At 45.7% G+C, this 57,671-nt stretch carries 47 protein-coding genes, 6 rRNA genes and 1 riboswitch (1 of these 54 running past the window's edge); of the genes, 4 read left to right on the top strand and 49 right to left on the bottom strand.

Annotated features, from left to right (window positions below):
* The 4 genes from NSQ66_RS00265 to pth form a co-directional block, all read right to left on the bottom strand.
* Positions 1 to 361, bottom strand: partial view of a peptidylprolyl isomerase gene (locus NSQ66_RS00265; RefSeq protein WP_076142188.1) — the beginning only. 680 nt of this gene lie to the left of the window's left edge; 361 of the gene's 1,041 nt are visible here — the first part of the coding sequence; it begins with the start codon at positions 359 to 361; the stop codon falls past the left edge of the window.
* Positions 348 to 3,872 carry a transcription-repair coupling factor gene (mfd, locus tag NSQ66_RS00260; RefSeq protein WP_038568019.1) on the bottom strand — a complete coding sequence of 1,175 codons (3,525 nt, stop codon included), beginning with the start codon at positions 3,870 to 3,872 and terminating at the stop codon, positions 348 to 350. Before mfd ends, NSQ66_RS00265 begins: the two co-directional genes overlap by 14 nt.
* 131 nt (positions 3,873 to 4,003) lie before the next feature.
* Entirely contained in the window at positions 4,004 to 4,234 is a 231-nt protein-coding gene (locus NSQ66_RS00255) for an anti-sigma-F factor Fin family protein (RefSeq protein WP_036678789.1), read from the bottom strand.
* 84 nt (positions 4,235 to 4,318) lie between these two features.
* Positions 4,319 to 4,879, bottom strand: coding sequence for an aminoacyl-tRNA hydrolase (gene pth / locus NSQ66_RS00250; RefSeq protein ID WP_036678864.1), 561 nt, complete (start codon positions 4,877 to 4,879; stop codon positions 4,319 to 4,321).
* 125 nt (positions 4,880 to 5,004) lie between these two features.
* On the opposite strand from pth, the gene NSQ66_RS00245 reads away from it, so the two are divergent.
* On the top strand, positions 5,005 to 5,205 hold the full coding sequence (locus tag NSQ66_RS00245; protein ID WP_036678792.1) for a hypothetical protein: 201 nt from the start codon (positions 5,005 to 5,007) through the stop codon (positions 5,203 to 5,205).
* Between the two features lie 88 nt (positions 5,206 to 5,293).
* Here the strand turns inward: NSQ66_RS00245 and NSQ66_RS00240 are convergent, their stop codons facing one another.
* From NSQ66_RS00240 to NSQ66_RS00180, 13 genes are all read right to left on the bottom strand, one after another.
* Positions 5,294 to 6,247: a ribose-phosphate diphosphokinase gene (locus tag NSQ66_RS00240; protein WP_036678796.1), complete on the bottom strand. Its 954-nt coding sequence runs from the start codon at positions 6,245 to 6,247 to the stop codon at positions 5,294 to 5,296.
* A gap of 87 nt (positions 6,248 to 6,334) precedes the next feature.
* Positions 6,335 to 7,735 carry a bifunctional UDP-N-acetylglucosamine diphosphorylase/glucosamine-1-phosphate N-acetyltransferase GlmU gene (gene glmU, locus NSQ66_RS00235; protein WP_036678799.1) on the bottom strand — a complete coding sequence of 467 codons (1,401 nt, stop codon included), beginning with the start codon at positions 7,733 to 7,735 and terminating at the stop codon, positions 6,335 to 6,337.
* A 272-nt stretch (positions 7,736 to 8,007) separates the two neighbouring features.
* On the bottom strand, positions 8,008 to 8,295 hold the full coding sequence (spoVG, locus tag NSQ66_RS00230) for a septation regulator SpoVG (RefSeq protein ID WP_020425826.1): 288 nt from the start codon (positions 8,293 to 8,295) through the stop codon (positions 8,008 to 8,010).
* A gap of 209 nt (positions 8,296 to 8,504) precedes the next feature.
* Positions 8,505 to 9,332 (bottom strand): pur operon repressor, encoded by an 828-nt coding sequence (purR, locus tag NSQ66_RS00225; RefSeq protein ID WP_036678807.1) that lies wholly within the window; start codon positions 9,330 to 9,332, stop codon positions 8,505 to 8,507.
* Between the two features lie 75 nt (positions 9,333 to 9,407).
* The gene (gene ispE, locus NSQ66_RS00220) at positions 9,408 to 10,262 is read right to left on the bottom strand and encodes a 4-(cytidine 5'-diphospho)-2-C-methyl-D-erythritol kinase (RefSeq protein ID WP_036678809.1); all 855 of its coding nucleotides are present in this window, start codon (positions 10,260 to 10,262) and stop codon (positions 9,408 to 9,410) included.
* 140 nt (positions 10,263 to 10,402) lie between these two features.
* Positions 10,403 to 10,579 carry a small, acid-soluble spore protein, alpha/beta type gene (locus NSQ66_RS00215; RefSeq protein ID WP_036678812.1) on the bottom strand — a complete coding sequence of 59 codons (177 nt, stop codon included), beginning with the start codon at positions 10,577 to 10,579 and terminating at the stop codon, positions 10,403 to 10,405.
* A 143-nt stretch (positions 10,580 to 10,722) separates the two neighbouring features.
* The gene (locus tag NSQ66_RS00210; protein WP_019914493.1) at positions 10,723 to 10,998 is read right to left on the bottom strand and encodes a Veg family protein; all 276 of its coding nucleotides are present in this window, start codon (positions 10,996 to 10,998) and stop codon (positions 10,723 to 10,725) included.
* A 276-nt stretch (positions 10,999 to 11,274) separates the two neighbouring features.
* Complete coding sequence (gene yabG / locus NSQ66_RS00205; RefSeq protein ID WP_036678813.1) at positions 11,275 to 12,177, bottom strand: sporulation peptidase YabG; 903 nt, start codon at positions 12,175 to 12,177, stop codon at positions 11,275 to 11,277.
* Positions 12,178 to 12,342: 165 nt separating this feature from the next.
* Positions 12,343 to 13,227, bottom strand: coding sequence for a 16S rRNA (adenine(1518)-N(6)/adenine(1519)-N(6))-dimethyltransferase RsmA (gene rsmA, locus NSQ66_RS00200; protein WP_036678815.1), 885 nt, complete (start codon positions 13,225 to 13,227; stop codon positions 12,343 to 12,345).
* Positions 13,224 to 13,775 carry a ribonuclease M5 gene (gene rnmV, locus NSQ66_RS00195; protein ID WP_036678817.1) on the bottom strand — a complete coding sequence of 184 codons (552 nt, stop codon included), beginning with the start codon at positions 13,773 to 13,775 and terminating at the stop codon, positions 13,224 to 13,226. The genes rsmA and rnmV overlap by 4 nt, the downstream gene beginning before the upstream one ends.
* A gap of 176 nt (positions 13,776 to 13,951) precedes the next feature.
* Positions 13,952 to 15,118 carry a 3D domain-containing protein gene (locus NSQ66_RS00190; RefSeq protein ID WP_036678820.1) on the bottom strand — a complete coding sequence of 389 codons (1,167 nt, stop codon included), beginning with the start codon at positions 15,116 to 15,118 and terminating at the stop codon, positions 13,952 to 13,954.
* 285 nt (positions 15,119 to 15,403) lie between these two features.
* Positions 15,404 to 15,633: riboswitch (cyclic di-AMP (ydaO/yuaA leader) on the bottom strand.
* A gap of 198 nt (positions 15,634 to 15,831) precedes the next feature.
* Positions 15,832 to 16,602: a TatD family hydrolase gene (locus tag NSQ66_RS00185; protein ID WP_036678823.1), complete on the bottom strand. Its 771-nt coding sequence runs from the start codon at positions 16,600 to 16,602 to the stop codon at positions 15,832 to 15,834.
* Positions 16,603 to 16,653: 51 nt separating this feature from the next.
* Positions 16,654 to 17,937, bottom strand: a complete 1,284-nt coding sequence (locus NSQ66_RS00180) for an HD domain-containing protein (RefSeq protein WP_038568006.1) — start codon at positions 17,935 to 17,937, stop codon at positions 16,654 to 16,656.
* Between the two features lie 295 nt (positions 17,938 to 18,232).
* Here NSQ66_RS00180 and NSQ66_RS00175 point away from each other — a divergent pair, with 295 nt between their 5' ends.
* Complete coding sequence (locus tag NSQ66_RS00175; protein ID WP_036678829.1) at positions 18,233 to 18,487, top strand: AbrB/MazE/SpoVT family DNA-binding domain-containing protein; 255 nt, start codon at positions 18,233 to 18,235, stop codon at positions 18,485 to 18,487.
* 419 nt (positions 18,488 to 18,906) lie between these two features.
* Here the strand turns inward: NSQ66_RS00175 and rsmI are convergent, their stop codons facing one another.
* The 10 genes from rsmI to NSQ66_RS00125 all read right to left on the bottom strand — a co-directional run bounded on the left by rsmI (position 18,907) and on the right by NSQ66_RS00125 (position 26,557).
* Positions 18,907 to 19,818: a 16S rRNA (cytidine(1402)-2'-O)-methyltransferase gene (rsmI, locus tag NSQ66_RS00170; RefSeq protein ID WP_038568004.1), complete on the bottom strand. Its 912-nt coding sequence runs from the start codon at positions 19,816 to 19,818 to the stop codon at positions 18,907 to 18,909.
* Positions 19,815 to 20,588 carry a tRNA1(Val) (adenine(37)-N6)-methyltransferase gene (locus tag NSQ66_RS00165; RefSeq protein WP_036678833.1) on the bottom strand — a complete coding sequence of 258 codons (774 nt, stop codon included), beginning with the start codon at positions 20,586 to 20,588 and terminating at the stop codon, positions 19,815 to 19,817. Before NSQ66_RS00165 ends, rsmI begins: the two co-directional genes overlap by 4 nt.
* 109 nt (positions 20,589 to 20,697) lie before the next feature.
* Positions 20,698 to 21,063: a DNA replication initiation control protein YabA gene (gene yabA / locus NSQ66_RS00160; RefSeq protein WP_036678835.1), complete on the bottom strand. Its 366-nt coding sequence runs from the start codon at positions 21,061 to 21,063 to the stop codon at positions 20,698 to 20,700.
* A 30-nt stretch (positions 21,064 to 21,093) separates the two neighbouring features.
* A complete protein-coding gene (locus NSQ66_RS00155) occupies positions 21,094 to 21,894 on the bottom strand; it encodes a stage 0 sporulation family protein (RefSeq protein WP_036678838.1) in 801 nt (266 codons plus the stop codon).
* 139 nt (positions 21,895 to 22,033) lie between these two features.
* On the bottom strand, positions 22,034 to 23,008 hold the full coding sequence (gene holB, locus NSQ66_RS00150) for a DNA polymerase III subunit delta' (protein ID WP_036678839.1): 975 nt from the start codon (positions 23,006 to 23,008) through the stop codon (positions 22,034 to 22,036).
* Between the two features lie 17 nt (positions 23,009 to 23,025).
* Positions 23,026 to 23,469 (bottom strand): YaaR family protein, encoded by a 444-nt coding sequence (locus NSQ66_RS00145; RefSeq protein ID WP_036678842.1) that lies wholly within the window; start codon positions 23,467 to 23,469, stop codon positions 23,026 to 23,028.
* Positions 23,470 to 23,521: 52 nt separating this feature from the next.
* The gene (locus tag NSQ66_RS00140) at positions 23,522 to 23,851 is read right to left on the bottom strand and encodes a cyclic-di-AMP receptor (RefSeq protein WP_036678844.1); all 330 of its coding nucleotides are present in this window, start codon (positions 23,849 to 23,851) and stop codon (positions 23,522 to 23,524) included.
* Between the two features lie 127 nt (positions 23,852 to 23,978).
* Positions 23,979 to 24,620, bottom strand: a complete 642-nt coding sequence (gene tmk, locus NSQ66_RS00135; protein ID WP_036678846.1) for a dTMP kinase — start codon at positions 24,618 to 24,620, stop codon at positions 23,979 to 23,981.
* On the bottom strand, positions 24,621 to 26,159 hold the full coding sequence (locus NSQ66_RS00130) for an aminotransferase class I/II-fold pyridoxal phosphate-dependent enzyme (protein WP_036678849.1): 1,539 nt from the start codon (positions 26,157 to 26,159) through the stop codon (positions 24,621 to 24,623).
* Positions 26,160 to 26,371: 212 nt separating this feature from the next.
* Positions 26,372 to 26,557 carry a sigma factor G inhibitor Gin gene (locus tag NSQ66_RS00125; protein ID WP_036678851.1) on the bottom strand — a complete coding sequence of 62 codons (186 nt, stop codon included), beginning with the start codon at positions 26,555 to 26,557 and terminating at the stop codon, positions 26,372 to 26,374.
* Positions 26,558 to 26,766: 209 nt separating this feature from the next.
* Between NSQ66_RS00125 and NSQ66_RS00120 the strand changes: the two genes are divergently transcribed.
* Positions 26,767 to 27,291 (top strand): hypothetical protein, encoded by a 525-nt coding sequence (locus NSQ66_RS00120; protein ID WP_036678854.1) that lies wholly within the window; start codon positions 26,767 to 26,769, stop codon positions 27,289 to 27,291.
* 60 nt (positions 27,292 to 27,351) lie between these two features.
* On the opposite strand, the gene NSQ66_RS00115 is transcribed toward NSQ66_RS00120, so the two are convergent.
* From NSQ66_RS00115 to gyrA, 16 genes are all read right to left on the bottom strand, one after another.
* Positions 27,352 to 27,765 (bottom strand): hypothetical protein, encoded by a 414-nt coding sequence (locus tag NSQ66_RS00115; protein ID WP_036678856.1) that lies wholly within the window; start codon positions 27,763 to 27,765, stop codon positions 27,352 to 27,354.
* A gap of 258 nt (positions 27,766 to 28,023) precedes the next feature.
* Positions 28,024 to 28,140 (bottom strand): 5S ribosomal RNA (rrf, locus tag NSQ66_RS00110).
* A 129-nt stretch (positions 28,141 to 28,269) separates the two neighbouring features.
* Positions 28,270 to 31,195: ribosomal RNA gene (locus tag NSQ66_RS00105) — 23S ribosomal RNA — on the bottom strand.
* A 232-nt stretch (positions 31,196 to 31,427) separates the two neighbouring features.
* Positions 31,428 to 32,985, bottom strand: a 16S ribosomal RNA gene (locus NSQ66_RS00100).
* The 16S, 23S and 5S rRNA genes sit together here, the layout of an rRNA operon.
* 425 nt (positions 32,986 to 33,410) lie before the next feature.
* Positions 33,411 to 34,562, bottom strand: a complete 1,152-nt coding sequence (locus tag NSQ66_RS00095) for an amidohydrolase family protein (protein ID WP_076142585.1) — start codon at positions 34,560 to 34,562, stop codon at positions 33,411 to 33,413.
* Between the two features lie 2 nt (positions 34,563 to 34,564).
* Positions 34,565 to 35,623, bottom strand: coding sequence for an aminotransferase class V-fold PLP-dependent enzyme (locus NSQ66_RS00090; protein WP_076106941.1), 1,059 nt, complete (start codon positions 35,621 to 35,623; stop codon positions 34,565 to 34,567).
* A 21-nt stretch (positions 35,624 to 35,644) separates the two neighbouring features.
* Complete coding sequence (locus NSQ66_RS00085) at positions 35,645 to 36,394, bottom strand: ATP-binding cassette domain-containing protein (protein WP_076142584.1); 750 nt, start codon at positions 36,392 to 36,394, stop codon at positions 35,645 to 35,647.
* A complete protein-coding gene (locus NSQ66_RS00080) occupies positions 36,391 to 37,149 on the bottom strand; it encodes an ABC transporter ATP-binding protein (protein WP_076142582.1) in 759 nt (252 codons plus the stop codon). The genes NSQ66_RS00085 and NSQ66_RS00080 overlap by 4 nt, the downstream gene beginning before the upstream one ends.
* Positions 37,149 to 38,015 carry an ABC transporter permease gene (locus tag NSQ66_RS00075; RefSeq protein ID WP_094903843.1) on the bottom strand — a complete coding sequence of 289 codons (867 nt, stop codon included), beginning with the start codon at positions 38,013 to 38,015 and terminating at the stop codon, positions 37,149 to 37,151. Before NSQ66_RS00075 ends, NSQ66_RS00080 begins: the two co-directional genes overlap by 1 nt.
* Positions 38,012 to 39,001, bottom strand: a complete 990-nt coding sequence (locus tag NSQ66_RS00070) for an ABC transporter permease (protein WP_063829812.1) — start codon at positions 38,999 to 39,001, stop codon at positions 38,012 to 38,014. The genes NSQ66_RS00075 and NSQ66_RS00070 overlap by 4 nt, the downstream gene beginning before the upstream one ends.
* Positions 38,998 to 40,614 carry an ABC transporter substrate-binding protein gene (locus NSQ66_RS00065; protein WP_036682548.1) on the bottom strand — a complete coding sequence of 539 codons (1,617 nt, stop codon included), beginning with the start codon at positions 40,612 to 40,614 and terminating at the stop codon, positions 38,998 to 39,000. The genes NSQ66_RS00070 and NSQ66_RS00065 overlap by 4 nt, the downstream gene beginning before the upstream one ends.
* A 154-nt stretch (positions 40,615 to 40,768) precedes the next feature.
* Positions 40,769 to 40,885, bottom strand: a 5S ribosomal RNA gene (rrf, locus tag NSQ66_RS00060).
* 129 nt (positions 40,886 to 41,014) lie between these two features.
* Positions 41,015 to 43,941 (bottom strand): 23S ribosomal RNA (locus tag NSQ66_RS00055).
* 232 nt (positions 43,942 to 44,173) lie between these two features.
* Positions 44,174 to 45,731, bottom strand: a 16S ribosomal RNA gene (locus NSQ66_RS00050).
* Positions 45,732 to 46,111: 380 nt separating this feature from the next.
* The gene (locus tag NSQ66_RS00045; protein ID WP_076124333.1) at positions 46,112 to 47,209 is read right to left on the bottom strand and encodes an HD-GYP domain-containing protein; all 1,098 of its coding nucleotides are present in this window, start codon (positions 47,207 to 47,209) and stop codon (positions 46,112 to 46,114) included.
* 256 nt (positions 47,210 to 47,465) lie between these two features.
* On the bottom strand, positions 47,466 to 50,030 hold the full coding sequence (gene gyrA, locus NSQ66_RS00040) for a DNA gyrase subunit A (RefSeq protein ID WP_036677722.1): 2,565 nt from the start codon (positions 50,028 to 50,030) through the stop codon (positions 47,466 to 47,468).
* 356 nt (positions 50,031 to 50,386) lie between these two features.
* On the opposite strand from gyrA, the gene NSQ66_RS00035 reads away from it, so the two are divergent.
* Complete coding sequence (locus NSQ66_RS00035; RefSeq protein ID WP_052096700.1) at positions 50,387 to 51,262, top strand: YheC/YheD family protein; 876 nt, start codon at positions 50,387 to 50,389, stop codon at positions 51,260 to 51,262.
* Between the two features lie 80 nt (positions 51,263 to 51,342).
* On the opposite strand, the gene gyrB is transcribed toward NSQ66_RS00035, so the two are convergent.
* The 6 genes from gyrB to dnaA form a co-directional block, all read right to left on the bottom strand.
* Entirely contained in the window at positions 51,343 to 53,253 is a 1,911-nt protein-coding gene (gene gyrB, locus NSQ66_RS00030) for a DNA topoisomerase (ATP-hydrolyzing) subunit B (protein WP_036677726.1), read from the bottom strand.
* A 47-nt stretch (positions 53,254 to 53,300) separates the two neighbouring features.
* Positions 53,301 to 53,549 carry an extracellular matrix/biofilm biosynthesis regulator RemA family protein gene (locus tag NSQ66_RS00025; RefSeq protein WP_036677731.1) on the bottom strand — a complete coding sequence of 83 codons (249 nt, stop codon included), beginning with the start codon at positions 53,547 to 53,549 and terminating at the stop codon, positions 53,301 to 53,303.
* 17 nt (positions 53,550 to 53,566) lie between these two features.
* Positions 53,567 to 54,685: a DNA replication/repair protein RecF gene (gene recF, locus NSQ66_RS00020; RefSeq protein ID WP_036677733.1), complete on the bottom strand. Its 1,119-nt coding sequence runs from the start codon at positions 54,683 to 54,685 to the stop codon at positions 53,567 to 53,569.
* A 23-nt stretch (positions 54,686 to 54,708) separates the two neighbouring features.
* Positions 54,709 to 54,936: a S4 domain-containing protein YaaA gene (gene yaaA / locus NSQ66_RS00015; RefSeq protein WP_036677736.1), complete on the bottom strand. Its 228-nt coding sequence runs from the start codon at positions 54,934 to 54,936 to the stop codon at positions 54,709 to 54,711.
* A 48-nt stretch (positions 54,937 to 54,984) separates the two neighbouring features.
* On the bottom strand, positions 54,985 to 56,127 hold the full coding sequence (gene dnaN, locus NSQ66_RS00010) for a DNA polymerase III subunit beta (RefSeq protein WP_036677739.1): 1,143 nt from the start codon (positions 56,125 to 56,127) through the stop codon (positions 54,985 to 54,987).
* 197 nt (positions 56,128 to 56,324) lie between these two features.
* Positions 56,325 to 57,671 carry a chromosomal replication initiator protein DnaA gene (gene dnaA / locus NSQ66_RS00005; protein ID WP_036677741.1) on the bottom strand — a complete coding sequence of 449 codons (1,347 nt, stop codon included), beginning with the start codon at positions 57,669 to 57,671 and terminating at the stop codon, positions 56,325 to 56,327.

Raw genomic sequence — 57,671 nt, 5'->3', positions numbered from 1 at the left:
TCTTATAGGTATCGCCCAATTGTTCCTTAATGCTTGCAATTTGAGTATCGGCTTCTTTCTCCGCTTGCTTTTTCGCTTCATCCGTTGCTTGGGAAGCCAAATATTCAAAGCCCACTTCTTGCTTCAGAATGGACTCCTTAAACGCATCAATCTCTAAATATTGCGCTTGTTGTGGAGATAGGAATTTCATGATTTTTTGATCCATTGCAAATTCCTTTTGTGTAATCGTTCCACCTTTATAAGTGGCTACAGCTTGATTATCATCAGCACTATTTCCACATGCTGCTAGCATAGAAAAGGAAACTGCCGCTGCCAATGAAACGAGCAGCACTTTCCATGATTTTGTTTTATTTAACGACATTGTGTAGTTCTCCCTTCGATTTAAAAGACTGTTTAGCTTCCTTAAGAAACTGTTCAAGCAAGTCAAGCAGCTGTTTATCACTTAAATCTTTCGATTTGACCCGGATACTGGCTTTCGCATCCCTATCAAATTGTACACGTCTTTCGAAGCTATTTCCAACTTTGGCGAGTTTCGCTGTGTCTAAAGCGCCGAGACTTCCCTCATAGAAATTCAAGGTAACATCATCTCCGCGTCTAATCATGGAATCAATGCCATACATTTTTCCATACACTTTCAAACGAGCGACCGATAGTAGATTCACCACGGCTTCAGGTAACTCACCGAACCGATCCAAAAGCTCATCTTCAAGCTCGGAAGCATCATCGAAGGAGGTTACTGCCGCCACTTTTTTATAAATTTCAATTTTTTGGATACTGTCGTAAATATACTCTGACGGCAGATACGCGTCAATCGACAAATCAATGACTGTATTGCCTTCTTTCAGGGATGTATCTTCCTCCCCAAGCACAGTAACCTTACGCTTACGAATTTCCTCCGCCAGCATTTGTGAGTACAGATCAAACCCCACGGATGCGATAAAGCCATGCTGCTCTGCACCCAGCAAGTTACCCGCACCGCGAATAGACAGATCTCGCATCGCTATTTTGAAACCAGAGCCTAGCTCCGTAAATTCCTTAATAGACTGCAGACGTTTCTCTGCAACCTCTGTCAGAACCTTGTCCCGTTGATACGTGAAATAAGCGTAAGCGATCCGATTGGACCGGCCTACACGTCCACGCAGCTGATAGAGCTGAGACAAGCCCATTTTATCCGCATCATGCACAATAAGTGTATTAACGTTCGGAATATCTACGCCCGTCTCAATAATACTTGTGCTGACGAGCACATCGTATTCTCCGTCAAGGAAATCGAGAATGGTCTTCTCCAGCTCAGATTCCGACATTTGACCATGTCCGATGCCAACTCTAGCCTCAGGAACAAGCATAGAGATTTGAGCAGCCATTTCTTGAATGCCCTGCACACGATTATAGAGATAATAGACTTGACCACCGCGGGCTAATTCCCGCTCTACAGCTTCCCGCGTAAGGGTCTGGCTATGCTCCACTACATACGTCTGTACAGGGAATCTGTTCTCTGGCGGGGTCTCAATGACAGACAGATCCCGCACTCCGAGCATCGACATATGTAGCGTACGAGGAATTGGAGTTGCAGTCAGCGTAAGAACGTCTACATTCGTTTTCAGCTTTTTCAGCTTTTCTTTATGAGTTACGCCGAAACGCTGTTCTTCATCCACAATTAATAGCCCCAGATCCTTGAATACAAGGTCCTGAGATAACAGACGATGTGTACCGATAACTACGTCGACAGTTCCTGCCCTAACGCCTTTAATCGTCTCGTTCTGCTCTTTACGGCTGCGGAAACGACTTAAGACCTGAATATTAAGCGGGTAATTAGCGAAACGTTCGCGGAAGGTCTCATAATGCTGTTGAGCCAAAATCGTTGTCGGGACTAGCACCGCCACCTGTTTACCTTCAATCGCTGATTTAAAAGCCGCCCGAATAGCCACTTCAGTCTTACCATATCCAACATCACCGCAAAGCAATCGGTCCATTGGCCGGTTTTGTTCCATATCCTTCTTAATCTCTTCGATAGCCCGAAGCTGATCTCGGGTCTCTTCGTAAGGGAACATTTCTTCAAATTCATGCTGTTCCTGTGTATCCTTTTCAAAACCATATCCTGCGGCACTTTGGCGCTCAGCATATAGCTTTATCAAATCATCAGCAATATTCTGAACGGAGGAACGAACCTTATTGGTCACTCGTGTCCATTCATTGCCGCCTAGCTTATATACTTTCGGCTCTTTATCTTCGGAACCGACATATTTCTGAATCAGGTCAATCTGCTCAATCGGAACCGAGAGCTTATCGCCGCCAGCATACAGAATATGCATGTAATCACGGTGAATACCGCTGACCTCAAGCGTGCCGATTCCCATATATTTTCCGATACCATGGTTCTGGTGGACGACATAATCACCGATTTTCAGCTCTGTGTAACTCTTGATCCGTTCAGCATTATCTATTCCTTTGGAAATCTTCCGTGCCTTCCGCTGCTTCTGAGAGAACATTTCCCCCTCAGTTATAACTGCTAGATGAATAGAGGGCAGCTCAAAACCAGAACCCAGATTTCCTTGTACAATCATCGGCTCGTTAATGCCGTAATCATAAAGAACTCTGCGCACTCGTTCAATCCGTTCCTCACTGCTCGCAAGCATCATTACCTTAACACCGGACTTCTGCCAACGCTCCATCTCCGATTTCAGCACATTCATCTGGCCATGGAAATCCTGCATTCCACGACTGATAAATCCAAGAATGTTCTGAGGCTGAATATGCGGAACCTGACGTAAAAAGATTGACATAAACAGACTTTGGAACGGGCGCTGATACATAACAACATCCGTATCGACAGAGAGATCTAGATCCGGTAAAGATTTGCCGTTTTGCAGCAAATGCAGGTTCCATTCCGATTCATCTCTTTCAAGCTGTCTCGCCGTTTCGAGCAGTCTTGTCGGCTCATCTAGAATAAGAATGGTATCCTGGGCCATGTAATCAAATAAATGAGAGCGTTCAGGATATAAAAGACTGATATATTTATAGATCTCCGGGAAATAAGTACCTTCCCGCAGCATTTCCAGCTCACGGCCAATTTCTTCCCGCAACCTGAGCTTCGCCTGGCGATCCGCCATCTTCTCCAACTGTCGCTCCATCATAGCTGAGGCTTCAGCAGAAGCAGATTCCTGGCGCAATCTACTAGCTATAATCTCTTTAGCCGGTGTAATCTTCACACTACGTACCTTATCAATAGAACGCTGATCCACTGGATCAAAAGTTCTTATGGAATCAACCTCATCGTCAAATAACTCAACCCGATAAGCCAAAGGAGATGTCATTGGATAAAAATCAATTATTCCACCCCGTACGCTCAGTTCACCACGATTTTCAACCCGCTCTACTCTTTCATAGCCCATTTCAATCATGGACATCAAAAATTCATCCAGAGCAAGCGTTCCATCTTGGGAAACGGTGACTTGTGCCTCTGCCATAACCTCTGGGGCTGGCAGCAATCTACGCACTCCTGAGTAAGGAACTACAACAATACCACGGAAGCCCTGAGCACATTTGGTCAGCACATCTATACGCTGAGCCAGTGTCTCTGGGCTTGATACAGCCGCTTCTGCAGCCACTAGTTCATTGGCGGGATAGAGCAGAACCCGGTCAGGAGAAAGCGCTTCCTGCAAATCATCGGCCATCTTCTGGGCCGAAAACATATTATGAGTCACTACAAGTAAGGGACGAGTTGTCTCTTCATGTAATGCTGCAAGCATAATCTGTCTAGCAGAACCTGTAAGCCCCGAAATGAGCTGCTCTTTCATACCTGCAGCAACACCATGGGTGATAGACTGGAAATCGGGATCCTTGGAAAAAGCTTCTATAAGACCTTGTAACAACAGGCGCACCTCTCTTACTAAACAGGCTAACGGTGGCGTAGCCACCGTCACCTATTATGATTGGAATCGAAAAGAAGCCTCAGCTGTAACGCCAAGGCTTGCGGATGACGATAGAGACAGGCGCTTCCACCTTACTGAAGCGGACTTGTCAGCAGGCTAAGCTCCGGATTGTTCTCTAAAGCCTCCTTGCAATAGTCGCAAGTAACCTTTACCGTGATTTCACCTTCTGAATTATACGCTATTATATCTCTGCGCTCCGCAGGGGTCAAGGAATGAAGGCCCAACTGCATTTCTGTAACATCACTTCTATTAATACTGCCTAGAGATGTCTTACAGTGCCTACAAACATAGTTTATTGCCATCTATATGCCTCCTGAAGGTACTATATACCTTCAGTATGTCCGGGCAGCTTCATCTTTAGCCTTAAAAACAACAGGGTTTACAGATTAACCATTGAACTTAGCCATCGTCTGCTCGAATGAATGCTGTAAGCTGTATTCCAGTGCATCACAAGTATTAAGGATCATTTGCTTAAGCGGATCGCTTTCCTTCTTAGGAAAAGTAGAAAGTACATAATCGACAATAGCAAAACCTGGCTCAGGACGAGAAATACCCATTCGTACCCGATTGAAATTCTGTGTTCCTACATGCTGGATGATGGATTTAATTCCATTATGTCCACCAGCGCTTCCTTGATAACGCAAACGGATTTTTCCGATTTCTGTATCCAAATCATCATAAACGACGATCATATCTTCAAGTTGAACTTTGTAATAATCCATATAAGCGCGAACGGCCTCACCGGACAAGTTCATAAAGGTCATGGGCTTAATCAATACGGTTTTGACGCCACCAATGACCCCTTCACCGATGACGGATTTACATTTGCTCTGGTTGAAGGCAATTCCGTTCTGGGCGGCAAGCTCATCCAAAGCCATAAAGCCAACATTATGCCTTGTTTTCGCGTACTGTGTTCCGGGATTTCCCAATCCGACAATCCATTTCATTATCGAACCTTTCCTTTCCATTCGGGCTCTCCGGCAAGAGGAGTCCGTTTTTGGTACAATAGATCTAATCTACATATCTCTGTGCAACCAGAGCGAAATTATACTCCGAAGACAGGTGATAACCCATGCCGCACAAAGGCGAATTATTGACACATCAACGCCATTTTCAGTACCACATCCAATATGCTGTACCCGTGGAAATATATAAGGGCGACGTGCATATTGATATCGGTGTATTAACAGCGGTAGACGAAGCTTTCGTGGAGCTACAAGGGACACTCTATAACCGCAGTTTATTCACCTTTGTCTCCCGCCCCGGATATTGAATCCAGTAGTTCTACCTGTAGCACGCCGATAAGGGTTACATCTCCGAGAACGGAGGTGTAACCCTTTTGTACTATTCATTCGTTATATTTATTCAATCTCGAACAATTTACTAATCGACAACTCTTCATGAACGCGGATAATTGCCTCACCCATAAGTGGAGCCACGGACAACACCTTGAGCTTAGAGGTTGGATTCGCGCTGCGAATTGGAATGGTATCCGTCACGATAATTTCTTTGATTGGAGAATTCTCCAGACGCTCGTGTGCAGGACCAGACAATACTGGGTGTGTACAGCATGCGTATACTTCCTTCACGCCGCCTTCCATCAAAGCATTAGCACCAAGTACGATAGTTCCAGCGGTATCGATGATATCATCAATCAGGATGGCTGTTTTGCCTTCGATATTACCGATGATGTTCATAACTTCGCTGACGTTAGGTTCTGGACGACGCTTGTCTATAATAGCCAGCGGAGCGTTTAGGAAATCAGCAAGCTTTCTTGCACGTACTACACCGCCATGATCCGGCGATACGACAACTGGGTTCTCGATTTGTTTGGAACGGAAATACTGAGCCAGAATCGGTACACCAAGCAAATGATCCACTGGAATATCGAAGAATCCTTGAATCTGCATGGCATGAAGATCCATCGTAATTACACGGTGAGCGCCAGCCTTTTCAATTAGATTGGCTACCAGCTTAGCGGTAATGGGGTCACGGGAACGGGCTTTACGATCTTGACGGGCATATCCGTAGTAAGGGATAACCACGTTGATGCTTTTTGCAGAGGCACGTTTAAGCGCATCTACCATAACCAAAAGCTCCATCAGGTTATCATTTACAGGGCCACAAGTGGATTGAACAATATAAACATGACATCCCCGAACGCTTTCTGACAGCTTGACCTGAATTTCTCCATCGCTGAAACTTGTGGTGTGTGATTCACCCATCGGAATCCCGATGTAATCAGCAATTTGACTAGCTAGCTTAGGATTGGAGTTACAGGTGAAAATCTTTAACTTGGAATCACAATAAGTCATAAAATATAAACCCTCCGTGACGGAATTTAGCTTTCCAAAGGCGCCGGCGCGGAAATATAAGTCCGTCCGGCGCTTCTTAGCAACACTTTACGATGGACTCGAGTGGTCTTTCTTCGCTTTAGCACGGGAACGGATCTTCTCTGCATATCCCGGTTTGTTCTCTTGTCTTACTCTAGCTACAGCCAGATCGTTCTCGGAAACGGAACGTGTAATTGTCGAACCTGCTACAACAAAAGCCCCTTTGCCCACAGTGACTGGAGCAATAAGATTAACATTACTGCCAATAAAGGCATCGTCTGCGATTGTTGTCTTGAATTTATTATACCCGTCGTAGTTAACGGTAATCGCACCGCACCCGACGTTTACATTCTTACCTACAGATGCGTCGCCGACATAACTAAGATGTGACACTTTTGAACCGTCACCAATAGTAGCATTCTTGATCTCGACGAAATCTCCAACCTTAACTTCTTCTCCAAGCACAGAGCCTGGACGCAAATAGGCAAAAGGCCCAACGGTTGTCCGTGCGCCGACTTGAGCTTGATTCAATACGGACTGCTTAATCGTCGCATCATCCATAATCTGACAGTCTTCGATTTCACTAGCCGGTCCGATCACACAATTGTCCCCGATTACAGTCTTCCCTTTCAGGATGGTTCCTGGATAAAGCGTTGTATCTGATCCGATAACTACATCTGCTCCGATATAAGTGGAGGCTGGATCAATGATGGTTACACCACCGAGCATGTGTTTACGATTAATACGTTGACGCATAAAGGCTTCCGCTTCAGACAAAGCTAAACGATCATTAACGCCGATAGACTCAGCTGCGTCATGGGTCTGATATCCTAGTACGGTATCCCCTTGTGAACGAAGAATCCCAATCACATCAGTCAAATAATACTCCTGCTGGTTATTACTGTTCGTTACCTTTTCGAGTGCAGCAAATAATTTAGCATTATCAAAACAATAAGTGCCTGTATTGATTTCCTGAACCGCATCTTCTTCAGTAGTGCAATCCTTCTGCTCTACAATCTTCAGAACGCCGCCATCTTCACCACGAATAATTCTTCCGTAGCCTGTAGGCTTTTCCATAACTGCTGTCAATACGGTTGCAGCCGCATTACGCTGTTCATGAAGCGCCATGAGTCCTTCCAGGGTCTCCGTGGTTACGAGTGGTGTGTCTCCACAAATAACTATAGTTGTTCCTTCTTCGCCAGCAAGTAAATCCTTTGCTTGTTTGACAGCATGGCCAGTGCCGAGCTGAGTTTCCTGCAGCACGTATTCCGCTCCATCACCTACATAGGCCTTAACTTTCTCTGCGCCATGCCCAACAACAACAACGGTGCGCTGGCATCCGGTCGCTTTTACTGTATCAAGCACGTGCCCTACCATCGGCTTACCGCAAACGGGGTGCAGCACCTTATATAATTTAGATTTCATTCGCTTGCCTTGACCTGCGGCAAGTACTACAGCCATTCTTTTCAAGAATGCCAACCTCCTACTCTTGAACTCACTACTGAATATATCTCATTCCGGGCAAAAAGAAAAGAGAACCATGAAGTCATGGTTCTCTTTTCTATAAACCCCAAGTTAGAAAAGCATTTATCGCTGCCTTTCGAAGATGTCGTCAAATCCTTCACCAGCAATAGCTTTTCTTGCAAGATCAGGCTGCTAATTCATGAAGTGTATGTCGGTGTGATCTTATCAAAAACGGCGGATCCTACGCCACCCAAAAGGTAGCAGTCTTCCGAGGAAGCCTAAGCTCCCTCTTCAATAACTTCTTCTTCTTCCGTAGCGGCGCGATCGTACTCGGCCAGAACCGCGGATTGAATCTTCTCGCGTGTTCCCGAAGAGATCGGGTGCGCGATATCGCGGAATTCGCCGTCCGGTGTACGCTTGCTGGGCATTGCAACAAACATCCCATTATTGCCATCGATGACGCGAATGTCATGAACAACAAACTCGTTATCGATGGTAATGGATGCGATTGCTTTCATTCTCCCCTCAGAGTTAACGCGGCGGAGTCTGACATCCGTAATTTGCATGTGTGTGTTCACCACCTTTTTCCATCAGAGACTTGGTGTATAATTCCACACAGCAAAGCGAATTCCTTCTTTTTCATTCCATAAAATACCTAAAAAAGAAATATATTTTTTGGGATATGTTGTTTTCGACATACATCGAGTAGTTTTCTTAATATTCCTTACGTTTTCGACAATTTCCACGCTTTTTGAAAATGTAAGAGAATGGCTAATCAAGAGGAAAAGTAGTTGCCCGGATGCGCCGAAATTCTCCGCTCTTTGGAGTCTACTTCACTTAGTTTTACCAAGGACACGTAATCGTGCAACAGACGCTCTTCCGTCTCTACAGCGCCTGATTCCACTAAAACGCCTACCCCAGCAACCTCGGCATTAAATTCACCGAGCAGATCGACCATACCACGTACAGTCCCTCCCGCCTTCATGAAGTCATCTACGATAAGTACTCGCGATTTCTCCTTGAGTGCCCGTCTGGAGAGAGACATTGTGTGTATGCTTTTATGAGATCCTGATACGTAATTAATACTTACTGCTGATCCCTCTGTAACCTGATGGTCACGTCGCACAAGCACTACCGGCAAGCCTAGCTGTGCTGCTGTTGCATAGGCTAGTGGAATGCCTTTCGTTTCAACGGTCATCACCACATCGATTTCCGATCCGTAAAAGGCCGTTGCGATGATCTTACCCGCCTGTTCCATCAAAGACGGCAACCCAAGTAGATCCGACATATACAAATAACCGCCAGGCAATATCCGGTCAGTCTGCTCTAGCTGCACACATAAGCGCTGCACAAAGGTTAGCGCCATATCTTTAGGCATAACTGGGATATAACGAACTCCACCCGCTGCACCAGCTAAAGTCTGCAGCTCTCCGATGCCTTCACCTTCAAATACTTCTTTTATGATTGCCAAATCTTCACTGATGGAGGACTTAGCCGCTCCATAGCGATCGGCAAATATAGACAGCGGCAGTAGTTCATGCGGCCGCTCAAGTAAAAACTGAGTCATGTCTACCAAACGTTGGCTTCTTTTTAATTTCTTCACGGAATGCTCCTCGCCAAAACCGAATATTTTAGAAAAATATATCACTTTTGTACGGGTTTACACAAGAGAAGCAGACTAATTCAGTGATCTCACTGCGTAGACTTCCTTGCAGAACCCTCGCAGTCCGTTGTAAATCCTTGCTACTTTAGACTGCTTGGACACTAAACCGAATACGGTAGGTCCGCTGCCTGACATCAACACCCCATCTGCTCCGAGCTTTATCATCGCTTCCTTGAGCTGCTGAACCTCTGGATGCAGCCTTAGGGTAACATCTTCAAGCACGTTGCCTAGATGGTTGCATACGCCCCCAAAGTCTCCTGCTTCAATCGCTTGCTGCATCTTTCGAGCAGAAGGATGCACAGCTATATTATTGCTCCGAACGCGTCCATACACTTCTGCAGTCGATACATTGATCGGTGGTTTCGCCAACACAACCCAACATTGTGGCGGGTTGTTGATTGGCGTAAGCTTTTCGCCTCGTCCTGTAGCTAAGGCTGTGCCGCCTGTGACGCAGAAAGGCACATCTGAACCCAGCTCAGCGCCAAGCTCCTGTAGCTCCTGCGCAGGAATACCGAGACGCCACAGACGGTTTAGACCGCGTAGCGTAGCTGCGGCATCACTGCTGCCGCCAGCTAGGCCAGCCGCAACCGGAATTCTTTTATCCAGATGGATATGTACACCACTCTTCACGTTATAACGGTCTTTAATAAGCCTTGCCGCCTGGAAAGCTAAATTTTTCTCGTCCAGGGGAATATAACCAGCCTGACTTGATATTATAATAGTATCCCTTGGCAGCTCAGACAGCTCTAAGCGGTCTGCTAGATCTACCATGGTCATAATCATTTCCACCTCATGAAAACCGTCAGCACGTTTGTGCAGCACATCCAGCATCAAATTAATTTTAGCTGGTGCCTTTTCATACATTTTCAAGGCGTTCACCCACCTTCAGCTTTTCCCGTAAAAACAACTTAACATATTATATGAGAAACTTCTAATGAAGTCCAATAATAAAAGGGTGTCGCCTTTTAGACGCACCCTTTTTCAGTAATATTCACTTTATAGCCTAAAATTTAAGATTTCCGCGCGGCCTGTTCAGCAAGCTGTATCGCTTTTTTCACCATGTTGCCAGCGTCTTGAGTTGTAATTCCACCCCAGCCCTCACGTTCTACGGTTTCATAAAAACCCAGCTCCTTGGCTAACTCTGTCTTCAGTTCCTCCGACATCATGCCTCGTTTTCTGCGGCTCATTACGGAATTCCTCCCTTATGAAAATAAATGATTAACCCGTTGCCCAATTAGTATGCTTGCTTAGAACACGGATCATGCACCAAATATTTGTCCCAAAAAACGCAAACAAAAAACAGCCTCCAAAGGAGACTGTTCGTGAAACATTAAGCTTTAATATACATAATCCGCATCTGCCCATCGTCTTCACAAACTGTGATTTCCACAGATTCAGTAAGTATATCGGCATAGCTATAGGAGACTCGCTTAAAAGTTTGCTGCTCCTGATCCAGTTTGACAATAAATACAGAAGGGTACGTTTCTTCCAGGACACCTGTGCGTTCAACGGTTTTACGACGACCTCCGTTTGCACGCAATGTGATCTTATGACCGACGTGAGCTTCAAGACTGCGTTTGATTTCCAACAGCGCGTTATTAGCCATTACCTGACGACCACCTCTTTTCTTGTCCATTATACAACTTTTTCAGGACAATGTCAAAGCAAATAAATAATTAATTATAGTTGATGCATATTTCGTTGTCAACGGAATTTTTTTGCGAGAAATCAGCGCCGGACTAATATCCTTGTTATCTGTAATATAGGCATCACAAAGAAAAAAAGAAAGGGTTAAGCTCAGCGCTCACCCTTTCTTTCGGATATTCTATTCAGCCCATTCAAATTACCTATATTCCTGAAACCATAGACCTATCTCTGCCGCTTAAATGGCTGATGGTGTCACTTTTAGCGCCGACAGATTCTGCAGCCGCGGCATTCCGATACGGAAGCTGCCACGGGTCTCAACACCACCAATACCCTGATTACCGCTGATGGTATTATTCAGAACATCACTAAGATTTACAGTATCCCTGATGGAAGTAAAGGATGATTTTGCTGCTACATAAACGGGATCCAGAGCATGGATCAAAATTCGACCAGGTGAACTGGCAAAATTAGCCCCAGCTCCAAGTAATGCCTCGAAATGAGATTGGCAAGCACCGGCAACAATAGTCAACGCATCAAAATTCCGCTCATACTCCCTAGCTACCCTAATAGCAGCTATAAAGTTTTGCGAATTTTTGTAGCTATTCAGACTATATAGATCGTAAGTATGCTGTTGCTTCAGTACCCCATCATGACCAGTGATCACTACAATGTCTGGGCGTACACGGGGCAACAGCCGGTATAACGTATCAGCCATTGCAGATTCATGAACATGATGCCCTTCAGCGGGAATCCGCAGTTGCTCGTATAAGCTAAGGCTCTTATTCAAATATGCCGGATCGCCATCCAGATGCAGTACTTTACCCGGCACTTCAAAATAAGGAGCTTCCTTGGAGGGTGGAGCCCATGTCCCCTCTGTTAGAGTTCCCCCGCTCCGCTGACTTTGCTCCTGACGGTCCTTCCGCAGCTGTGTCAGTGATTCCTTCGCTTTGATCTGTGCTTGCTGTCCCCGTTCCGTTATTCGGGTAGGAGGCACTTGAACCAGGTCATCCAGAGGAGAATCCGCCAACAGGCGGAAATCTGTGCCTTTAATGACGGCTCTATCCTGCACGATATTATCTACACGAAATGTTAAATCACCGCCATAAGATTTGCGAACGACCAAGTCTCCTAAATTCATTACAACCACCACCTCTACCCCATCGTATGGGCAAAGGCCTCAGTTGGTTCATAACTCGCCATATTTTTAAAATATAAGAATGTATAATGCTCCACCAGAATAACATCCTTATATTTCTACGAGAAACGGTTGTCGTCCTTTAAGACAACAACCGTTTCTTATTGCTTATTCAATTCCAGCGGCTAGCAAAACACCGCTTAAGCGGGCGTATTCTTCAAGACTGAGTGTTTCTCCACGACGGGTCGGTTCAATACCCGCTTCTGCGAGTAAAGCCTCCAGCTGCTCACGTCCTTGTTCAGGGAAGTAACGAGCCTTCAGATTGTTAGCAATCGTCTTGCGGCGCTGTGTGAAAGAAGCGTGAACCACTTCAAAGAAATGCTTCTCACTCTCCACCTTTACCGGAGGATGCTCTCTAACCTTCAGACGGATAACAGCAGACTCCACATTAGGTTGAGGGATGAATACCGTACGCGGCACGATACAGACGAGCTCAGGCTCGCTGTAGTACTGCACGGCAATGCTAAGACTTCCGTATTCCTTTCCACCTGGAGATGCAGCCATACGCTCCGCAACCTCCTTCTGAATCATTACAACGATGTTATCAAGGGGAAGCTTCTCTTCAAGCAGCTTCATCAGAATCGGAGTAGTCACATAATAAGGCAGGTTAGCAACCACACTGACCTTGTTCACAGTGGTGAAATCTTCCTTGAACATTTCCTGCAAGTTCACATTGAGGACATCATCGTTACGAACCTTAACATGGGGATAAGGGGAAAGTACGTCTTTTAATATTGGAATCAGTCTACGGTCTATCTCTACGGCAGTTACAGCACCGGCTGTTAGTGCCAGACGCTCCGTCAGCGCTCCAATTCCCGGCCCGATCTCCAGCGCCCCAGAATCGCTATCTAGTCCAGCAGCGTCTACAATCTTGTCCAAAATATTTTGATCAATCAAAAAATTCTGTCCCAGGCTTTTCTTGAACTTGAATCCATAACGTTGAATAATCTCTTTGGTCCGTTTTGGAGTCGAAATTTCCTCTCTACCACTCATGAAGTAATGCCTCCCTGATCAATTTGGGCGAGAGCCCCGGCAAATTCCTCCCGCGTAATCCCAAACATCGCCAGCCGCTTGTACAGCTGTTTGCCGTTACAATATCCGATTCCAAGCAAATTACCAAGCGCCATACGTCTTTCAGCAGCCCGAGGGTGTACAAGCATTCCAGCGGCCATAAGGTCATCAATACCAATCAAAGCAGGTGCTCCTTCAAAAGAGGTATGTACGTTACGCAGCGCATGACGAATCGCCTCTGGCGATGCATTCTCTACACCGATATCCCCTTTTCGAGTTGCGTCCTTCTCCGGAATAAAAGCATGCTTGCAGCCCGGCACCTTCGCTGAAACGATTTTACGAATTCGCTCCCCAGCATGGTCCGGGTCCGTAAGAATAATAACCCCTCTGCGTTCCATAGCTAGCGCAATCTTCGCAATTACAGTCCGGTTTACAGCAGAGCCGCCTGTCTCAATCGTATCTGCTTCCACAGCACGCTTAATGGCTACGGTATCGCTTTTGCCTTCAACGACGATTAATTCCTTAATCATATTTCTTGACTCCTTCCAAAAAAAGCAAAAAGAAGAGGATTCGCTCCTCTTCTTTTGGTTAAAGAATGTATAAGTGATGAGCGGTTGCTCTGCGATCAACGAAATGATCATCCAGCGTTCCTTAACGGTTATCATCACTATAGCTTATCAAAGGATTTTTTGCAAAAGCTTCAGTTCTAGTTAAGCTCTGGTTTCACAGGTCCAATCACATATACGGTACGTGATTTACGGCCGAAATTACGAGCATGGCTCAGGGAATCATAATAGACATCCACTTTATTGCCTTTAATGGCACCGCCCGTATCCTCTGCACGGCGGAATCCAAGCCCATCGATATAAACCCACCAGCCAATAGGAATTACATTCGGATCTACTGCAATTGTACGACCTTCCGTTACGCGTGTTCCGGAGGCAGTTTTAGTACCTATTCCTGGCTCTTCTGACGAATAAGCTGTCATGGAGACGTTCTTAATCATCTTCTTGTACTCAAAGTCTACGCCAGCCTTGCTTGTGACGTTCTTAGTCTTAGCGCTAACTTTAGTCGTTTTGGAGGTAGTGCTTGATTTGGAAGTTGTTGTAGCTTTAGCAACTACAGTAGGCTTAGGAAGTGCTTTAGTACCAACGGCAATGATCTTATCTTTTGTTACCGTTTGTACTTCCTTGCCGATCATGCGCATAGAGGCCAGTTCTCCGTCTTGATAGATCTTTTCAATATGCTGAACCATGACGCCTGGTTTGCCTGCCTGTGCCACTCTAACTGTTCCCACAGTAAGGGAGGGATCTGCTGTCTTAATAACACGGAAAGGTAAGTTAGTTGTTCGCTGTACCGTTTGCTTGTTGATACGAACGATCTTAATCTCCATGTCAGCAGAGATGGTGGTGTCTAACGAAGGAAAAATCTTATCATAGCCTTCTAGGTTGATACCCAGTTTGTCAATCGCCTGACCGATAGTGTCTTCGGTCGTATATAACGTTTTTGTTGCTCCGTCCGCAGTAAGGCTAAATTTCTGCGCACGATTGATAACGACACGGTCACCGTCTTTTATTTCATCACTCAGACCTAAAGATAATTCATCATGCGGCTGCAGCGAAATTTGCTCTTTCTCCAACACATCACCAAGAAGTGCTTCTCGCGTTTCAAGTGTCTGTGTTTGCCCGTCTATTACTAAAACAAATTGTTTGTTACTTTGACCGTGTACGTACAGCAGAATTAACAGCGCGATTGCGATTGAAATCACACCTGCAAGTAAAAGTACGCGAGTATTTACTTGCTCCCACCGTAATGCGAAAGACCTGCTGGATGACTGCGAATCATGGGATACCTCTGGTTGGAATAAGCCCATTCTCTCCATCCTCCTTACATAGCCTCGTCGTCAATTTGTATATCATGAGGACTGAATTTCTTTGACGAAACTATTTGAGATTGTCACAGGATACGCACGTATTAACTTAGCGTCTCCTGCTCATGGATCGCCTGCTCGGCACAGCTACTCCCACACCTGTTATATAACAGTATGCGGGCAACATTCAGTTTATTCAAAAATAAAGAAGCCTAAAAAGAGTTCTCTTGAGGACTCTTTCGTGGCTTCTCCGATGTCAGAATACGCGGGAATGTTTGTGCACGAGGTTGCCTCTCTTACTTGCGCTTACGGGGTTAGCTGTCGGGTTCGGACGAAAGAGAGACGCCCTATTTCAGGTCACCCGCTCACGGCGGTTGCCCTTAAATTCACCCCAAAGACCACGTGAAGAAATCAAATATTGTTCTGCGGCAATTCCTAGTCGTATTCAAGATACAGGCATGCGGCAGTTCAATATTGGTTCCCCCGTTCTCCATACGGAGACTCAGCGAGACGATCCATGAATCAATGGCTGTCACAATAACAACAGCTCACATCACTGAAAAGATGATATCCTGTTTTGATGCATGTTGTAAAGGACGATTCAACCACGTTTAAGCAAATATATGGTTAAAATATTGTAATAATCAGCCGTTTTTATATTAAAAAAGTTTAATATATCGGCTATTCTCTATTTTTCACCCGTTTTACTCCTGTTTTCAGACAATCCCAAATCGTTCCAGTGCGTTCGCATACGTAATTTTAGCCAATTCTTCCCATGTTAACCCTTTAATTTCAGCCGCAGCCTCTGCTACTAACTTCACATGAGCACTCTCATTTCGCTTGCCACGGAAGGGGTGTGGAGTCAAATATGGAGCGTCTGTTTCGATCAATAATCGGTCCAATGGCGTCTGTGCAAGCACCTCTTTAGGCACTCTGGCATTTTTGAACGTTATCGGTCCTCCAAATGACAAATGAAATCCAAGGTCTAGACACATTTTTGCTGTTTCCCAGCTGCCTGAGAACGAATGCATCACGCCACCAATTTCATTTGCTTTTTCCTCCCGTAAAATCCGTACAACATCTTCATGAGCATCACGGTCATGTATACAGATTGGCATTTTTAGTTCACGGGCTAGTCCGATTTGTTTGCGGAAGACCTCCTGCTGCACATCCTTGGGAGAGGTATCCCAATAATAATCCAATCCAATCTCTCCGATGGCCACCACTTTTTCATGGCTGCAAAGAGAGGCGATCCAATCGAGGTCTCCCTCTTTCATATCAATCGCATCCTGTGGATGCCAGCCCACCGCTGCATAAATATAATCATAAGATTCAGCCAGCTTCATCGTTGAAGGGATCGTTTCCCGATTAAATCCAATATTGATCATCTTGCTAACTCCGGCCTCTACTGCACGAGCAATAACTTCCTCGCGATCCTCGTCGAATTGAGGCGCATCTAGATGTGTATGTGTGTCGAACAGATACATTTTAAAGCTCACTCCTTGTTGTTTTTATCAATAGTTCCATAAATATTTGTATTATTTTGCAAAAATCTCTGCTACAGAAGAGGGCAAGCGTGTAAGGGCTTTTTTCAGCTTATCCTGTGGGAAATATAGATGATATCTGCCACGATGAATTCCGCTTATTGAGCGCACAATATCCGATACCTCTGAAATTTCCCGCAATTGCTCATTCCGATCAAGCAGTAAAATTTGATTATTGTCGAAGGCTGCTCCTGGACGGAACACATCATAAGGCAAATCTGTCGGATAATCAATCTCTAGGTCATATTCTGGGTTAAGTCCCACTCCCGCAAAACTGCTGCGGATTTCCGTAATCATATCTGTATCCAAATTCTCAATCTCTACATATTTATACAGTTTACGATGAATAAAACGGGTACACAAGTCGCTTAATAACTCATCTTCTTCAAGTGTCCATTGCATAAAAGCAGTCTGTACCAGTGCCTCATCAAGCATTAAATATTGCTTCACTGTTACTTCTCCTCGAAAGAGATCTTCCAGCGGAGCGATCATAAAGCGAAATTTGTACCCCTCTTGAAACAATTCTTTAGCTCTACGGAAGATTTGACGCAAAATAATTTCAGAGCTGCGCGTCACCGGATGAAAATATACCTGCCAGTACATTTGATAACGTGACATTAAATAATCTTCAATGGCATGCATACCTGATTCTTTTACTACAATCCGCCCATTATAAGGACGAAGCATTCTCAAAATCCGATCAATGTCGATGGTTCCATAGTTTACACCTGTATAGTACGCATCACGCAGCAAATAATCCATACGATCAGCATCCAGCGGACTGGAAACCAAATTGACAACAATTTCATGCTCATAAGTCTTAGAGATAACTGAAGCTACTTTACGAGGAAAATCCTCCTCCACATCACGCAATATTTCGGTAATCTCCGTGTCCTCCAAAATAATCCGGCAGGTCCAATCCTCATGGTTCATTTCAAAAGCTTCTTCTATAGAATGTGAAAATGGGCCATGCCCTAAATCATGCAGCAAAGCCGCACACAAAGTAAGCAAACTTTCTTCAGGAATCCAATCCTTATATCCGCTGCGCTCAAATTGCGAAATGATTCTTCGTGTAATTTCATATACTCCTAAAGAATGAGAAAATCGACTATGCTCTGCACCATGAAAAGTGAGATATGAGGTACCTAACTGGCGAATCCGGCGTAAACGCTGAAATTCTTTTGTATTAATTAGTCGCCAAATAATCGTGTCCTGTACATGAATATAATTATGAACGGGATCCTTGAAAACCTTTTCTTCCGTGAGCGGCTGCTTCATGAGATCAACTCCTTCTAATAATTTAATATGATTTTAACTAATATCAGTATATAATAAGTAATTATGTCGTACTTTGTCGAAAAGTATCATTTTTGGTCTTGGTAAATCGACAAAATGCTTTCAGGGCAATTCTTAATTTTTATAGGGACATTCAAAGTTCTTATGGAAATTTTCTTATTCAGCCTATGAAAAAAGGTTGACTGATTTGGGAATCGTTGGTATTATAAGTATCATAAAACAGTGAACAATGTCGAATAATGACGTTTTTGGAACATTGAGAGGAGTAACGATTGTTATGATGAAATCAACAGGAATTGTAAGAAAAGTAGACGAACTTGGACGGGTTGTTATTCCTATTGAATTACGCCGTACACTTGGCATTGGCGAAAAGGACGCACTGGAAATTTACGTTGATGGCGAACGGATTATGCTTAAAAAGTATGAGCCTGCCTGCATTTTCTGTGGCAACGCTGAGAACGTAACTTACTTTAAAGGAAAAATAGTTTGTCATGAATGCATTTCTTCCATCCCTACCCCTGTGACAAACTAAATTAAATAGTATATAATAGAACTAATCAAATTGTTAATTCTAACCTTTTCATATCTCCTTGACCTCCCGTGACCGCGGGAGGTATTTTTTATGTCTGGGTTTGCCCTCCTGGTTATCCCCTCCCTAAGGGCAATGTGCTTCAAGAGGGAACTAGTAATACTTAGTTGTATTTCTTACAGTTATTTTAAATACTTTTTACCATTAAACGAATTAATTGTATTTTGTACACTTATATTCCCTATATCTCCGTGAAATCAATCATTTCCACCTTTATAACTGTATGAAGTACAACTAAACGAACAAATACATAAAAAAATTCAAAAATAACTGTACAAAGTACATTTAACCCACAGATAAATCATTCAAGCTCGGGCCGTTTCCAAGAATCCTTAGTTATTCTAAGAGTTCGTCTACAACACTTACTCTTCTGCTCTATCAAGCAACGCATTATAAATATCCCGTTTGGCTACACCCCGGTCTGATGCCGCTTTTTTCATAGCCTCTTTACGTGGCACATCCTGTGCTTCGTAATGAGCTACATGTTCTTCAATGCTTAACTGACGCCACCACGCCGATTCTGCGATTTCTGCATCTTCCTTGCTCTCCCCTTCTACGACAATAACATATTCGCCTAGCGGAGGATGTTCAGCAAGCCAAAGTGTACATTCCTCAATCGAACCGCGTAGAAATTCCTCATATCTTTTCGTTAATTCACGTGCCAACACAATCTGGCGATTGCCGAATGCTTCTTGAAGATGAGCAAGTGTCTTAACTACGCGATGGGGAGATTCGTAGAACAACAAAGTTCCTTGAGCCGAACGAAGTGGACTTAATACTGCTCGGATGTCCTTACGCTCTCGGGGAAGAAAGCCGATAAAAGTGAACGTATTCGTAGATAGACCAGAAGCGATCAAAGCTGACAACGCTGCGTTAGCTCCAGGGATAGGAATCACCGGAATTCCATGACTTATAGCAAGGGCTACAAGATCCGCTCCAGGGTCAGAAATCGCTGGTAAACCGGCATCGCTGACGAGTGCCAAATTTTTTCCTTCTATTATATAGCGTACAAGCTCAGGTCCACTGGCGGCCTTATTATGCTCATGATAACTAAACAACATCGAAGGTGAAATCTCAAAGTGGCTGAGTAATTTCCGGGTCTGTCTCGTATCTTCCGCGGCAATAATATCACATTCCTGTAAAGTGCGGACTGCACGATAGGTCATATCCTCCAGATTACCGATAGGTGTAGCCACCAGAAAAAGCGACCCTGTTGTCTCCTGAGTACTGGTATTAGTCTTATTTTGAAAACTGCTTTGGCATGATATCGTCATGATTTACCCTCTTTAGCACCATAGTAGATGTCCATAATCTCTGGACAGTATTGATTGTCCTCATTATATACGATGAGCGGTGGTTGTAAACGAACCTCAGGCTTTCCATCACGTGCAGCTTCGATTAATACCATATTAGCCTCTAGATGGGCACGTGGATGTACAAACCGAATAATCTTTGGCTCGAGTCTATATTGTCTCATAAGACTGATAATATCAACCAACCGTTGTGGTTTATGAACCATACTTACCTTTCCGCCCGTCCGAACCAATCGCACACAAGCCTGAATAACCTCCTCCAGAGTACAGCCTATCTCATGACGAGCCATAGCCTGATGGTTGTTCAGCTTCAGATCACTGCCATTAAGCGGCATATAAGGAGGGTTCACCGTTATTGCATCATACACACCATGTCCTGCGGTAGTATATAACTCGCGTAAATCACCTTCATGAATTACAACCTGATCCTGAAGGCCATTGAGAGCCACACTACGACGAGCCATATCAGCTAAACGAGGTTGTATTTCAATACCTTCTATAGAAGCTTTTGTCCGGGTAGTCATTAAAATCGGTATTACACCATTTCCCGTACAAAGATCTAGAACTCTTCCACGTGGCGGAACACTGGCGAAACGAGCAAGCAATACAGCATCCATAGAAAAGCTAAATACTTCATCACTTTGAATAATGCGCAGGTCATGCGTTAGTAAATCATCCACCCGCTCCGTCGGTAACAAGGGGACAGATATATCATTAAAAGAATTCGTCATGTAATAATCTCCTAAAGGTTTTGTTGAAAAAAACTTGCTTCAAATGCATATGTCTATTGGCCAAAATTCAAAAAAAACCGTAGGATTAATCTCCTACGGCTGGATATCCTCATTTATTAAGAAAAGAAAGACAGAACAGACAGTCACCTTCCGTGCGTAAATGTCCAAAATAAACATTACAGATGTGAAAGCCTTCGTGGTAAAGTCGAGCCAAGTTGTCATAACCTTCCCCGACAACCTCTTCTGTTCCCTCTCCGGTAGCTAAAAGAGCTTCCGCCTCCGCAGAATCTACGGTAGGATCCAAAGGTGCATCCCGCTTTAAAATTTTGCGAAGCTGTTCATTCTCCAGAGTTAACCTCTGGTTAGCTTCCATCAGTTCTTTTACCGTCTGTTTCCATTCTCCAAGATTGGCGCGCATCGTTTCCATCTGCGCTTCCATATCCTGCATGTGTGCAAATATATTTTTCTTCTCCAAGTTTCCACCCCGAAAGTAACCTTATATGGTTTACTTGACGACAACATCATCCATTGGAAGTTCCTTAACTTTGCCCACTTCAAACAACTGTACATGAACCGTACGGTTTCCGGCATTGATTCCTACTACTTTGCCATCCCCCAATGAGGTCACGACAATCTTGCCGACCGCTGGCATTTCTTCCTTTACACTCTCATAATTGTCATGCTCAAATTTCAAACAACACATCAGACGTCCACAAAGTCCGGAAATCTTGGTCGGATTAAGTGAAAGGTTCTGATCCTTGGCCATTTTTATGGATACGGGTTCAAAATCCCCTAACCAAGAGGAGCAACAAAGCACTCGTCCACAAGGTCCAAGTCCACCTAGCATCTTTGCTTCATCACGTACCCCAATTTGCCGAAGCTCAATGCGGGTCCGAAAAATACTTGCCAGATCCTTAACCAATTCTCTAAAATCAACGCGTCCTTCGGCCGTAAAGTAAAATATAATCTTATTACGGTCAAAAGTAAACTCTACATCTACGAGCTTCATTTTGAGACCGTGGTCGCGTATTTTATTTAAACAGGTGGTAAAAGCCTCCTTAGCGGCGCTTTTGTTCTCCTCAACTACGCGTGCGTCGGTTTCTCCGGCAATACGCATCACTTTTTTGAGGGGTAGTACAACATCGGACTCCTCCACCTCTTTTTTGCCTACGACAACCTTACCGTATTCCACCCCACGTGCTGTCTCAACAATAACACATTGATCTCGTTCAATCGGAAAATCAAGTGGATCAAAATAATATATTTTACCCGCTTTTTTAAAACGGACACCTACTACGCTGTACAAAAATTAACCCCCTTGTTTGCCGGTAAAAGGAACCTATGGGCATGTCCGCTCCCTGATGATCCATGCTTGTCCTTCCTCGTCTGTTAAAACGATACTTCCAGGTAAAGCGACATCCGGAGGATATATCATTGCTAATCCTTTAACTTTCCAGTCGGATTAAGAACTGCTCCAGACACAACTGGGCATTGGCATTGGAACGCAGCTTCTTAGTACTTTCTGCTGCATATCCCATATAAGCCACCCATTGTTCCGCACTGCGCCCACGGGCATGCCTGGAAATAAAGTCTAACTGATCTATAAAAACGATACTTTCATGCTTGCGGTACAGGAAGTAGAGCATATCTTTAAACCATAGATGGAACATGCTGAAAAGGATATCCAAATGTTCAGCGAGCCCAGTCTTGAACAGCTTCTGCCCGGCAGTTGCTACCGTGGAGCTGCCCTTGCTTAAGGACTCCTTAGCTAATTGTAACACTAGATTTCTCATTTCTGCAAACCAATTCTGTTCCAAAAGTTCCCTGCAACCATCAAGTCCCGAACTGAGTGATACTGCACATCGAGCTAAGGGGATCGGCACACCCTCACTTGCTAGCGCTTGAAGCATAATATCCGGATTTAACGGACTAAATGGAATCCGCTGAGTCCGTGACTGAATCGTCGGCAATAAAGAACGACTATTATCAGATATTAGGATTCCTACTGCCGGAGCTGGCGGTTCTTCCAGAAACTTCAACAAACTATTGGCAGCTTGTACCGTCATTTTGTCTGCCCCATCTATAATATAAATCTTTGGATTCACACCCTCAGATCGATAGGAAAAGACACGCTGCAGCTCACGGATCTGATCTATTTTTATGCTTGCACCGTCGGGCTGCAGCAATGACAAATCAGGATGGTTTCCATGCTCAACCTTTCGGCACTCTAGACATTCGCCACAGGCGTCATCCTTGCTTTCAGTGCAAAAAATTGCTTGGGCAAACATCAGCGCCGTCTTCATTTGTCCACTGCCTGCTGGTCCTGTAAATAAATAAGCATGGCTCACAGCGTCCTTGCGCAAGGCATTTTGGAGTAGCCGTTTAGCATGCTCCTGGCCTACTATATCATGAAAAGGCATAATTTCCTCCCAAAACTTTAAAAAGAAAGGTTGATTAACAACCCGCGAATTTCTCCAACACGTCCCAACAGATCTATTCGGCCCTGCTCACTATTCAGCAGATCGTCTGCCATAGATAGCAAAGCCGCATCAATTTCCTCAAGCAGCTTGTAACGCTTGCCCCGCCCACGTCTATCCCATCCACGTGTCTCTTTCAGTATAACGCCTCTACGAGCGGTTTCTTCCAGAAACCTTTTGATCATCATCCGGTAAATGGTGAGTTCACGAATGGTCATAGACTTAGATAAACGGTCGCCTTGTGACTGTATTTCTTTGATCTGGCGGTTTAGTTCATCTTTGGTTTTCTGTTCACCTTGCTGCTGAAAAACGTCAGAGAACGATTTCTGCTGAACAGGCTTATTAGCCCCTTCTGCATTTGGAAGCTCACTCTTTAAGGGCCTATATCCCGGATTGATCTTCAAAGGTTATCTACCGCCCCTTTTTTTGTAAATGACTTGCTCATTTATATTATACTTAATAATGTTCGAAACGATCTACAGGAAGCACGAATACAGTAGCGCCACCGACCTGTACTTCAACAGGGAGCGGTAAATAGGAATCCGTCGTGCCACTCATCGGAGTTACTGGAGTGACTAGTTGTTCACGCACTTTACAGCTGTTACGGATAACGTTCAATACAGCTTCGATCTGACTGTCTTCTACCCCAATCATAAATGTCGTATTTCCCGCCCGCAGAAATCCACCTGTACTTGCGAGTTTGGTAGCACGGAAATTGGCTTTTACTAGCTCACTGGATAACCGGTTACTGTCTTTATCCTGGATAATTGCAATGATCAACTTCATCTTCGACATTCCCTCCCAAAAAAGTTTTATGGAGTATTACTACTTAATGTGTTCTTAGTAGTAACCTCACTTCATAAGCAAACGCTTAGTTATATGCCACTTCTCTTATTATATTAGACAAAACACCCTAAAAACCCTTTAATACTCTCTCTTCAAGAGTTCTCACGATATCTTGTTCTACCAGATGAATAGGGCGGTTTGCATCAAGAACTACTATTCTCTCCGGATTCGCCTTAATTAATAAATGATAACCTTCACGAACCTTCTGATGAAAGGCAAGACTCTCCATATCCAGACGATTGACTTCGCGATCTTGATTGGCCGCAATCCGTGATAATCCAATCTCAGGGTCTACATCCAGATAAAAGGTTAGATCCGGCATGCGATTTCCAATAGCAAAGCGGTTAATACTCCACACCTCTTCCATACCTAATCCTCTTGCATGTCCTTGATAAACGAGACTACTGTCTACAAAGCGGTCACAGAGGACTGTAAGCCCTTCTCTAAGAGCTGGCTCTACTACTTCAGCGAGATGTTGGCTTCTTGATGCAGCGTACAGCAATGCCTCTGTACGTGCATCCATTGCAGTATGGGCAGGATCCAGAATAATAGAGCGAATTTTTTCGGCGATTTCAATGCCTCCAGGTTCACGTGTAATTCGATAGGGCATGGACCGATTCTGCAAATATGCTGCTACTCTGCCCAGTACCGTTGTTTTTCCGGAGCCTTCGCCCCCTTCTAATGTTATGAAGAAACCTTCTTTGCCCACTTATACTTCTCCGCCCTTCTGATTGTTGTATACCTTAATACGCTGCAAGACCGGATCAGCACAAGCCTGGAACTTCGCGCCTCCATAAGCTAAACCAGTCAGTCTTTGCTGTATCTGATCTGTGATGACCTCACCCGGATATAATAATGGAATGCCTGGTGGATAGGGAATTACCATCTCTGCAGCTACTCTCCCCACGCTGTGTTCAAGATTAATACTTTCTACCTCATTGGCTGTCACCGGCTTCAAAGAGAAGGGAACGGGTGCTGAGATTTGTAAAACATTCAAATTGTTCCACGTGGAAATATTTCGAGATTCTGAAATGGCAGCGGTGTGCGGTGATTCGGATGTATCCTCCGACTCTATTTCCCGCAGCGTCTGCAATAACCTTGCTGCATCTTCAGCCTTCGAACCTAGGCTGAACAGCAGCACTACGTGCCGGTCGTCACTCATCTCCGGCACACAGCCCTTAGCTTCGAGCCTGCGCTGCAGCTCGAAACCGCCTAGGACCCCGATGGCGTCATAAATGACGACTTTGAAGGGGTCCTGCATCTCGTACGCCGCCTTATGCAGCGGCGTACCGTCGTGCAGCTGCTCTGCCGGCTGCACCAATCCATAGCGCGGCAGCTCGGCAAGGCCGCGCCGCAGGACATCCACGGCGGCCAGCCCCGCCGTGAAAGCATCGCTGCCCCGGCTGTGCAGCAGCCGCCGGGCAAGATCAAGCGACGCCATCATAGGATATGATGGGCTGGAGCTCTGCACCATGGCGAGCCGCTGCGAGAGCAGGGCACGGTCGAGCCGCTGCCCTTGAACATGCAGCATAGCGCCCATGGTCATCGCAGTGAGCATCTTGTGCGTGGACTGCACTACGCCATCCGCGCCACAAGCAAGCGCCCCGGCAGGCAGTGCCGGGTGCTGCCCGTAATGCGCCCCATGCGCTTCATCGACAAGCAGCGGTACTCCGCTTTCGTGGCAGATACGCGCGAGGGGCGCGAGGTCACTGCCCATGCCGTAGTAATTGGGCATGGTGACTAATACAGCGGCGGCTTCAGGATAGGCTGCAAGTGCAGCCTCAACAGCTTCTGCCGCCGGCGCTACTGCCAAGCCGCTGAGTGGATCAATCAGCGGCTCGACGAAAACAGCCCGCACTCCAGCTAACATAAGCCCATGAATCACTGATTTATGCACATTTCGTTGAAGGATCAGAATCATTCCAGGCTCGGGGCAAGCCGTTAGAATCAGCGCCAGGTTGCCCGCCGTACTTCCGCCAACTAGAAAAAAGCTCTCCTCTGCTCCAAAGCAATCAGCAGCCAACTCCTGTGCTTCCTTAATGACTCCCTCAGGATGATGAAGATCATCCGTGCCGGTAATCTCCGTAACATCGTACTTCATAACCTCATCTAGATACCCAGCGCCTTCTACGCCGTCATATGCCGCTCCATTTTTATGTCCCGGCACATGATAAGATATATTACCCACAATTCTATATTGCTCCAGCATTTCGTATACAGGCGCCCTACATCGTTGTAATTTATTCATATTAAATTCCTTCCCATAGGGTTCCTTCTATTTTAACGTAAATATTCAAAAACTCCTATGTTTCCTCATAAAAGCATCTGACTGAACAGCAAAACGGCTCCCCCCGCTTAAACAACGAGGAAGCCGTATATGAATATCTCTAATGCAGTCCTTATATCTTTCATCCAGACCGCTCTCTTATCCGCATCAATTAACAGAGTTACTCTACTTACTTAAGCGTTCTTTTGCAATCCGATCTTCTTCATCTGGCCAATAAAAAAACGGTACTTAGCATCTTCTGCCTCGGTACGGATCATTTCTGCCTCACAATCCTCACAAATAAAATGCGAGACAATCACAATACCTTCTTCTTTTTCCTGTCCACAAATGATACAAGCTTGCCCGGTTTGCTGTTCCATAACCATCCCACCTTGACTCTTTTAAGAACAGTATGATACACCTTCTATCATTTTAAACCTTTTCATAGTTTTTTCATATCCTTCGTTTCGTGTATTATATATATTCCGCTGCCCCCATATCGGTGAATATTCGCCCATAGTTTAATAAAATGCTTTCATTCGCCGATATTAAGAACATATGAATCTGTGAGGAGGTTAGTCTATTTTATATGGAATCCAACACCAAAGGCGCTGCTACATTCTATCAATATAAATTAATCAAAAAAATTAATCTAACGGCACCTCTGCTGCGTGTTTATATTTTGCTCCCTTTTTTGGTCCTTGTGCTCGAGACAGTCTTTCTTTCTTGGTGGAGTATTCTCTACTTAATTATAGCTGCTCCGGTTATGTTCTGGGTTCAATATGTTATTTCACGCTCAGTACTTCTAATCTCCGGGCATCCTATTTCAAAAAGATGGTCCATCTCATTTAAAATCCCGTGGCTTGGCTTCATGCCAGATCAACACATTAGTTACCGCATTTTCCGTAAAGTACAGTTACATAATTTTTATATTGGTCTTTGTATTGCAGCTCTCTTTATTTTTTGGTCACCACCGGCATTTACAGTATCCCTGATTATTTGCCACTTGTGGCTTTTACTACCCCGTCTCTATACACTGTTCAAAATAAATCAACGCAACAAGGAAGGCATGCTGAAGTTTAATCCAACCGATGCCTCCTATTACTCTCAATAGAGTACGGTTAACCTGTATTCGCATATAAATAAATCGCCATCCATAAAGGACGGCGATTATTTATTTTGTCTTAAGACCTTTAATTAAGGCCTTCTTTTCTTTAGGAATCATAACTATAAAATAATCATCATGTACTGTTAAATGAACCGTTACTCCATCCTTCTGAAAAACACCAGATGAATCGGTATTCTCCTCTTCCTGTTCAACCCATCCCCAGGCCTTAATAGTATCCATATACTCCTCTGGGATACCATTCTTCTCCTTTAATCCAGGTAAAGAATAACGTACATAATCCATAGCAACGTTTGTCGTAGTCTGGTCTGGTGAGTACGCCTCTTGGGGTACAGGGAAATTCTTCTCGTTTAGCGCACCCTCAAAAGCATCCCAGCTGGGCGCTTTCGTACCGCAGCCTGCCAGTATTAAAGCTACTATACACGAAAAAATTAATATCTTAATAATTCTTGTTTGTTTCATGCCTTAAATCCTCCTTACCTCCACAATGCATCTAAAGACACAAGAAAATTCAAAGTTAGAATTTATGAGTAGTTCCTTCGTATTAGAGATGTTGCTTATTATTTGCACTTATCTATTATACTTGTATCGACCTCAGCGTCGGTAACAAAAATGTCACTCAATTACAGCCCCTTCAGATGTTGTACTCCCCTTCAAATATCACTCTTGTCCAAAAAAAACAAAAAAGCCACTGCTGATAAATCAACAATGGCTTAATGTGCTTGGCAACGTCCTACTCTCCCAGGACCCTTCGGTCCAAGTACCATCGGCGCTGGAGGGCTTAACGGTCGTGTTCGGGATGGGTACGCGTGGAACCCCTCCGCTATCGCCACCAAACATGCGTCTGTGAAACAGACGCTGCCGCGTGAAATTCGGTTCATCACCAGAAGTGACAATGAATTTCTAAGCGTGTTACAGGCTTAATCGCCTGAAAACTGAATCCGAAACGAATCTGCATTCTAAGTATAGGATAAGCCCTCGACCGATTAGTATTGGTCAGCTCCATGCATTGCTGCACTTCCACCTCCAACCTATCTACCTCGTCGTCTTCAAGGGGTCTTACTAATTGGGAAATCTCATCTTGAGGGGGGCTTCACGCTTAGATGCTTTCAGCGCTTATCCCGTCCGTACGTAGCTACCCAGCCATGCTCCTGGCGGAACAACTGGTGCACCAGCGGTACGTCCATCCCGGTCCTCTCGTACTAAGGACAGCTCCTCTCAAATTTCCTGCGCCCACGACAGATAGGGACCGAACTGTCTCACGACGTTCTGAACCCAGCTCGCGTACCGCTTTAATGGGCGAACAGCCCAACCCTTGGGACCTACTTCAGCCCCAGGATGCGATGAGCCGACATCGAGGTGCCAAACCTCCCCGTCGATGTGGACTCTTGGGGGAGATAAGCCTGTTATCCCCAGGGTAGCTTTTATCCGTTGAGCGATGGCCCTTCCATGCGGTACCACCGGATCACTAAGTCCGACTTTCGTCCCTGCTCGACTTGTAGGTCTCGCAGTCAAGCTCCCTTATGCCTTTGCACTCTGCGAATGATTTCCAACCATTCTGAGGGAACCTTGGAACGCCTCCGTTACTCTTTAGGAGGCGACCGCCCCAGTCAAACTGCCCGCCTGACACGGTCCCCGTACCCGATAAGGGTACTAGGTTAGAACCTAGATACGATCAGGGTGGTATCCCAACGGCGCCTCCACCGAAGCTTGCGCTCCGATTTCTACGGCTCCCACCTATCCTGTACAGATCGTACCCAAATTCAATATCAAGCTGCAGTAAAGCTCCATGGGGTCTTTCCGTCTTGTCGCGGGTAACCTGCATCTTCACAGGTATTAAAATTTCACCGGATCTCTCGTTGAGACAGCGCCCAAGTCGTTACGCCATTCGTGCGGGTCAGAATTTACCTGACAAGGAATTTCGCTACCTTAGGACCGTTATAGTTACGGCCGCCGTTTACTGGGGCTTCGGTTCATAGCTTCGGGTTACCCCTAACCACTCCCCTTAACCTTCCAGCACCGGGCAGGCGTCAGCCCGTATACTTCGCCTTGCGGCTTCGCACAGACCTGTGTTTTTGCTAAACAGTCGCTTGGGCCTTTTCACTGCGGCCCCCTCGTGCTATTCACACTACCGGGGCACCCCTTCTCCCGAAGTTACGGGGTCATTTTGCCGAGTTCCTTAACGAGAGTTCTTCCGCGCGCCTTAGAATTCTCTTCTCGCCTACCTGTGTCGGTTTGCGGTACGGGCACCTTCTCCTGGCTAGAGGCTTTTCTTGGCAGTGTGAGATCATGACCTTCGCTACTATAATTTTCGCTCCCCATCACAGCCCAGCCTTATCGATGTGCGGATTTGCCTACACATCAGCCTCACTGCTTAGACGGACATCCATCAGTCCGCGTCACTACCCTCCTGCGTCACCCCATCGCTCATAGCGGATTACGGTGGTACAGTAATTTCAAACTGTTGTCCTTCGACTACGCCTTTCGGCCTCGCCTTAGGTCCCGACTTACCCTGAGCGGACGAGCCTTCCTCAGGAAACCTTGGGCTTTCGGCGGATCAGATTCTCACTGATCTTTTCGTTACTCATACCGGCATTCTCACTTGTGTAGTGTCCAGCGCTCTTTTCAGTACACCTTCAACCCCTACACAACGCTCCCCTACCCCAGATACATAGTATCTAGCCATAGCTTCGGTGGTGTGTTTAGCCCCGTTACATTTTCGGCGCAGAGTCACTCGACCAGTGAGCTATTACGCACTCTTTCAATGGTGGCTGCTTCTAAGCCAACATCCTGGTTGTCTGTGCAACTCCACATCCTTTCCCACTTAACACACACTTGGGGACCTTAGCTGATGGTCTGGGCTGTTTCCCTTTTGACAATGGATCTTAGCACTCACTGTCTGACTCCCGGCAATAAGTATATGGCATTCGGAGTTTGACTGAGCTTGGTAATCCTTGCGGACCCCGCACCCAATCAGTGCTCTACCTCCACTACTCTTATACCGAGGCTAGCCCTAAAGCTATTTCGGGGAGAACCAGCTATCTCCGAGTTCGATTGGAATTTCTCCGCTACCCCCACCTCATCCCCGCACTTTTCAACGTACGTGGGTTCGGGCCTCCAGTGCGTGTTACCGCACCTTCACCCTGGACAGGGGTAGATCACACGGTTTCGGGTCTACGTCCACATACTCAATCGCCCTATTCAGACTCGCTTTCGCTGCGGCTCCACCTTCTCGGCTTAACCTTGCATGTTAAACGTAACTCGCCGGTTCATTCTACAAAAGGCACGCCATCACCCATAGATCGGGCTCTGACTTTTTGTAAGCACACGGTTTCAGGTTCTATTTCACTCCCCTTCCGGGGTGCTTTTCACCTTTCCCTCACGGTACTGTTTCACTATCGGTCGCCAGGTAGTATTTAGCCTTAGCAGATGGTCCTGCTGGATTCATACGGGGTTTCACGTGCCCCGCACTACTCGGGATCCGTCTCGGAGAGAACACAGTTTAGGTTACAGGGCTTTTACCTCTATCGCGGGCCTTTCCAGACCTCTTCACCTACCATATTCCTTTGTAACTCCATGTGAGACGTCCCACAACCCCAAGAGGCAAGCCCCTTGGTTTAGGCTGTTCCGCGTTCGCTCGCCGCTACTGACGGAATCACTATTGTTTTCTCTTCCTCAGGGTACTTAGATGTTTCAGTTCCCCTGGTCTGCCTCTACACACCCTATGTATTCAGGTATGAGTAACTGCGAATTACCACAGCTGGGTTTCCCCATTCGGACACCCCCGGATCAAAGCTTGCTTACAGCTCCCCGAGGCAGTTTCGTTGTTCGCCACGTCCTTCGTCGGCTCCTGGCGCCTAGGCATCCTCCGTGTGCTCTTATTAGCTTAACCTTGATTTTTCCGAAGAAAAATCTCACTAATAACATTTACTTGTTTGCACAAGTTGCTAAAAGATGTTCTAAAACGCAAATTCGTTTCGGTATCCAGTTTTCAAGGATCAAGTCTTACTTGAGAGCTTAAACTCTCAAAACTGAGCAACGAGTGAGTAACAGGCCTAAACCTGAGTTTTGGAAGCTGAGCTTCCGATTTGAATGTTCTCATTGCAGAGAACGATTCTCCATAGAAAGGAGGTGATCCAGCCGCACCTTCCGATACGGCTACCTTGTTACGACTTCACCCCAATCATCTACCCCACCTTCGGCGGCTGGCTCCCTTGCGGGTTACCCCACCGACTTCGGGTGTTGTAAACTCTCGTGGTGTGACGGGCGGTGTGTACAAGACCCGGGAACGTATTCACCGCGGCATGCTGATCCGCGATTACTAGCAATTCCGACTTCATGCAGGCGAGTTGCAGCCTGCAATCCGAACTGAGACCGGCTTTGATGGGATTGGCTCCACCTCGCGGCTTCGCTTCCCGTTGTACCGGCCATTGTAGTACGTGTGTAGCCCAGGTCATAAGGGGCATGATGATTTGACGTCATCCCCACCTTCCTCCGGTTTGTCACCGGCAGTCACTCTAGAGTGCCCAGCATTACCTGCTGGCAACTAAAGTTAAGGGTTGCGCTCGTTGCGGGACTTAACCCAACATCTCACGACACGAGCTGACGACAACCATGCACCACCTGTCTCCTCTGTCCCGAAGGCCGCTGCTATCTCTAGCAGATTCAGAGGGATGTCAAGACCTGGTAAGGTTCTTCGCGTTGCTTCGAATTAAACCACATACTCCACTGCTTGTGCGGGTCCCCGTCAATTCCTTTGAGTTTCAGTCTTGCGACCGTACTCCCCAGGCGGAGTGCTTACTGTGTTAACTTCGGCACCAAGGGTATCGAAACCCCTAACACCTAGCACTCATCGTTTACGGCGTGGACTACCAGGGTATCTAATCCTGTTTGCTCCCCACGCTTTCGCGCCTCAGCGTCAGTTACAGCCCAGAAAGTCGCCTTCGCCACTGGTGTTCCTCCACATATCTACGCATTTCACCGCTACACGTGGAATTCCACTTTCCTCTTCTGTACTCAAGCCACCCAGTTTCCAGTGCGACCTCAGGTTGAGCCCAAGGTTTAAACACCAGACTTAAATAGCCGCCTGCGCGCGCTTTACGCCCAATAATTCCGGACAACGCTTGCCCCCTACGTATTACCGCGGCTGCTGGCACGTAGTTAGCCGGGGCTTTCTTCTCAGGTACCGTCACTCCGGTAGCAGTTACTCTACCGGACGTTCTTCCCTGGCAACAGAGCTTTACGATCCGAAAACCTTCATCACTCACGCGGCGTTGCTCCGTCAGGCTTTCGCCCATTGCGGAAGATTCCCTACTGCTGCCTCCCGTAGGAGTCTGGGCCGTGTCTCAGTCCCAGTGTGGCCGTTCACCCTCTCAGGTCGGCTACGCATCGTCGCCTTGGTGGGCCGTTACCCCACCAACTAGCTAATGCGCCGCAGGCCCATCCCTCAGTGACAGATTGCTCCGTCTTTCATTCTTCTCTCAGGAGAAAAAAGAAATTATCCGGTATTAGCTACCGTTTCCGGTAGTTATCCCAGTCTGAAGGGCAGGTTGCCTACGTGTTACTCACCCGTCCGCCGCTAAGTTACTTTGAAAGCAAGCTTTCAAAGTAACTCCGCTCGACTTGCATGTATTAGGCACGCCGCCAGCGTTCGTCCTGAGCCAGGATCAAACTCTCCAATTAGTATTGAAAAGAGCGATATGCTCATTTTGAAACATCTGACGAGAAAATTAATTCTCTAATTTTGGATTTCACTTGCGTGATTTCCTACTCACTCGTTGTTCAGTTTTCAAAGATCAAGTTCTCGTTGGCGCCGTTTAATGTCTCAGCAGCAACTCTTATACTATATCATGTTCGGCTATTTAATGTCAAGCTCTTTTTTTAACTTCTTTTTCGAGCTCGGCATGTGTATTTCTTGGCCGGACTTAGAATATATCATGTATGGATAATCATTGCAAGAGTTTTTTTATATAAAATCAAAAGCATAAAACATCATCTATGTATTATCGTATTATAATAACTACCTCCACTTATCATCTAATTATCTAGAAAGTAAAAAACAACTGCAGAAGATAACAGTTGTTTTTTTAGAAGAAGCTTAGACGATTCTAGATTAATTCCGCTTCCTTTGCTCCAGTAATTACGGCAACGATATTGTTTCGAAGGGCATCTGCATCGTGCGCTTCGTATGGATCCACTTTGAAAACAACAGCATCTGCAATAAAGCCTTCTGCAATTTGCCCCAGCTCGTTACCGCTCCCCAGAATATCAGCAGCACTTTTAGTCGCAGCCTGCCACGCTTCTCTCCGAGTTAAGCCATAATCAATCAATGTATCCAGTTCTTGAAGGTTATAGCCATGTAGTGCAGGTGTGGCATAATCTGTACCGAATCCAATACGAACGCCTTCTCTTTTTGCATAATGAATGGCCTTGGAATGACATTCGGTAGCTCGGGCAGCTCGGTCGCAAATGATCGGGTTTAACGCTAGAACGCCTTTTGGGTCTGCAGCAATACGATAAATTGATGTGGTGGGCACAAACGCTACCCCCGAGTTAGCAAGTCTTCCTGCCTGATCCTCAGTTAAAAACATCCCATGCTCTATTGATGCCACGCCGGCCTGGATGGACCAGTCTATCGTCACTCCACCCCAGGTATGAACCAGTACCTTCTTATCATGGGCATGTGCATTACGAACAATGAACGCGAACTCTTCTTCGGAAAAGATCGGGTCAACGACTTTCTCGGTAGGTGCTCCAAGCCCGCCTGTGGCCATGATTTTTATCCAACCCGCTCCTGTAGCAAAGATTTCCGCCATGCGTTGTTCTAAATGCTTGAGACCACGGGCATCTGCTGCTCCAATCATATCGCTACTGGTCTGCACTCTTAATGGATGCTGATATTGCTGAACAAGATGCTGCACTGTGCTCGGCAGAATCCCACCTGCATCACGGGCAGTCGTTACACCCGTCCTAAGAGTAGCTTCAAAAGCTTGTGCCTGCATAATTTCGATCTGGTTGGCATCGCGCTTCAATTGATCAGAGTGGTCAAAATCTGTCCAAGCTAAATGCGTATGAAGATCAATAATACCCGGACTTAGCCACAGATCTGTTCCTGCAAGATTTGACTCCACTTGATGCGGCTCCGCTTCAGTAATGGATGAAAAACGACCATCCTTTATCACGACATCAAAACGTCTGCCTTCGATACCTGCTATAAAAATATCATTGAACGTTTGCAGCTCTGGATGCTTAAGGATCATCTTCATTCCCCCCATGCCAGCCGAACAGCTGCTAATGCCTGAACAGGGTCTTGTTTCAACAGTTCGGCAAGCGTGGATATAGCCTTCTCCACACTTTGCCGCTCAGCATTCGTTCCAAAATGGTTGATCCGCAGAAGATGGCCAAATAATTCTCCGTCTCCGGGAGCCACAATGCCTATAGGCTGCTCAATCCGCAACTCTTGCTTTTCAGAAATCCGCACCGTTGTAGTCAGCGTAGAATAATGTCTGCTGTCCTTTTGCCAAGGCTCAAGCCCCAAGGATTTAATACCAGCTACAGCAGCTGCTGCGGCTCGCTCATGGCGTTTGATTACTTGATCCAATCCTTCTTCTTCAATTCGTGTCAAAGCTTGAATCAAGGCTCTAGCCTCCAGCGTAGGAATGTTTGGGGCAACCCGCAGTGGCGCGGCGTCTCCCAGTGATGGTTTCAGATCCAGCAAGGATAAAATAGAATTGCGTGGAGCATTTTCATTCGACTCAAGAAATTCCCAGCCACGTGGAGAAATACTTACGGCACTAACACCGTTGGGTCCAGCTAAGGCTTTTTGCGCACCTATAACTGCAAAATCAACGGACCATTCATCCACCAGCAGGGCCTCTCCCCCAACCGCAGATACGGAGTCCGACACAGTAATAAGATTGAATTCTTTTGCAATTTCAAATATTTCTTTAGCAGGATTAGAGCCTCCAGTAACCACTTCAGCTTGAACAAAAGAAAGGGCACAAGGTTTAAACTCCTTAATTGCGGAAGCAACTTGGTCGCTAGTGACCACTTCATCAAAAGGAACCTTTACTTCAACAACCGTTGCTCCACCCCGCTCAAGCCATTTTCCAAATAAACTTCCATAGGGACCTGTTACTATATTTACAATGGTTCGACCAGGTGCAGCTATTCCGGCGGCTACCGCCTCGATTCCAAGGATTGCCTCAGCCGGGATGATAACTGGAGGGTGCTCAGTAAACAAAACTTTGGAAATTAAATGTGTTAGCTTATTGTACTCAGCCAGTGAAAGTGGCACGTATCCTTTATGTTCTCGGTTCATAAGAAAACCTCCTGATGTACTTTATTTTGGCATTTTCGGAACCGCTGACAACAGCTCATAACTGTATTCATGTTTAGGACGGATGAAGAATTGGTCCCGCGGACTCTGCTCCACGAGCTTTCCTTGCCGCATAACTGCTACCGTATCACTAATTGCATTGATTACACCTAGATCATGAGAAATAAAAAGCATGGTGAGATTAAGCTCAGCCTTCAGCGTATTAAACAGTTCGAGCACACTAAGCTGCACAGATACATCCAACGCACTTGTAGGTTCATCCGCGATCAGGATGCTTGGCTCAACACTTAATGCACGAGCGATCGCTATCCGTTGACGCTGGCCGCCGGAAAATTCATGTGGGAATTTGTCTAAGGCCTTCTGTTCTAAATGAACTTGATTCAAAAGCTCTTTGCATCTTTGTTCAACACCTGTACGCCCCACTATTTTATGAAACAATAAGGGCTCGGAAAGAATTTGCCTAATCGAATGTTTAGGATTTAGCGAAGCATCTGGATTTTGGAATATCATCTGGATTGTTTTGTGCTGCTCACGGCTTCTTTTCTTTTTTAATTCTTGGGTACCCAACAGAATCTGCCCCTCATTTGGGGCAATCAGTCCAGCAATTACTCGCGCCAGCGTAGATTTCCCTGATCCGGATTCTCCAACAAGCCCAAGGGTGGTGTGCTGCTCAAGATTCAGATTGATACGATCCAGTGCAGTAAAGCCGCCATAATCAACAGTTAAATCTTTTATTTGCAAGGCTAATTTCATGATTCTCTACTCCTTTCAAGCTCTGGCAAAGGAAGCACCGAATCAATCAGCATCTGTGTGTAAGGGTCTTTCGGATTTTGCAAAATATCAAGGGTATTGCCCTGCTCAACAATCTGTCCCTGTTTCATTACACATAGCCGTGAACACAAGTTTGCTGCAATCGCTAGGTTATGCGTAACAAATACCATGGCAAAACTGAGCTCATGCTGGAGGCTCGTGATCGTCTCAATAATTTGCCGTTGAACCGTGACGTCCAGCGCCGTTGTCGGTTCATCACAGAGAAGTATGCCTGGCTTGCACGCCAGTGCCAGAGCGATGACTACCCGTTGACACTGACCGCCTGACAGCTGACTCGGATACCGGTCCTTTTTCTTCAATGAATCGGGGAGACCAAGCCTTTCGAGCAGTTCCAGTGCAATTACCCGCGAGGTCTTACGGCTTACTCTCTGTCTGTAATACACAACTTCAGCCAGTTGTTTGACAACCGTACAGAGCGGATCAAGCGCTCCTCTTGGATCTTGAAAGACCATCGCACTGCTTACGTCACTTTTAATGGTGCCACCAGTCTGTTCAACACCATTTGGAAGCAAGCCTAAAATTGCACGCAGCGTAAGCGATTTTCCTGATCCCGATTCACCTACTAATCCCAGACTCTCCCCTTTACCCAGCGAAAAACTAACATTATTGACCAATCTGTCATTTGACTTAGCTGCCAGCGATAGCGCCTCTATTTCTAAAATGGGTTGTATAGACATTATTTTTTCCTCCATATGTCTGCCAAACCATCACCTAGGAGCGACAAAGCTATCCCCGTATACACCACTGCAAATCCCGGCACGGCCGAGAGCCACCAAGCTGTAGTGATGAAGGGCTGCCCATCTGAAATCATTGTCCCCCAGTCAGGAGTTGGCGGTGTAATGCCGATACCAAGATACCCGAGCGTAACAATGGCAACAAGCAATCCAATCATATCTGTCATAAGGACGACCACGGCTTGCGGTAGTACATTAGGCAGGAGATGACGTAAAATAATTTTCACTCCAGGTAGCCCTAAGGTTTGAGCGGATGCCACCCATTCCTGATTGCGAAAAGAAGCACTAAGACCTCTGACGACACGGGCAAAGACAATCCATCCTACAAAGATAAAAGTAATATAAATGCCCCGTTCTCCTGCTCCACTAGCAAAAGCAACGATAATAACGATCAGATAAAAAGGAAAGGCGATGAATGTATCTGACAACAGCGTAATAACTGTATCGATCCATTTGCCGTAATATCCTGCCAGCATTCCTAGAAATACACCTGTGCAAAAGGGAATGATTTCTGCCAAGACCATGATTTTCAAATCAGTCCTCGCTGCATAAATCAGTCTGGTAAACAGATCACGCCCTAATTGATCAGTTCCCAACCAATGTTCGCCTGACGGAGGCTGTAAAAAGGCACTCAAATTTTGCTCAGAAGGGTCATAAGGACTTATATAAGGTATAAACACAGTCAAGAGAATAAGAGCTGCAAACATAATAATTCCCACTAGAAGTGAAGGGGTATTCCATATTCGCTTTAAGCCGCTTGTTATCTTACCGTCTTCATACAATCGCGAGTCTAGTCTTATAGTTTTCATTGTTTTCCTTTCGTTCTGGGATCAAGCCACCAGGAAATGATTTCAATCAAGAGACTGATGATCACAACAGATAGCGCACAGTAAAGTGCTATTCCTTGAATAACCGGAAAGTCCCGTTTCGAAATTGAAGTGAACAATAAGCTGCCAATTCCCTTAATTCCAAATACCTGCTCAACGACCAAGGTGCCTCCGATTAAATAAGAAATATTCACACCCAGCAGCATTAGCGTAGGAAGAGCAGAGTTGCGCAGCACATGTTTAAATAAAATAACCCTGTTTGGTATGCCCGCAGCCTTAAGGGTGACTACAAAATCCGATTCTAACACTTCAAGCATCTGCGCTCTTAATGAACGAACAAGCGTAGGAACCTGTGAAAAAGCAACAGTGATTGCTGGAAGTGCAAGACTATGCAAGGTTCCGACCCACCCTTCACTTACTCCCCCAACAGGGAACCAGCCAAGCCGGACACTAAAGAGCAAAATTAAAAGTAAGCCAACCCAGAAGATTGGCATACCTAGAGTAATTGTAGGAAAAATACGTATCAAATGGTCCAGCAGTTTATCCTTATGCGTAGCGGCTACCGTAGCGAGCAGAAGAGATACAAAAATCGCCAACACACAAGCCATCACGATGAGCAGCAAAGTAACAGGGGCCCGTTGTGTAATCAACTCTCTTGTTGATGTCCCCATAATAATGGAGTTTCCAGTATCTCCTCGAGTAAACAGCGTCTTCACAAATCGGATGAATTGCTCCCATAAAGGGAGGTCCAGCCCAAGAGTATGATGCATACTCTTGAGCGCCTCAGGGGTGCTGTATTCTCCCAAAATCATTTTTGCTGGATCTCCCGGCACGATTCGAATGATGAAAAAGACTGCTATCATTACACAGAAGATCACTGCCAATGCTTTTATAAGAGATATCACAAGCCAGTTATAAGAACCCTTGCTTCCTTTCGGTTGATTTAACGCCTGCTTAAGATTCATCATTGGCTGATGCGGACATCTTCGAAACGGGCACTGCCGTTCGGTAGAACAACGAGACCGTCAACTGAAGAACGAATACCTTTTAAAACATCTGGATAGTAAAGCGGAATATACGGAACTTCATCAGCAAGGGTCTGCAGCAGCTTAGTATAGATTTGTGCACGTTCATCGCCATCCGCAGTTTTTTGTCCCTCATATAGAAGCTTCGTAACTTCATTATTTGTATAATGCGTCCAATATGATTTGCTGAAGCCTTCCGGATCAGTTTGGAAAGCAATAATTGAGTTCGCTTCAGGGGAATCCGCCTGACCGCTGTTCAGCATTGCCGCAAAATCATATGCGAAGAAACGTTCACGGAAAGTGGCAAGTTCAATCGATTCAATCTCAATCTTAATCCCGATCGTTTGACCCGCTGCCTGAATAATTTGTGCCTCTTGAGCTCTTGTGCTATTACCGGATGCTACAAGTAATTTGGTAGTGAAGCCATTAGGGAAGGCAGATTTTGCAAGCTCCTCCTTGGCTGCTTCGATATTAAAGTTCAGTGCTTTGATTGTATCATTTGCGTTATAAGGAATCGTTGTTGGCAGCAATGAGTTTGCTGTTTGTGCATAACCAAAGGTTAGCGCCTTGGTCAAGCCCTCACGATCAAGCGCCAGCGCCAGAGCGCGACGGACATGCACATCAGAAAAATGTTCATCCAACGTATTAAAGAACAATTGCTCTGTCACCCAACTACCGTTAGTAACTACTTTAGTGTCAGCCCCATCTTTAATCTCATTGGCATTTTGCAGAGCCAAAGATTCAATAGCATTAACTTCTCCAGCCTTCAGCTGGTTAATCGCTTGGCTGTCATCTTCAATCAGCTTATAAACAAGCTTATCAATATAGGGTTTACCTTCTTGCCAGTAGAATGTATTCTTAGTGAAGGTCAGATCACCTGCAGTGTCCCATGTTTCAACAACAAAAGGTCCCGTACCGATTGGTTTCTTGAAGAATTCTTCTTCGGATACTCCACCGAAATTGTTAGGAAGGATACCATTTGAGAAATTAGATAGCTCCGAGATAAATGGTGTATAAGGCTCTTTAAGTGTAATAACAAGCGTTTTGTTATCTTGCGCTTTGATTGTGTCCACCTTTGCAGATATTGCCAGCGGGCCGCCTACCTTCAAGTGCCGCTCAAGAGAGAAAACAGCATCTTCTGCAGTCACATCCGTACCATTTGAAAACTTCAAACCATCACGAAGCTCGAATGTATACGTCAGACCATCTTCACTGATATTATGTGACTTAGCAAGCCAATCTACAATTTCACCTTCGCTGTCAAAAGCGACTAATGATTCAAAGACTTTGTCGATTGCAAAAGCATTGTTGGACGTAATCTGATTATGCAAATCCAGCGAAGTTACAGAAGCAGGTCGTCCATAGACGAAAGTCCCTCCCGTTGCAGGTTCTGCAGTTTGAGGACTTTGAGTTGCCGGACTCGCACTTTCCTGTGCCTCTTTATTTGAATCAGCCTTATTATTAGACCCCGAGCACCCTGCAATTAACATCAATAGCAAAACTGCTATTGCCCCCAACAGAATCGGTTTCTTAATAGATACACTAAAGTATGACATAATTCGCTCCCCCTATAATTCTTATATGTTTAGTATGAATTGTATTATGGGTTAAACACTGTAGTCTGTCAAACATAATTTAATTTGCAACAATCCTTAAGTAAATATACATAACAAAAAGACCACTGTCGATTACTCAACAGTGGTCTTGCGTGCTTGGCAACGTCCTACTCTCCCAGGACCCTTCGGTCCAAGTACCATCGGCGCTGGAGGGCTTAACGGTCGTGTTCGGGATGGGTACGCGTGGAACCCCTCCGCTATCGCCACCAAACATGCGTCTGTGAAACAGACGCTGCCGCGTGAAATTCGGTTCATCACCAGAAGTGACAATGAATTTCTAAGCGTGTTACAGGCTTAATCGCCTGAAAACTGAATCCGAAACGAATCTGCATTCTAAGTATAGGATAAGCCCTCGACCGATTAGTATTGGTCAGCTCCATGCATTGCTGCACTTCCACCTCCAACCTATCTACCTCGTCGTCTTCAAGGGGTCTTACTAATTGGGAAATCTCATCTTGAGGGGGGCTTCACGCTTAGATGCTTTCAGCGCTTATCCCGTCCGTACGTAGCTACCCAGCCATGCTCCTGGCGGAACAACTGGTGCACCAGCGGTACGTCCATCCCGGTCCTCTCGTACTAAGGACAGCTCCTCTCAAATTTCCTGCGCCCACGACAGATAGGGACCGAACTGTCTCACGACGTTCTGAACCCAGCTCGCGTACCGCTTTAATGGGCGAACAGCCCAACCCTTGGGACCTACTTCAGCCCCAGGATGCGATGAGCCGACATCGAGGTGCCAAACCTCCCCGTCGATGTGGACTCTTGGGGGAGATAAGCCTGTTATCCCCAGGGTAGCTTTTATCCGTTGAGCGATGGCCCTTCCATGCGGTACCACCGGATCACTAAGTCCGACTTTCGTCCCTGCTCGACTTGTAGGTCTCGCAGTCAAGCTCCCTTATGCCTTTGCACTCTGCGAATGATTTCCAACCATTCTGAGGGAACCTTGGAACGCCTCCGTTACTCTTTAGGAGGCGACCGCCCCAGTCAAACTGCCCGCCTGACACGGTCCCCGTACCCGATAAGGGTACTAGGTTAGAACCTAGATACGATCAGGGTGGTATCCCAACGGCGCCTCCACCGAAGCTTGCGCTCCGATTTCTACGGCTCCCACCTATCCTGTACAGATCGTACCCAAATTCAATATCAAGCTGCAGTAAAGCTCCATGGGGTCTTTCCGTCTTGTCGCGGGTAACCTGCATCTTCACAGGTATTAAAATTTCACCGGATCTCTCGTTGAGACAGCGCCCAAGTCGTTACGCCATTCGTGCGGGTCAGAATTTACCTGACAAGGAATTTCGCTACCTTAGGACCGTTATAGTTACGGCCGCCGTTTACTGGGGCTTCGGTTCATAGCTTCGGGTTACCCCTAACCACTCCCCTTAACCTTCCAGCACCGGGCAGGCGTCAGCCCGTATACTTCGCCTTGCGGCTTCGCACAGACCTGTGTTTTTGCTAAACAGTCGCTTGGGCCTTTTCACTGCGGCCCCCTCGTGCTATTCACACTACCGGGGCACCCCTTCTCCCGAAGTTACGGGGTCATTTTGCCGAGTTCCTTAACGAGAGTTCTTCCGCGCGCCTTAGAATTCTCTTCTCGCCTACCTGTGTCGGTTTGCGGTACGGGCACCTTCTCCTGGCTAGAGGCTTTTCTTGGCAGTGTGAGATCATGACCTTCGCTACTATAATTTTCGCTCCCCATCACAGCCCAGCCTTATCGATGTGCGGATTTGCCTACACATCAGCCTCACTGCTTAGACGGACATCCATCAGTCCGCGTCACTACCCTCCTGCGTCACCCCATCGCTCATAGCGGATTACGGTGGTACAGTAATTTCAAACTGTTGTCCTTCGACTACGCCTTTCGGCCTCGCCTTAGGTCCCGACTTACCCTGAGCGGACGAGCCTTCCTCAGGAAACCTTGGGCTTTCGGCGGATCAGATTCTCACTGATCTTTTCGTTACTCATACCGGCATTCTCACTTGTGTAGTGTCCAGCGCTCTTTTCAGTACACCTTCAACCCCTACACAACGCTCCCCTACCCCAGATACATACGTATCTAGCCATAGCTTCGGTGGTGTGTTTAGCCCCGTTACATTTTCGGCGCAGAGTCACTCGACCAGTGAGCTATTACGCACTCTTTCAATGGTGGCTGCTTCTAAGCCAACATCCTGGTTGTCTGTGCAACTCCACATCCTTTCCCACTTAACACACACTTGGGGACCTTAGCTGATGGTCTGGGCTGTTTCCCTTTTGACAATGGATCTTAGCACTCACTGTCTGACTCCCGGCAATAAGTATATGGCATTCGGAGTTTGACTGAGCTTGGTAATCCTTGCGGACCCCGCACCCAATCAGTGCTCTACCTCCACTACTCTTATACCGAGGCTAGCCCTAAAGCTATTTCGGGGAGAACCAGCTATCTCCGAGTTCGATTGGAATTTCTCCGCTACCCCCACCTCATCCCCGCACTTTTCAACGTACGTGGGTTCGGGCCTCCAGTGCGTGTTACCGCACCTTCACCCTGGACAGGGGTAGATCACACGGTTTCGGGTCTACGTCCACATACTAAATCGCCCTATTCAGACTCGCTTTCGCTGCGGCTCCACCTTCTCGGCTTAACCTTGCATGTTAAACGTAACTCGCCGGTTCATTCTACAAAAGGCACGCCATCACCCATAGATCGGGCTCTGACTTTTTGTAAGCACACGGTTTCAGGTTCTATTTCACTCCCCTTCCGGGGTGCTTTTCACCTTTCCCTCACGGTACTGTTTCACTATCGGTCGCCAGGTAGTATTTAGCCTTAGCAGATGGTCCTGCTGGATTCATACGGGGTTTCACGTGCCCCGCACTACTCGGGATCCGTCTCGGAGAGAACACAGTTTAGGTTACAGGGCTTTTACCTCTATCGCGGGCCTTTCCAGACCTCTTCACCTACCATATTCCTTTGTAACTCCATGTGAGACGTCCCACAACCCCAAGAGGCAAGCCCCTTGGTTTAGGCTGTTCCGCGTTCGCTCGCCGCTACTGACGGAATCACTATTGTTTTCTCTTCCTCAGGGTACTTAGATGTTTCAGTTCCCCTGGTCTGCCTCTACACACCCTATGTATTCAGGTATGAGTAACTGCGAATTACCACAGCTGGGTTTCCCCATTCGGACACCCCCGGATCAAAGCTTGCTTACAGCTCCCCGAGGCAGTTTCGTTGTTCGCCACGTCCTTCGTCGGCTCCTGGCGCCTAGGCATCCTCCGTGTGCTCTTATTAGCTTAACCTTGATTTTTCCGAAGAAAAATCTCACTAATAACATTTACTTGTTTGCACAAGTTGCTAAAAGATGTTCTAAAACGCAAATTCGTTTCGGTATCCAGTTTTCAAGGATCAAGTCTTACTTGAGAGCTTAAACTCTCAAAACTGAGCAACGAGTGAGTAACAGGCCTAAACCTGAGTTTTGGAAGCTGAGCTTCCGATTTGAATGTTCTCATTGCAGAGAACGATTCTCCATAGAAAGGAGGTGATCCAGCCGCACCTTCCGATACGGCTACCTTGTTACGACTTCACCCCAATCATCTACCCCACCTTCGGCGGCTGGCTCCCTTGCGGGTTACCCCACCGACTTCGGGTGTTGTAAACTCTCGTGGTGTGACGGGCGGTGTGTACAAGACCCGGGAACGTATTCACCGCGGCATGCTGATCCGCGATTACTAGCAATTCCGACTTCATGCAGGCGAGTTGCAGCCTGCAATCCGAACTGAGACCGGCTTTGATGGGATTGGCTCCACCTCGCGGCTTCGCTTCCCGTTGTACCGGCCATTGTAGTACGTGTGTAGCCCAGGTCATAAGGGGCATGATGATTTGACGTCATCCCCACCTTCCTCCGGTTTGTCACCGGCAGTCACTCTAGAGTGCCCAGCATTACCTGCTGGCAACTAAAGTTAAGGGTTGCGCTCGTTGCGGGACTTAACCCAACATCTCACGACACGAGCTGACGACAACCATGCACCACCTGTCTCCTCTGTCCCGAAGGCCGCTGCTATCTCTAGCAGATTCAGAGGGATGTCAAGACCTGGTAAGGTTCTTCGCGTTGCTTCGAATTAAACCACATACTCCACTGCTTGTGCGGGTCCCCGTCAATTCCTTTGAGTTTCAGTCTTGCGACCGTACTCCCCAGGCGGAGTGCTTACTGTGTTAACTTCGGCACCAAGGGTATCGAAACCCCTAACACCTAGCACTCATCGTTTACGGCGTGGACTACCAGGGTATCTAATCCTGTTTGCTCCCCACGCTTTCGCGCCTCAGCGTCAGTTACAGCCCAGAAAGTCGCCTTCGCCACTGGTGTTCCTCCACATATCTACGCATTTCACCGCTACACGTGGAATTCCACTTTCCTCTTCTGTACTCAAGCCACCCAGTTTCCAGTGCGACCTCAGGTTGAGCCCAAGGTTTAAACACCAGACTTAAATAGCCGCCTGCGCGCGCTTTACGCCCAATAATTCCGGACAACGCTTGCCCCCTACGTATTACCGCGGCTGCTGGCACGTAGTTAGCCGGGGCTTTCTTCTCAGGTACCGTCACTCCAGTAGCAGTTACTCTACCGGACGTTCTTCCCTGGCAACAGAGCTTTACGATCCGAAAACCTTCATCACTCACGCGGCGTTGCTCCGTCAGGCTTTCGCCCATTGCGGAAGATTCCCTACTGCTGCCTCCCGTAGGAGTCTGGGCCGTGTCTCAGTCCCAGTGTGGCCGTTCACCCTCTCAGGTCGGCTACGCATCGTCGCCTTGGTGGGCCGTTACCCCACCAACTAGCTAATGCGCCGCAGGCCCATCCCTCAGTGACAGATTGCTCCGTCTTTCATTCTTCTCTCAGGAGAAAAAAGAAATTATCCGGTATTAGCTACCGTTTCCGGTAGTTATCCCAGTCTGAAGGGCAGGTTGCCTACGTGTTACTCACCCGTCCGCCGCTAAGTTACTTTGAAAGCAAGCTTTCAAAGTAACTCCGCTCGACTTGCATGTATTAGGCACGCCGCCAGCGTTCGTCCTGAGCCAGGATCAAACTCTCCAATTAGTATTGAAAAGAGCGATATGCTCATTTTGAAACATCTGACGAGAAAATTAATTCTCTAATTTTGGATTTCACTTGCGTGATTTCCTACTCACTCGTTGTTCAGTTTTCAAAGATCAAGTTCTCGTTGGCGCCGTTTAATGTCTCAGCAGCAACTCTTATACTATATCATGTTCGGCTATTTAATGTCAAGCTCTTTTTTTAACTTCTTTTTCGAGCTCGGCATGTGTACTTCTTGGCCGGACTTAGAATATATCATGTATGGAGATGCATTGCAAGTCTTTTTTTGAAATATAATAGATAAATGAGAGACTGTGCTGCCAAAAGCCTCAATACTGCGATATAGAGTGGCTAGCACAGCCTTATTCCCTTGTAACTACACCCTATGCAATGATCTCTTGAATATACAATTCACGTTCCAGCATCAAGTTAACTATTGTTTCCTCAATCTTAACCATCGGACGTGTAGGGTTTGCGCGATCAGTGAAGATAATCTCCCCATGACGCCCATCGCTTAATTTGATTCTAGTGCCATTAAAGAGATCAGTACTCTTCTGTATAAACGTCTGCACAATCACTGGGTCAAGCTTACCGAAGCTTTCTGTCAGAATCTGCTCTAGTACCAAATAAGGAGACTGTGCTCTTCTGTAGGCTCTTTCTAAGGTCATAGCATGAAATATATCTGCTACTGCGACTACTTTAGCGTAGAAATGAATCTGACTGCCGTCCAGCTTCAATGGATAACCAGAGCCATCAATCTTCTCATGATGCTGCAAGGCGGCAAGTCTTACCCCTTCATTAATCGCTGTAACATTGCGTAATAATTGATAACCATATGTAGTGTGTCGGCGTACCTCTTCTATTTCACTATTGTTAAGTGACTCCGGTTTCTGTAAAAGTGAGCTGTCTACTTTTGCATTACCGATATCATGTAATAATCCTGCAAAAGCAATCTGCATCCAATCCTTTTGTGGGTACCCACACCACTGAGCGATTTTATAGGAGGTCAACGCGGACAACACAGCATTGTGATAGTTGTAATCCTCATATTTTAAAGTGCGCGGTGTAAACTTCAAGACATGATAATCCTTCAAATAACCTATTAATGTCTCTAACTGACTGCGAAGCTCAAAAATAGGAAGTGAAGCTGCCGTTACCGATCGATAGCTGTTCTTAATAAGAGTGAGCATTTTATCGTATTCATCATGTAGAGGAGAATTAGTCTTGGCCAACATCGATTCGTTGATAATGGCTCCAGCTTTAGGGGAAGCTTGCTTAGCTGTTGTTTTGGCTCCATCCGAACTCGCCTCACCTTGGTCACCTTCGATTTCCACTTGCCCAATCAAAAAAGCCTGTAAAATATCTAGATCACGAGGGAGCAATATTTTTCCCTTAGTGAATAAAGTCCCCCCTAAAGGTGTAATTACATCCTTTATTATCTTTGAGCCTGCTTTAACTTCTCCAACCAATATATTTGGCATATACTCAGCCCCTTAATTTCTATAAGCCGTACACCCAGCATTACCTCACATTGATAAGACAGATAATTTCTGAGAAATTAGTACTTTATAGGATTCTATTGGCTAATTATAGTACGGATAAATGGAAGACACTAGTGCAGTGAAAACTATTCTTTCAAAATATTTATTTTATTTTTTGAAGCATCGGTCATTCAAAAGGCAACAAAAAGAGCAAGAACTTCTGGAATAGAAGCCCTTGCTCTTTTTTGAATTCAACCTATTCTAGGTCAGTGTCTTCGTCCTCAGTCAGGATCTCAGGCTGATCAATATCGCCAGATTCCTCGACTGTATCTTGCCCATCCAGGCCTTCTTGCCCTTCCAAGCCTTCCAGACCTTCCACTTCCTCAGATTCATCCTCTTCGTTCTTGTCAGCTCTACACAGGGTAGCTACTGCGTCATCCTCGCGGATGTTAATCAGCTTAACCCCTTGAGCGTAACGGCCCATAGTAGAGATTCCATCCATGCTGGTACGAATCAGGGTACCGCTAGTCGTAATGATCATTAAGTCTTCATCCTTCTTAACGACCTTAAGACCCACTACAGGACCATTCTTATCGGTGAGATTAATGGTCTTGATCCCTTTACCGCCACGAGTCTGGGAACGATAATCACCGGCTGGTGTCCGTTTACCATAACCCTTGGTAGTAACAATCAGAACCTCAAGCTCCTTATCGACACAGTCCATACCAATGACATGGTCATTACCGTCAAGCGTAATGCCCTTAACGCCAGTCGCGCTACGTCCCATAGAACGCACATCATTCTCTGAGAACGTAATCGACATTCCGCGAGCTGTACCGATAATGAGATTTTGCTGTCCATCAGTCAGCTTAACCTCGATCAGGGAATCTTCTTCACGAAGATTAATAGCAATAAGACCGCCTTTACGGATGTTATTATAATCTCCAAGAGGCGTCTTCTTCACGATACCCTCGCGGGTAGCAAAGAACAAATATTTGTCGCTATCGCCATCTTCCACTTGGATTACCGCACTAATCTTCTCACCTTGTTCGATTTGAATCAGGTTGATGATTGGTGTCCCCCGGGCTGTACGGCCCAATTCTGGGATCTCATAAGCTTTAATCCGGTAAACTTTACCCTTATCGGTAAAGAACATCAGATAGTTATGAGAGTTACTCACGAAGAGATGCTCCACAAAATCCTGGTCCTTGGTGTCCATCCCCATGACTCCGCGACCACCGCGCTTCTGACTGCGGTAGGTGCTGACAGGTAGACGTTTGATATATCCTGTATGTGTAATAGTGATAACAACCTCTTCACGTGGAATAAGGTCTTCATCCAGGATACTTTCTTCACCAACCGTAATCTCTGTCCGGCGTTCATCAGAATATCTATCACGGATATCCTGCAGCTCGTTGCTGATGATTTCCAGTACAAGATGCTCGTTAGCCAGAATTTCACGGTACTCTGCAATTTTAACGATCAATTCGTTATATTCATTCTCGATCTTTTCCCGTTCCAGACCGGTCAGGCGTTGCATCCGCATATCGAGGATAGCCTGAGCCTGCTCTAAACTGAGGCTAAAGGTGCTCATTAATCCTTCGCGGGCTATATCAGTTGTCCGCGAAGCACGGATTAACGCAATCACTTCATCCAGATGATCAAGCGCAATGCGCAGACCTTCTAAGATATGAGCGCGTGCTTCAGCTTTTTTAAGATCAAATATAGTACGACGACGAATAACTTCAATCTGGTGCTGCAAATAATGATAAAGTACATCACGCAGATTAAGAATTTTCGGCTCGTTATTTACGATGGCAAGCATGTTAATCCCAAATGTGGATTGCATAGAAGTATGTTTATATAGATTGTTTAATACTACATTTGGATTAACATCGCGTCTCATCTCAACAACTACACGCATACCGTTACGGTCAGACTCATCTCGAAGATCCGTTATACCTTCGATACGTTTCTCACGTACTAATTCTGCGATTTTTTCAACCAATCTTGCTTTGTTAACCTGGTATGGAAGCTCATGCACAATGATGCGAGCCTTGCCGTTGTTCTCTTCGATCGTTGCCTTCGCACGCATGGTTACTGAACCACGACCCGTACGATAAGCCTGACGAATGCCCTCACGACCCAAAATATATCCAGCCGTAGGGAAATCCGGACCTTGGATAAACTCCATCAATTCCATTGGCGTGATATCAGGATTCTTAATCATCGCCTGCACACCATCGATAACTTCACCAAGGTTATGCGGTGGAATATTAGTAGCCATACCTACAGCAATACCAGATACCCCATTTACGAGCAGATTCGGATAACGGGCTGGCAATACAACCGGCTCATTCTCTTCACCATCATAGTTGGGTGCGAAGTCAACTGTCTCTTTGTTCAAATCACGAAGCATTTCGCCTGCAATCTTGGAAAGACGGGCTTCTGTGTACCGCATCGCCGCGGCCATATCACCATCAATCGAACCAAAGTTCCCGTGACCGTCTACAAGCATATAGCGCATCGAGAAATCCTGAGCCATCCGTACCATTGTTTCATAGACAGCTGAGTCACCGTGAGGGTGGTACTTACCGATAACCTCACCGACGATTCTTGCAGATTTCTTATGAGGCTTATCCGCAGACATTCCAAGCTCCGACATCGCAAACAAAATGCGTCGGTGAACCGGCTTGAGTCCGTCCCGCACATCTGGCAAAGCCCGGCTAACAATGATGCTCATTGCGTAATCCATAAAGGATTCACGCATTTCCACGCCAATGTCCCGATCTTTGACTTGTGGGTTATTTTGTTCAGCCATGAGTTGCTGGACCTCCTTCAGTTAAAAAACCGCTACCCTTAATTATATTACTTTCACAAAAGTAGCACAATTAAACATGATAGCCTTTTATCTTCTAATATTGATTTCTTTTTGCGCTTATCAGGGTATTTGCCCTTTCCGCAAATATCTTTACTACATAGACTGTAAAGACAAGAAACACGGTTTTATTATCCTAATATCGTTCGATAAGGCATAACCCCATATCCTTATATTATACCATTGTTTAGGTAGCTTGTCCTGATTTTCAGCTGTCAAAGATTATGCTGCCACTGCATTTTTTACAACAAGGAACCCAAAGGACCTATTCCTGCACAAAACTCATAAGGAGGAAGATAATGAAGATTCAACGCGTCCCAAGCAAATGGGCTAAAACGAAAGTCATCCTTCAAAATCACTCTCTATTGCAATATGTGCCTGATACCCGTAAATTCGATGTCAATGCTCTTAAGGAAATGCTTGCGTTATATACAATGGTCTATATTAAGCCTGATCGGGGAAGTTATGGTATCGGTGTAATGAGAGCTGAGCAGCGTACTGTAACTCTTAGCACTAGCAAACAGAAAGCTGAACACGGTACCGACCTCGATAACGTTAATAAAGAAGAGCCAGAAGAACAGATCTTGTATATTTTAAGATATGGGAAGACTGCGGAAGTGTTTTTCTCACCAGAAGAGCTGTATGAGAACTTACAGAAACGAATTCAGAATCGGACCTATTTGATCCAAAAAGGAATTGACCTTCTGCGTCATCAAGACCGCCCTTTTGATCTTCGGGTTCTTACCCAAAAGACTCCATCAGGAGTATGGGAAACAACAGGAATGCTTGGAAGAGTAGCTGCCCCTCAAAAAATCGTCACCAATTATCACAGTGGAGGCAGTATCCTTTCCGTAAGTACTCTACTAAAAAACTATATGCCGCCCTCCCAAGTCCTAGTTACGATCAATCACTTAAAAGCTTTGGGTATACAAATTGCGACACAGCTTCAATCTGCCTATCCAGGAATCAAAGAGATTGGTCTGGATATTGCCATGGATCAACATCTGGATATGTGGCTGCTGGAAGTCAACACTCTTCCGTCCATTGCTGTATTCAAATTATTTCCTGATAAATCAATCTATCGTAAAATACATCGCTATGCCGTAGCCTATGGACGTGTAAAAGCAAGAAAATCCCCTTATTCGACCCGCAATAAACAATCTACAAGAGCCTAAAAAGAAGCTTGAAATCAAAGAACCTCCAGCGTTCTCATTCCGTTAGGAATAGAAGCCGGAGGTTGTATTAAATATTGTTTTTACACATCAAGGTATCTAACGTTCTTGGCATGCTCATGGATAAAGTCACGTCTTGGTTCAACATTGTCACCCATAAGTGTATCAAAAATACTATCTGCCAGCATCGCATCTTCAATCGTAACCTGGAGCATCATACGGGTCTCTGGGTCCATCGTTGTGTCCCAAAGTTGGGTTGCATTCATCTCTCCCAAACCTTTGTAACGTTGGACGTTAACCTTCGCATTTTCTCCAAAAGAAGCGATAATATCATCACGTTCCTTCTCGCTGCCTGCGTAGCGGATAACCTTATTGCGCTCAATCTTAAAGAGAGGAGGCTGTGCAATATAGATATAACCCGCGTCTACTAGCTTCCGCATGTAACGATAGAAGAACGTTAGTAATAGCGTTCTAATATGGGCTCCATCGACGTCGGCATCGGTCATAATAACGACTTTATGGTAGCGAGCCTTCGATAAGTCAAAGTCATCGCTGATCCCTGTGCCCAAAGCCGTAATGATGGCGCGAATCTCGGCGTTAGATAAAATACGGTCAAGCCGAGCTTTTTCAACGTTTAGGATCTTACCACGCAACGGTAGAATCGCTTGGAAATGGCGATCCCGGCCTTGCTTAGCCGATCCACCCGCTGAGTCACCTTCGACGATGTATAGTTCGCTGATCGAGGCATCCTTGGATGAACAGTCGGCGAGTTTACCAGGCAGAGCACTGACTTCAAGCGCACTCTTCCGACGGGTTAACTCACGTGCCTTACGGGCAGCTTCTCGTGCGCGTGAAGCGGAAAGTGATTTCTCAAGAACGCGACGTGATACTGCTGGATTTTCTTCCAGGAACTCTTGTAATTTCTCTCCGAACAGTGATTCTACGATACCCCGCACTTCACTATTTCCGAGCTTAGTTTTCGTTTGACCTTCGAATTGTGGATCTGGAATTTTGACAGAAATAATGGCTGTCAATCCTTCACGCACGTCATCACCAGTCAGATTCGAATTGCTATCCTTCAGTACTCCCGCTTTACGAGCATAATCGTTGATGATACGGGTCAGCGCACTTTTAAAGCCGGATTCATGCGTTCCGCCCTCATGCGTATTAATATTATTCGCAAAAGAGTAGATGTTCTCAGTATACGAATCGTTATATTGGAGAGCCACTTCAACTTGGATCATATCGCGTGAGCCTTCCACGTAGATCGGATCCTCATGTAGTGCTTCTTTTTTCTCATTCAAATATTTCACATATTCAACGATACCACCCTCGTATTTGAACACGTTGGTGACATCCGTCCGCTCATCATGAAGCGAAAGCTCGATTCCTTTGTTAAGAAAAGCTAGCTCCCGAATACGAGTAAGCAGTGTCGAATATTCAAAAACTGTGGTTTCCGTAAATATTTCAGGATCCGGATGAAAGGTTGTAGTCGTTCCTGTCTCATCTGAATCGCCAACAATTTTGATATCATACTGCGGTGCACCGCGTCTATATTCCTGTTGGTAGATATGACCGTCACGTTTGACCTTAACAAGGACCTTTTCAGACAAGGCATTTACTACAGAGATACCCACACCATGCAAACCACCGGAAACTTTATATCCGCCACCGCCGAATTTACCGCCTGCATGCAGCACGGTCATTACGACTTCAAGCGTCGACTTCTTAAGCTTTACATTCTCACCTACAGGTATGCCACGTCCATTATCGATAACAGTGATCGCGTTATCCTCATGTATAATCACTTGAATCCGGTCACAATAACCTGCGAGTGCCTCATCGATACTATTATCGACGACCTCCCATACCAAGTGATGGAGACCTTTAGAACTAGTCGAACCAATATACATGCCCGGACGTTTCCGAACCGCTTCCAGCCCTTCCAGTACCTGAATCTGGCTCTCATCATATGTCGGTTGATTCATTGACATGCCTTCACCTACTTCTTTCTGATTATCTCTTTGTTACCAAATGCAAGTTATATTTCGAGCAAAATTTTGGCTCTTTTTTTAAGAGTGGAGGAGGAAATTGGGGAGTAATACACGATATTTTTAGTTACGACAATAGATTTTGCTTCCTCTTCGCCAATCCGCTCAAGCTTCTTATCCTGCTCAGAGTGAATAACGAATTGCTTAGATACCTTGGAAGATTTCTCAATCGAAATATCAAATATAGCAATTAACTCCGAAGACCTAATGATCTTCTCCCCGCCCAAATGAATATACATGATCGTCCTCCGCTCTTTTATAACTCAACTTTTCCATCATGAACATGAAATAGGCTGGCGCCCTTTAATTTATCGGCATTCAGACCCTCAATTCCGGTAGCGGTAATGAATGTCTGTACCTTGCTTTGAAAGGTTTCAATAAGCTGGGTCTGGCGGTAAGGATCAAGCTCGGATAAAACATCATCAAGAAGCAGCACAGGATATTCTCCGATTTCTTCATGGATCAGCTCGATTTCCGCCAGCTTAAGCGATAAAGCCGTGGTACGCTGCTGTCCTTGAGAACCGTAGACCTGAGCTTCCCTTCCGTTGATAAAAAAGGACAGGTCATCCCGATGGGGACCCGTCAGCGTCATGCCGCGCCTGATTTCTTGTTCTCTCGTTTGTGATAACTTTAACATAAAATTGTCTAATAAGACAGCTTCATCTTCCTCATCCCGATCGCCGAAAGAGGGGACATAGAGCAATTTCAGTTCTTCTCCGCCGTTCGTAATCCCCCGGTGAATGCTTTCAGCCCATATTTGCAGCTTCTTTATGAATTGTTTCCTTTTTTTGACGATTTTAACACCATGCTCTACAAGTTGAGCATCCCAGATTTCCAAAAGCTCTTTCCCTGCAGCCTCTTTTCCCCATAATTGCTTTAAGAGATTACCTCTTTGCAAGAGAATTTTTTGATACTGCTGTAGGTGAAATAGATAACTAGGCTGGACTTGGCCGATCTCCATATCAAGAAAACGCCGTCTGATACCAGGGGTCCCTTTTACAATCTCTAAATCTTCCGGTGCAAACATGACCACATTCAGAGATCCAACAAACTCACTAAGGCGCCGCTGCTCCAAGCCATTGATCTTGGCTTTTTTACCTTTGGCAGATAGGGTGAGCTCCAGCTTGAGATCGCCATACTTTCGTTCTACCTCGGCAACGATCTGAGCTGCATCTCCGGGGGCATCGAAGGAGATAAGTTCGCGGTCCTTAGAGGTACGGTGGCTTTTGGTCATCGCCAGGACGAACAATGCCTCCATGAGGTTTGTTTTGCCTTGGGCGTTCTGACCCAGAATCAGATTCACATCGCCCAGGCTCTCCAGACGCAGCAGCCCGTAATTCCGATAATGCTGCAGACCGATATTTTTAACAAACACGAAATGGTTCCTCCCCTAGCGTACTACTCTTTTACTCCTCCGCCTTCAACCTCAAAGGTCCCGTTATCCTGCACTTCGATTTTGTCACCCGGATAAAGTTTTCTGCCGCGCCGTTCCTCTACCTCTCCGTTGACCAGAACGTGACCTTCCTGCAATAACGCTTTGGCCATTCCACCTGTGGATACACAATCTGCGAGTTTCAGAAATTGGTCCAGCTTAATGTATCCACTGTGGATAAGTATTTTTTTCATGGTTTTTATCCTTTCAGCCACTTATCCACATGTTCATGAATGTTGGCATTAATTTGTTGTACGGTAAGGCAAAATAATATACAAGCTATTGGTTTGGTCAAGTGGTTTCAAAATGATCGGACTCATCATCCCTGTAAATGCAATAACGAGCTGCTCACTCTCTATGACCTTTAATACATCAAGCATATATTTCGAGTTGAAAGATATTTTGAGAGGTTCACCTTTGAAATCAATGACTTCAAGTTCCTCACGAACTTTACCCAGCTCTGATGAGCTTGAAGAAATTTCAATACCGCCTTGATCAAGCGTCTGCATACGAACAATATTTGTTTTCTCTTCCCGGGACAGCAAATAAGCACGATCAATCGATTCGCTTAATTTTTTTGTATCTAAAGTTAGTTCTGTTTTGTAGGTTGTTGGAATAATTCTAGAAGTATCAGGATAAATCCCATCAAGGATCCGTGAATAAAACAGTACTTTGTCGATTTTGAAGAGAACTTGATTATCCGCAACGACAATATCAACCAGCATATTTTGGTCAGGGATAATTTTGCTGAGCTCATTAAGGGTTTTACCGGCAATAACAATATTTCCGAAATTGACATTTTCCGTGCCTTCAAGTTTAGCAGCTCTTGTTGCCAAGCGGTGACGGTCAGTCGCTGTAAACTTAAACTCATTGTCGCTCAGATTCCATAGTATACCCGTTAATATCGGAGTTGTCTCTTGGGTAGAAATAGAAAAGGCTGTTTGTTTAATCATATTTTTCAGCAAATCACCTGGTAGAGAGATCGTGTCATTCTCTTCAATGCTCGGCAACACTGGGAATTCTTCAGGGTCTAAACCTACCATCTGAATCTCAGTGGATCCGGAAGAAATGTACGTTTGGAATCCTTCTTTTACTTCCATGTGGATTTCTTTGGAGGGCAGCTTCTTAATAATCTCGACGAAAAATTTAGCGGGAAGAACAACACTTCCTGGCTGATCTATCTTCACGATGGTGTGGCTGTCATTCTCTGCTGGAATAAACGATTGAATAGAAATATCGGTATCACTTGCAGTTAATGTGACGCCTTGATGGCTAACTTCCAGTTTAATACCGGTCAAAATAGGGATTGTTGTTCTGCTGGATATAGCTTTGGATACGTGTTGAATGGATTCGTTGAGCTCATTTTTAAGAATGCTTATTTTCATGATTTCACTCCTAGCTGAAAAATTGGGAATTTCGATGGATTTGAGTCTGTTAATTACGCGTCTTTACATGATGAATTATTATAGTTATTTAATAGTATTAGTAGTAGGGGCGACGAATATGTGGATAACCCCACCAAACAGCATAAAATTAAGCCTACCCACATGTGTATAGATTGTGTATAGGCTCTTTGTTCCTCTTAGGAAGGATTTTTAATTTTCTCCGCAAGATTATTTACCACTTTGTACAACTCCTGATCGACCTTTAATGCCTGTGTAATTTTATCGTGCGCATGAATTACGGTCGTATGGTCACGTCCTCCGAAAGCCTCACCAATCTTAGGCAGTGAATAATCCGTTAGTTCACGGGATAGATACATTGCGATTTGACGTGGAAACGCTACGGCTTTGGTTCTTTTGCGTGCTTTGAAGTCTTCAAGGCGCAAATTGTAGTATTCTCCGACTTTTTGCTGAATATCAGCGATGGTGATCATCTTGGGACGACTGGAAGGAATAATATCCTTGAGCGCTTCAGCTGCCAAATGAGTGGTTACATCCTGGTTGGTAAGCGAAGAATAAGCAACTACCCGGATTAATGCACCCTCAAGCTCACGAATATTGGTGTCAATCTGGTTGGCAATATACATCATGGCCTCATTAGGGATATCAAGGTTCTCTGCCTTAGCCTTTTTGCGTAAAATCGCAATCCGGGTCTCCAGATCTGGTGGTTGAATATCCGTAATCAAGCCCCATTCGAACCGGGAACGCAGCCGTTCTTCCAGTGTGGGAATTTCCTTTGGTGGTCGGTCGCTGGAGATGATAATTTGCTTGCGTTCTTCGTGGAGCGCATTGAAAGTATGGAAAAACTCCTCCTGTGTAGACTCTTTTCCAGCGAGGAATTGAATGTCGTCGATAAGCAAAATGTCAACATTACGATACTTGTTACGGAAGCTTTCACCGCGGTTATCACGGATCGAATTGATAAATTCATTCGTGAATTTCTCAGACGAGATGTAAATTACCTTGTTATTTGGGTTATGTTCCAGGACATAGTGCCCAATTGCGTGCATCAAATGGGTTTTGCCCAGACCTACACCACCGTATAAAAACAAGGGATTGTATGCTTTGGCTGGTGCTTCGGCCACTGCCAGTGAGGCTGCATGCGCAAAGCGGTTCCCAGAGCCGATTACAAAGGTGTCAAAAGTGTACTTTGGATTAAGCAGATGCGTTTGTGCTTCTTCTCTTGATACTACGGGAGTCGGAGCGGATTGCTGAACCACAAGCTCAGGCGGCTTGCTTTCTTCAATCACGAATTTTACATCCACTTGTTTCCCTGTGACTTCGTAGACGGTTGCTCCTACCAGTTTGGTGTAACGACTTTCCAGCCATTCTACAGCAAACGTTGTAGGTGCCGAGATAATGAGAACCTGGGAGTTGAAGGTTATCGCTTTAGTAGCCTTAAACCAGGTATCAAAGCTCGGCTTGCTTAATTTGGTTTGAATAATCGATAAAATTTGTTGCCATAATTCGGAAGTATGGCTGTCCAC

Origin of the sequence: Paenibacillus sp. FSL H3-0329 (assembly GCF_037963285.1) — a bacterium.
GTDB lineage: Bacteria > Bacillota > Bacilli > Paenibacillales > Paenibacillaceae > Paenibacillus_AQ > Paenibacillus_AQ odorifer.
This window is presented reverse-complemented; position numbering and strand designations above follow the sequence as displayed.

Bases quoted from the DNA above. Each gene is read 5' to 3' on its own strand.
- NSQ66_RS00075 (WP_094903843.1), bottom strand. From the start codon at position 38,015: ATGAAAACTATAAGACTAGACTCGCGATTGTATGAAGACGGTAAGATA.
- yabG (WP_036678813.1), bottom strand. From the start codon at position 12,177: ATGAATTTAGGAGACTTGGTCGTTCGCAAATCTTATGGCGGTGATTTA.
- NSQ66_RS00115 (WP_036678856.1), bottom strand. From the start codon at position 27,765: ATGAAACAAACAAGAATTATTAAGATATTAATTTTTTCGTGTATAGTA.
- NSQ66_RS00065 (WP_036682548.1), bottom strand. From the start codon at position 40,614: ATGTCATACTTTAGTGTATCTATTAAGAAACCGATTCTGTTGGGGGCA.
- rsmI (WP_038568004.1), bottom strand. From the start codon at position 19,818: ATGACGATATCATGCCAAAGCAGTTTTCAAAATAAGACTAATACCAGT.
- NSQ66_RS00095 (WP_076142585.1), bottom strand. From the start codon at position 34,562: ATGATCCTTAAGCATCCAGAGCTGCAAACGTTCAATGATATTTTTATA.
- NSQ66_RS00175 (WP_036678829.1), top strand. From the start codon at position 18,233: ATGATGAAATCAACAGGAATTGTAAGAAAAGTAGACGAACTTGGACGG.
- rsmA (WP_036678815.1), bottom strand. From the start codon at position 13,227: ATGAGTGGTAGAGAGGAAATTTCGACTCCAAAACGGACCAAAGAGATT.
- yaaA (WP_036677736.1), bottom strand. From the start codon at position 54,936: ATGAAAAAAATACTTATCCACAGTGGATACATTAAGCTGGACCAATTT.
- NSQ66_RS00085 (WP_076142584.1), bottom strand. From the start codon at position 36,394: ATGAAATTAGCCTTGCAAATAAAAGATTTAACTGTTGATTATGGCGGC.
- NSQ66_RS00070 (WP_063829812.1), bottom strand. From the start codon at position 39,001: ATGATGAATCTTAAGCAGGCGTTAAATCAACCGAAAGGAAGCAAGGGT.
- NSQ66_RS00045 (WP_076124333.1), bottom strand. From the start codon at position 47,209: ATGCCAAATATATTGGTTGGAGAAGTTAAAGCAGGCTCAAAGATAATA.
- holB (WP_036678839.1), bottom strand. From the start codon at position 23,008: ATGCCTTTTCATGATATAGTAGGCCAGGAGCATGCTAAACGGCTACTC.
- NSQ66_RS00025 (WP_036677731.1), bottom strand. From the start codon at position 53,549: ATGTATATTCATTTGGGCGGGGAGAAGATCATTAGGTCTTCGGAGTTA.
- NSQ66_RS00240 (WP_036678796.1), bottom strand. From the start codon at position 6,247: ATGACTTATTGTGATTCCAAGTTAAAGATTTTCACCTGTAACTCCAAT.
- NSQ66_RS00120 (WP_036678854.1), top strand. From the start codon at position 26,767: ATGGAATCCAACACCAAAGGCGCTGCTACATTCTATCAATATAAATTA.
- gyrB (WP_036677726.1), bottom strand. From the start codon at position 53,253: ATGTCAATGAATCAACCGACATATGATGAGAGCCAGATTCAGGTACTG.
- NSQ66_RS00165 (WP_036678833.1), bottom strand. From the start codon at position 20,588: ATGACGAATTCTTTTAATGATATATCTGTCCCCTTGTTACCGACGGAG.
- NSQ66_RS00255 (WP_036678789.1), bottom strand. From the start codon at position 4,234: ATGGCAATAAACTATGTTTGTAGGCACTGTAAGACATCTCTAGGCAGT.
- NSQ66_RS00090 (WP_076106941.1), bottom strand. From the start codon at position 35,623: ATGAACCGAGAACATAAAGGATACGTGCCACTTTCACTGGCTGAGTAC.
- pth (WP_036678864.1), bottom strand. From the start codon at position 4,879: ATGAAATGGATTGTCGGATTGGGAAATCCCGGAACACAGTACGCGAAA.
- NSQ66_RS00180 (WP_038568006.1), bottom strand. From the start codon at position 17,937: ATGAAGCAGCCGCTCACGGAAGAAAAGGTTTTCAAGGATCCCGTTCAT.
- NSQ66_RS00140 (WP_036678844.1), bottom strand. From the start codon at position 23,851: ATGAAGTTGATCATTGCAATTATCCAGGATAAAGACAGTAACCGGTTA.
- gyrA (WP_036677722.1), bottom strand. From the start codon at position 50,030: ATGGCTGAACAAAATAACCCACAAGTCAAAGATCGGGACATTGGCGTG.
- NSQ66_RS00035 (WP_052096700.1), top strand. From the start codon at position 50,387: ATGAAGATTCAACGCGTCCCAAGCAAATGGGCTAAAACGAAAGTCATC.
- NSQ66_RS00080 (WP_076142582.1), bottom strand. From the start codon at position 37,149: ATGTCTATACAACCCATTTTAGAAATAGAGGCGCTATCGCTGGCAGCT.
- NSQ66_RS00130 (WP_036678849.1), bottom strand. From the start codon at position 26,159: ATGAATAAATTACAACGATGTAGGGCGCCTGTATACGAAATGCTGGAG.
- spoVG (WP_020425826.1), bottom strand. From the start codon at position 8,295: ATGCAAATTACGGATGTCAGACTCCGCCGCGTTAACTCTGAGGGGAGA.
- NSQ66_RS00245 (WP_036678792.1), top strand. From the start codon at position 5,005: ATGCCGCACAAAGGCGAATTATTGACACATCAACGCCATTTTCAGTAC.
- NSQ66_RS00185 (WP_036678823.1), bottom strand. From the start codon at position 16,602: ATGTATCTGTTCGACACACATACACATCTAGATGCGCCTCAATTCGAC.
- NSQ66_RS00210 (WP_019914493.1), bottom strand. From the start codon at position 10,998: ATGGCTAATAACGCGCTGTTGGAAATCAAACGCAGTCTTGAAGCTCAC.
- rnmV (WP_036678817.1), bottom strand. From the start codon at position 13,775: ATGATTAAGGAATTAATCGTCGTTGAAGGCAAAAGCGATACCGTAGCC.
- NSQ66_RS00190 (WP_036678820.1), bottom strand. From the start codon at position 15,118: ATGGGCTTATTCCAACCAGAGGTATCCCATGATTCGCAGTCATCCAGC.
- dnaN (WP_036677739.1), bottom strand. From the start codon at position 56,127: ATGAAAATAAGCATTCTTAAAAATGAGCTCAACGAATCCATTCAACAC.
- NSQ66_RS00125 (WP_036678851.1), bottom strand. From the start codon at position 26,557: ATGGAACAGCAAACCGGGCAAGCTTGTATCATTTGTGGACAGGAAAAA.
- NSQ66_RS00215 (WP_036678812.1), bottom strand. From the start codon at position 10,579: ATGAGCCGCAGAAAACGAGGCATGATGTCGGAGGAACTGAAGACAGAG.